At 71.3% G+C, this 42,135-nt stretch carries 45 protein-coding genes; 20 read left to right on the forward strand and 25 right to left on the reverse strand.

Annotated features, from left to right (window positions below):
* Nucleotides 1-188: 188 nt before the first annotated feature.
* On the reverse strand, nucleotides 189-1,025 hold the full coding sequence (locus tag AB0O15_RS35045) for an IS5 family transposase (RefSeq protein WP_364327863.1): 837 nt from the start codon (nucleotides 1,023-1,025) through the stop codon (nucleotides 189-191).
* Between the two features lie 339 nt (nucleotides 1,026-1,364).
* On the opposite strand from AB0O15_RS35045, the gene AB0O15_RS35050 reads away from it, so the two are divergent.
* Nucleotides 1,365-1,709: a transposase gene (locus AB0O15_RS35050; RefSeq protein WP_364327866.1), complete on the forward strand. Its 345-nt coding sequence runs from the start codon at nucleotides 1,365-1,367 to the stop codon at nucleotides 1,707-1,709.
* Between the two features lie 82 nt (nucleotides 1,710-1,791).
* Here the strand turns inward: AB0O15_RS35050 and AB0O15_RS35055 are convergent, their stop codons facing one another.
* Nucleotides 1,792-2,955 carry an NAD(P)/FAD-dependent oxidoreductase gene (locus AB0O15_RS35055; RefSeq protein WP_364327869.1) on the reverse strand — a complete coding sequence of 388 codons (1,164 nt, stop codon included), beginning with the start codon at nucleotides 2,953-2,955 and terminating at the stop codon, nucleotides 1,792-1,794.
* A gap of 72 nt (nucleotides 2,956-3,027) precedes the next feature.
* Between AB0O15_RS35055 and AB0O15_RS35060 the strand changes: the two genes are divergently transcribed.
* Complete coding sequence (locus tag AB0O15_RS35060; RefSeq protein ID WP_364327872.1) at nucleotides 3,028-3,636, forward strand: TetR/AcrR family transcriptional regulator; 609 nt, start codon at nucleotides 3,028-3,030, stop codon at nucleotides 3,634-3,636.
* Here the strand turns inward: AB0O15_RS35060 and AB0O15_RS35065 are convergent.
* From AB0O15_RS35065 to AB0O15_RS35075, 3 genes are read right to left on the reverse strand one after another with little or no spacing between them, the layout of a single operon-like run.
* On the reverse strand, nucleotides 3,605-4,297 hold the full coding sequence (locus tag AB0O15_RS35065; protein WP_364328393.1) for an FAD:protein FMN transferase: 693 nt from the start codon (nucleotides 4,295-4,297) through the stop codon (nucleotides 3,605-3,607). The genes AB0O15_RS35060 and AB0O15_RS35065 overlap by 32 nt on opposite strands.
* A gap of 32 nt (nucleotides 4,298-4,329) precedes the next feature.
* Nucleotides 4,330-4,830: an FMN-binding protein gene (locus AB0O15_RS35070; protein ID WP_364327875.1), complete on the reverse strand. Its 501-nt coding sequence runs from the start codon at nucleotides 4,828-4,830 to the stop codon at nucleotides 4,330-4,332.
* Between the two features lie 12 nt (nucleotides 4,831-4,842).
* The gene (locus AB0O15_RS35075; RefSeq protein ID WP_364327878.1) at nucleotides 4,843-6,357 is read right to left on the reverse strand and encodes a ferric reductase-like transmembrane domain-containing protein; all 1,515 of its coding nucleotides are present in this window, start codon (nucleotides 6,355-6,357) and stop codon (nucleotides 4,843-4,845) included.
* Nucleotides 6,358-6,492: 135 nt separating this feature from the next.
* Here AB0O15_RS35075 and cbiE point away from each other — a divergent pair, with 135 nt between their 5' ends.
* The 3 genes from cbiE to AB0O15_RS35090 are packed head-to-tail and all read left to right on the forward strand — an operon-like array spanning nucleotide 6,493 to nucleotide 9,361.
* Nucleotides 6,493-7,734, forward strand: a complete 1,242-nt coding sequence (gene cbiE / locus AB0O15_RS35080; RefSeq protein ID WP_364327881.1) for a precorrin-6y C5,15-methyltransferase (decarboxylating) subunit CbiE — start codon at nucleotides 6,493-6,495, stop codon at nucleotides 7,732-7,734.
* Nucleotides 7,731-8,558, forward strand: coding sequence for a precorrin-4 C(11)-methyltransferase (gene cobM / locus AB0O15_RS35085; protein ID WP_364327884.1), 828 nt, complete (start codon nucleotides 7,731-7,733; stop codon nucleotides 8,556-8,558). The genes cbiE and cobM overlap by 4 nt, the downstream gene beginning before the upstream one ends.
* Nucleotides 8,555-9,361, forward strand: a complete 807-nt coding sequence (locus tag AB0O15_RS35090; RefSeq protein ID WP_364327887.1) for a cobalt-precorrin-6A reductase — start codon at nucleotides 8,555-8,557, stop codon at nucleotides 9,359-9,361. The genes cobM and AB0O15_RS35090 overlap by 4 nt, the downstream gene beginning before the upstream one ends.
* On the opposite strand, the gene AB0O15_RS35095 is transcribed toward AB0O15_RS35090, so the two are convergent.
* Nucleotides 9,308-10,099: a cytochrome P450 gene (locus AB0O15_RS35095; RefSeq protein WP_364327890.1), complete on the reverse strand. Its 792-nt coding sequence runs from the start codon at nucleotides 10,097-10,099 to the stop codon at nucleotides 9,308-9,310. The two genes, AB0O15_RS35090 and AB0O15_RS35095, sit on opposite strands and share 54 nt — an antisense overlap.
* 98 nt (nucleotides 10,100-10,197) lie before the next feature.
* On the opposite strand from AB0O15_RS35095, the gene AB0O15_RS35100 reads away from it, so the two are divergent.
* The 3 genes from AB0O15_RS35100 to AB0O15_RS35110 all read left to right on the forward strand — a co-directional run bounded on the left by AB0O15_RS35100 (nucleotide 10,198) and on the right by AB0O15_RS35110 (nucleotide 13,357).
* Nucleotides 10,198-12,267, forward strand: a complete 2,070-nt coding sequence (locus AB0O15_RS35100; protein WP_364327893.1) for a WD40 repeat domain-containing protein — start codon at nucleotides 10,198-10,200, stop codon at nucleotides 12,265-12,267.
* Entirely contained in the window at nucleotides 12,260-12,817 is a 558-nt protein-coding gene (locus AB0O15_RS35105; protein WP_364327896.1) for a phosphotransferase, read from the forward strand. Before AB0O15_RS35100 ends, AB0O15_RS35105 begins: the two co-directional genes overlap by 8 nt.
* A gap of 78 nt (nucleotides 12,818-12,895) precedes the next feature.
* Nucleotides 12,896-13,357: a hypothetical protein gene (locus AB0O15_RS35110; protein WP_364327899.1), complete on the forward strand. Its 462-nt coding sequence runs from the start codon at nucleotides 12,896-12,898 to the stop codon at nucleotides 13,355-13,357.
* A gap of 15 nt (nucleotides 13,358-13,372) precedes the next feature.
* On the opposite strand, the gene AB0O15_RS35115 is transcribed toward AB0O15_RS35110, so the two are convergent.
* From AB0O15_RS35115 to AB0O15_RS35155, 9 genes are all read right to left on the reverse strand, one after another.
* Nucleotides 13,373-13,675, reverse strand: a complete 303-nt coding sequence (locus AB0O15_RS35115) for a hypothetical protein (RefSeq protein ID WP_364327901.1) — start codon at nucleotides 13,673-13,675, stop codon at nucleotides 13,373-13,375.
* Between the two features lie 312 nt (nucleotides 13,676-13,987).
* The gene (locus AB0O15_RS35120; RefSeq protein ID WP_364327904.1) at nucleotides 13,988-14,860 is read right to left on the reverse strand and encodes an intradiol ring-cleavage dioxygenase; all 873 of its coding nucleotides are present in this window, start codon (nucleotides 14,858-14,860) and stop codon (nucleotides 13,988-13,990) included.
* Nucleotides 14,857-15,876, reverse strand: coding sequence for a maleylacetate reductase (locus tag AB0O15_RS35125; protein ID WP_364327907.1), 1,020 nt, complete (start codon nucleotides 15,874-15,876; stop codon nucleotides 14,857-14,859). Before AB0O15_RS35125 ends, AB0O15_RS35120 begins: the two co-directional genes overlap by 4 nt.
* Nucleotides 15,873-17,615 carry an FAD-dependent monooxygenase gene (locus AB0O15_RS35130; RefSeq protein WP_364327910.1) on the reverse strand — a complete coding sequence of 581 codons (1,743 nt, stop codon included), beginning with the start codon at nucleotides 17,613-17,615 and terminating at the stop codon, nucleotides 15,873-15,875. The genes AB0O15_RS35125 and AB0O15_RS35130 overlap by 4 nt, the downstream gene beginning before the upstream one ends.
* An 81-nt stretch (nucleotides 17,616-17,696) precedes the next feature.
* Nucleotides 17,697-18,623, reverse strand: a complete 927-nt coding sequence (locus AB0O15_RS35135) for a helix-turn-helix domain-containing protein (protein ID WP_364327913.1) — start codon at nucleotides 18,621-18,623, stop codon at nucleotides 17,697-17,699.
* Nucleotides 18,624-18,668: 45 nt separating this feature from the next.
* A complete protein-coding gene (locus AB0O15_RS35140; RefSeq protein ID WP_364327916.1) occupies nucleotides 18,669-20,717 on the reverse strand; it encodes a phosphocholine-specific phospholipase C in 2,049 nt (682 codons plus the stop codon).
* A 108-nt stretch (nucleotides 20,718-20,825) separates the two neighbouring features.
* Nucleotides 20,826-22,229 carry a hypothetical protein gene (locus tag AB0O15_RS35145; protein ID WP_364327919.1) on the reverse strand — a complete coding sequence of 468 codons (1,404 nt, stop codon included), beginning with the start codon at nucleotides 22,227-22,229 and terminating at the stop codon, nucleotides 20,826-20,828.
* Between the two features lie 67 nt (nucleotides 22,230-22,296).
* Nucleotides 22,297-22,959, reverse strand: coding sequence for a response regulator transcription factor (locus AB0O15_RS35150; RefSeq protein WP_364327922.1), 663 nt, complete (start codon nucleotides 22,957-22,959; stop codon nucleotides 22,297-22,299).
* On the reverse strand, nucleotides 22,956-24,071 hold the full coding sequence (locus tag AB0O15_RS35155; protein WP_364327925.1) for a histidine kinase: 1,116 nt from the start codon (nucleotides 24,069-24,071) through the stop codon (nucleotides 22,956-22,958). The genes AB0O15_RS35150 and AB0O15_RS35155 overlap by 4 nt, the downstream gene beginning before the upstream one ends.
* 482 nt (nucleotides 24,072-24,553) lie before the next feature.
* Here AB0O15_RS35155 and AB0O15_RS35160 point away from each other — a divergent pair, with 482 nt between their 5' ends.
* The 3 genes from AB0O15_RS35160 (at nucleotide 24,554) to AB0O15_RS35170 (ending at nucleotide 26,582) form a co-directional block, all read left to right on the forward strand.
* Nucleotides 24,554-25,420, forward strand: a complete 867-nt coding sequence (locus AB0O15_RS35160; protein WP_364327928.1) for an oxidoreductase — start codon at nucleotides 24,554-24,556, stop codon at nucleotides 25,418-25,420.
* A complete protein-coding gene (locus AB0O15_RS35165; protein WP_364327931.1) occupies nucleotides 25,417-25,776 on the forward strand; it encodes a VOC family protein in 360 nt (119 codons plus the stop codon). Before AB0O15_RS35160 ends, AB0O15_RS35165 begins: the two co-directional genes overlap by 4 nt.
* Nucleotides 25,777-26,063: 287 nt before the next feature.
* The gene (locus AB0O15_RS35170; RefSeq protein ID WP_364327933.1) at nucleotides 26,064-26,582 is read left to right on the forward strand and encodes a pyridoxamine 5'-phosphate oxidase family protein; all 519 of its coding nucleotides are present in this window, start codon (nucleotides 26,064-26,066) and stop codon (nucleotides 26,580-26,582) included.
* A 668-nt stretch (nucleotides 26,583-27,250) separates the two neighbouring features.
* On the opposite strand, the gene AB0O15_RS35175 is transcribed toward AB0O15_RS35170, so the two are convergent.
* The 3 genes from AB0O15_RS35175 to AB0O15_RS35185 are packed head-to-tail and all read right to left on the reverse strand — an operon-like array spanning nucleotide 27,251 to nucleotide 28,576.
* Complete coding sequence (locus AB0O15_RS35175) at nucleotides 27,251-27,676, reverse strand: hypothetical protein (protein ID WP_364327936.1); 426 nt, start codon at nucleotides 27,674-27,676, stop codon at nucleotides 27,251-27,253.
* 25 nt (nucleotides 27,677-27,701) lie between these two features.
* The gene (locus AB0O15_RS35180) at nucleotides 27,702-28,034 is read right to left on the reverse strand and encodes a MarR family transcriptional regulator (RefSeq protein ID WP_364328396.1); all 333 of its coding nucleotides are present in this window, start codon (nucleotides 28,032-28,034) and stop codon (nucleotides 27,702-27,704) included.
* 38 nt (nucleotides 28,035-28,072) lie between these two features.
* Nucleotides 28,073-28,576: an AAA family ATPase gene (locus AB0O15_RS35185; protein WP_364327939.1), complete on the reverse strand. Its 504-nt coding sequence runs from the start codon at nucleotides 28,574-28,576 to the stop codon at nucleotides 28,073-28,075.
* A 74-nt stretch (nucleotides 28,577-28,650) separates the two neighbouring features.
* Here AB0O15_RS35185 and AB0O15_RS35190 point away from each other — a divergent pair, with 74 nt between their 5' ends.
* Nucleotides 28,651-29,862 (forward strand): cytochrome P450, encoded by a 1,212-nt coding sequence (locus AB0O15_RS35190; RefSeq protein ID WP_364327942.1) that lies wholly within the window; start codon nucleotides 28,651-28,653, stop codon nucleotides 29,860-29,862.
* Complete coding sequence (locus AB0O15_RS35195; RefSeq protein ID WP_364327944.1) at nucleotides 29,856-30,053, forward strand: ferredoxin; 198 nt, start codon at nucleotides 29,856-29,858, stop codon at nucleotides 30,051-30,053. The genes AB0O15_RS35190 and AB0O15_RS35195 overlap by 7 nt, the downstream gene beginning before the upstream one ends.
* Before the next feature lie 34 nt (nucleotides 30,054-30,087).
* Here the strand turns inward: AB0O15_RS35195 and AB0O15_RS35200 are convergent, their stop codons facing one another.
* Nucleotides 30,088-30,273, reverse strand: coding sequence for a hypothetical protein (locus AB0O15_RS35200; RefSeq protein WP_364327947.1), 186 nt, complete (start codon nucleotides 30,271-30,273; stop codon nucleotides 30,088-30,090).
* A gap of 41 nt (nucleotides 30,274-30,314) precedes the next feature.
* Complete coding sequence (locus AB0O15_RS35205; protein ID WP_364327950.1) at nucleotides 30,315-30,746, reverse strand: DinB family protein; 432 nt, start codon at nucleotides 30,744-30,746, stop codon at nucleotides 30,315-30,317.
* 92 nt (nucleotides 30,747-30,838) lie between these two features.
* Here AB0O15_RS35205 and AB0O15_RS35210 point away from each other — a divergent pair, with 92 nt between their 5' ends.
* The gene (locus tag AB0O15_RS35210) at nucleotides 30,839-31,723 is read left to right on the forward strand and encodes an ABC transporter substrate-binding protein (RefSeq protein WP_364327953.1); all 885 of its coding nucleotides are present in this window, start codon (nucleotides 30,839-30,841) and stop codon (nucleotides 31,721-31,723) included.
* On the opposite strand, the gene AB0O15_RS35215 is transcribed toward AB0O15_RS35210, so the two are convergent.
* Nucleotides 31,720-31,986 (reverse strand): acylphosphatase, encoded by a 267-nt coding sequence (locus AB0O15_RS35215; protein WP_364327955.1) that lies wholly within the window; start codon nucleotides 31,984-31,986, stop codon nucleotides 31,720-31,722. The genes AB0O15_RS35210 and AB0O15_RS35215 overlap by 4 nt on opposite strands.
* Nucleotides 31,987-32,146: 160 nt before the next feature.
* Between AB0O15_RS35215 and AB0O15_RS35220 the strand changes: the two genes are divergently transcribed.
* A complete protein-coding gene (locus AB0O15_RS35220; RefSeq protein ID WP_364327958.1) occupies nucleotides 32,147-33,895 on the forward strand; it encodes a glycoside hydrolase family 3 N-terminal domain-containing protein in 1,749 nt (582 codons plus the stop codon).
* A 10-nt stretch (nucleotides 33,896-33,905) separates the two neighbouring features.
* Nucleotides 33,906-34,424, forward strand: a complete 519-nt coding sequence (locus tag AB0O15_RS35225; RefSeq protein ID WP_364327960.1) for a VOC family protein — start codon at nucleotides 33,906-33,908, stop codon at nucleotides 34,422-34,424.
* Between the two features lie 56 nt (nucleotides 34,425-34,480).
* On the opposite strand, the gene AB0O15_RS35230 is transcribed toward AB0O15_RS35225, so the two are convergent.
* Nucleotides 34,481-35,101 (reverse strand): GNAT family N-acetyltransferase, encoded by a 621-nt coding sequence (locus AB0O15_RS35230; protein ID WP_364327963.1) that lies wholly within the window; start codon nucleotides 35,099-35,101, stop codon nucleotides 34,481-34,483.
* Complete coding sequence (locus AB0O15_RS35235; RefSeq protein ID WP_364327966.1) at nucleotides 35,098-35,613, reverse strand: DUF664 domain-containing protein; 516 nt, start codon at nucleotides 35,611-35,613, stop codon at nucleotides 35,098-35,100. Before AB0O15_RS35235 ends, AB0O15_RS35230 begins: the two co-directional genes overlap by 4 nt.
* A gap of 41 nt (nucleotides 35,614-35,654) precedes the next feature.
* Between AB0O15_RS35235 and AB0O15_RS35240 the strand changes: the two genes are divergently transcribed.
* Both AB0O15_RS35240 and AB0O15_RS35245 read left to right on the forward strand, forming a co-directional pair.
* On the forward strand, nucleotides 35,655-36,602 hold the full coding sequence (locus AB0O15_RS35240) for a WYL domain-containing protein (protein ID WP_364327968.1): 948 nt from the start codon (nucleotides 35,655-35,657) through the stop codon (nucleotides 36,600-36,602).
* A 130-nt stretch (nucleotides 36,603-36,732) separates the two neighbouring features.
* The gene (locus AB0O15_RS35245; RefSeq protein ID WP_364327971.1) at nucleotides 36,733-37,887 is read left to right on the forward strand and encodes a glycosyltransferase; all 1,155 of its coding nucleotides are present in this window, start codon (nucleotides 36,733-36,735) and stop codon (nucleotides 37,885-37,887) included.
* Here AB0O15_RS35245 and AB0O15_RS35250 read toward each other — a convergent pair.
* The gene (locus tag AB0O15_RS35250) at nucleotides 37,854-38,306 is read right to left on the reverse strand and encodes a phospholipase (protein WP_364327974.1); all 453 of its coding nucleotides are present in this window, start codon (nucleotides 38,304-38,306) and stop codon (nucleotides 37,854-37,856) included. The genes AB0O15_RS35245 and AB0O15_RS35250 overlap by 34 nt on opposite strands.
* A 190-nt stretch (nucleotides 38,307-38,496) precedes the next feature.
* On the opposite strand from AB0O15_RS35250, the gene mptB reads away from it, so the two are divergent.
* Nucleotides 38,497-40,194 carry a polyprenol phosphomannose-dependent alpha 1,6 mannosyltransferase MptB gene (gene mptB, locus AB0O15_RS35255; RefSeq protein WP_364327977.1) on the forward strand — a complete coding sequence of 566 codons (1,698 nt, stop codon included), beginning with the start codon at nucleotides 38,497-38,499 and terminating at the stop codon, nucleotides 40,192-40,194.
* A gap of 39 nt (nucleotides 40,195-40,233) precedes the next feature.
* On the opposite strand, the gene AB0O15_RS35260 is transcribed toward mptB, so the two are convergent.
* Entirely contained in the window at nucleotides 40,234-40,920 is a 687-nt protein-coding gene (locus AB0O15_RS35260; RefSeq protein WP_364327980.1) for an SDR family NAD(P)-dependent oxidoreductase, read from the reverse strand.
* 103 nt (nucleotides 40,921-41,023) lie between these two features.
* Here AB0O15_RS35260 and AB0O15_RS35265 point away from each other — a divergent pair, with 103 nt between their 5' ends.
* Nucleotides 41,024-41,620: a TetR/AcrR family transcriptional regulator gene (locus AB0O15_RS35265; protein ID WP_364327983.1), complete on the forward strand. Its 597-nt coding sequence runs from the start codon at nucleotides 41,024-41,026 to the stop codon at nucleotides 41,618-41,620.
* Nucleotides 41,621-42,135: the final 515 nt, after the last annotated feature.

Here is a 42,135-nt window from a genome sequence, read left to right on the forward strand (position 1 = left end):
ACCACGCCGCGATGGCCCAATGGGCGATGATCATCATCATGACCCGCCGGTTGGCCCGCCACCAACACACCTGAACCCCTCATTTACCAGGGTCTAAGGGTGTTGCCTATACGCGCTCAGAGCAGAAGGTCCTGCTCTGAGGGCGTATAGAGGGCGTCTGATTCACGTACTTTGTGCGTTATGGTGGTTTAGGTGTCTCGCCAGGTTGGGGTGGTTTCGTCAGCCGCTCGTCGGATGAGGTTGTCGATCATCGCGATGCGGACCATGGTGGCGGAGGTTTCCGGGAGGGTTTCGTAGTCGCGGGCCAGGCGGCGGTGTTGCATGAGCCAGCCGATGGTGCGTTCGACGACCCAGCGACGCTTGATCACTGAGAAGCCTTTGACCTGCGGGTCTTTGGTGACTACTTCGACATCGACGCCAAGCGCGGCGCCGTGTTCGACGACCTTTTTGCGGAATCCTGCGTCGACCCAGGCCTTGGTCAGCGTGGGGTAGGTGTCGGTGGCTCGGTCGAGTAGGGCCGAGCCGATGGTGTTGTCGCTGACCGAGGCGGCGGTGACGATGACGGCGAGCAGCAGGCCGAGAGTGTCGGTGATGATGCCGCGTTTACGGCCGACAATTCGTTTGCCTGCGTCGATGCCCTGGCTGGCGGCCGGAACGTTGGTGGACGTCTTCACGCTCTGGGTGTCCATGATGGATGCCGTCGGTTCGGGGTTGCGGCCGGTCTTGTTGCGTACCAACCCGTTCAGGCTGTAGTTGAGGTCGGTGAAGATGCCATCGGTGTTCCAGGTCTTGAAGTACCAGTAGACCGTCTGCCACGGCGGCAGGTCGTGGGGCATGTAGCGCCAGGCGATACCGGTGCGGTTGACGTAGAGGATCGCGTTGAAGATCTCCCGAAGATCATGCTCGGCGACACGGCCACCGATGCCGGCTTCGGTACGGGCTTGGCGCCACGCGGTCAGCCGGGCCTCGATCAGGGCCCAGCGGGCATCGGACAGGTCGCTGGGATAGGCGGCGCGATTGGTCATGTAATGCAGGTAGCGTCGCTGATCGCACACATCCCAGACGCGTGGTGCGTCGAATCCTGCACGAACCTGAATCAGACACGATCGAGTGGCCAAATGTGGTCGTAATGGTGCTGCCGATACGGACCAATCGACTGTTGTAGGGACTTACCAGGCTGGCATTGCCCCGAGAAGCGCGATGACAAATAATTGCACTCCTCTCGAACCAGAACTAAACGTCCAGATAGAGCCTGTTTGATACTGCGGGTGGGCTGGTGTGGTAGCGGCGTGGCGTTGATCGATACAAGGGCAGGCTCTTGGTAGATAGGCGGTTCCTGCACCTGCCATCACCAAGAGCCTGCGATGCCATTGAACATCCGCGACACCGCCGGCGCCAACCCGCTGCTGCACACCGCCGCCCAACACAGCATCCGCTACATATGGGCTGATCACGCCTACCGCGGCGACCTCATCACCTGGGCCAACCACACCTTGAACCTCACCGTCCAGGTCGTCGCCCGACCCAGGGTCAGAGGCTTTCACCTGCTGGCCCGCCGCTGGGTCGTGGAACGCAGCTTCGCCTGGATCAGCCGACGCCGCCGCTGCGCCCGCGACTACGAACGCCTGCCCGAACACCACGAAACCATGGTCTACCTCGCCGCCGCCCTCCACATGAGCCGCCGAGCCGCCCGCCTCCATACCACCTGACCAGCCCACACATTCCAAGACAGGCTCTATACGCGCTCAGAGCAGGACCTCCTGCTCTGAGCGCGTATAGGCAACACTCGCGTCACTGACCGAGCTGAGCGCCCATGCGGCGGCGGATCGGCGGGAGGGCGTCGACCGTGCGCAACATGGTCCGGAACGCGGCCCGGCCCAGGCGGTTCGGCGAGGCGCCCTGGCGGGCGTTGCGCAGGGATCGGCGGACGGCGGCGAAGCCGTACCCCAGCATCTCGGTCTCGTAGTCGCGCAGCGCGGGCAGGAGGTCGGGCCTGGTCAGGGCGCGGGCCAGCAACTCGGCGTCGCGCAATGCGGTGTTGGCGCCCACCCCGGCCATCGGGGTCATGTTGTGGATGGCGTCGCCGAGCAGGGTGACCCGGCCGGTCGGCCAGGGCTTGACCGGGATGGCGCTGCGGATGCGGAGCGCGTTCGGCGTGTCCGAGCCGGCCACCAGGTCGCGGAGGGCGGGCGCCCAGCCGGTGGTGCGCTCCAGGACCAGCCGGCGGAGATCCACGTTGGCCGGCGGCGGCAGTGCGGAGGCCAGATCGGAGAAACTCCACAGGACGTACGGGTCGTCGCCGGGCCAGATCGCGGTGAAGAACGAGCCGCGCCGCGCCGGGATCACCAGGTTGACGTCGTCGGTCAGGACACGGGGCAGTGTGGCCGCGGGAAGCGGGTGCCGGCCGGCGATGGTGATGATGCCGGTGTCGACGCGCCCGGCGGCGTGGGGGAGCAGCTGGGCCCGGACCCGGGAGTTGGCGCCGTCGGCCCCGATCAGGACGTCGGCGGTGTCGGTGCTGCCGTCGGCGAAGTGCGCCGTGACCGTGTCGCCGGAGACGGCGTAGGAGACGAACTCGTGGCCGGTCCGGAGGTCGTCGCCGAGGCCGGCGAGCAGCACCTCGCGCAGCTTGATCCGGCTCACGCCGTAGTGGCCGTCGCCGACCTCGGTGGCCGGGAAACGCAGCAGGTCACGCAGGTGCTCGGTGGTGAAGCCGAAGCCGGCCCGGTCGGCCGGGACGGTGTCGAGGAACGTCTTCCAGCCCTCGGGTGGCAGGCAGGCCTCCACCGCCCGGGCGCCGTGCGGGTTGATGTGGATGCGGTAGCCCTGCAACCAGTCGGTGCGGGCCTCGGTGCGCTCGTGGACGGTGACCGGCACGCCGGCCCGGCGCAGGCCGTGGGCCAGGCACAGGCCGCCGATCCCGCCGCCGATGATCATGACTCTCAAGCTGGGCATGGCTTGAGTGTCATCTTTGCGGTTGTCTCTGTCAATCGTTCAGTTGATTAAGGCAGGTGCTAGGGTGATCCGATGCCTCGTCGTTCACCCAGCGCCGACCAGCGCAAACGTGACCCGGAGCGAACCAAGGAGCGCATCCTCGAGGCGGCCTTGATCGAGTTCAGCGAGCACGGGCTGGCCGGCGCGCGAACCAGCGCGATCGCCGCGCGGGCGGGCGTCAACCAGCAGCTGATCTCCTACTACTTCGACGGCAAGGAAGGCCTCTACCGCGCCCTTCAGCGGCGGTGGGAGCAGACCAGCGGGACGCCGCGGCCGGACGTGCCGATGGCCCACATCGTCAGCGGGTTCCTGCCGGTCGACGCGACCCAGCGGGCGTGGGCGCGGCTGCTGGCCTGGGAGGGCCTGACCTCGACGGGGCCGGACGACACCGAGACCGGCGACTACTTCGCGGCGATGGTCGAGGACATCCGCGACCGGCAGCGGGCGGGTGAGCTGGCCGAAGACCTCGATCCCACGTACGTCGGGGTGATCTTGTTCGCGGCGACCCTCGCCCCGACGATGCTGCCGCAGATCGTCCGCCGGTTGACCGGCCTCGACGCCGCGTCGCCGGAGTTCGTCCAGAAGTACGCCGACGAGCTCGGCCGGGTCCTCACGAAGCTAACGGGAAGCCGTCCGAGGTGAAGGCGCGGGCATCGTCGGTGACCACGGCCGACTCGTAACCGTCGGCGACCAGGGTGGCCAGCCAGGCGATGCCCGGCTCGCCCATGGCCAGGGCGGCCGTGGCGTAGGCGTCGGCCACGGCCAGGTCGGGGCCGGTCACGGTGACCGAGCGCAGGCCGGTCGCGGGCGCGCCGAGGCGCGGGTTCCAGACGTGCGCGCCGCGCTCGTAGACGCCGGAGGTCGCGACCGCGCCGTCGGTCACCGCGAGGACCCAGCAGAGCTTGTCGGCCTCCCAGGGGTGGCGCACGCCGACCCGCCACGGGCCGCCGACCGCGCGGATATCCCCGCCCGCGTTGATGAAGTGCCGTTCGGAGCCGGCCGACACCAGGCGGCGGGACGCGACCTCGACCGACCAGCCCTTGACGTAGCCGGACGGGTCGAGCGGGCCGGCGGCGTACGCGTCGAAGTAACCGCCGGTGAACTTCCACAGCTCGGCGCACTTATCCAACACATGCCGCATGTCGGGCGAAAGGGAAGCGGCGTCAACTTCGCGGCGCTGGAAACGGTTGACCTCGCTGTCGTCCTTATAGGTGGAGAACCGCGCGTCGACCTCGTGCAGCCACGCGACCACATCAGCGATCCAAGCCTCGGAAGAAGCTTCGATGCTCACGGCCGTACCCATGACCTGCTCGACGTGGCGCACGGAGAGGGAGCCTACTTCGCGGCCTTGTCCAGCGCGGCCTGCAGACCCTTCAAGTACGCCTCGCTGGTCAGCGTCGCGCCGGAGACCGCGTCGACGTCCGCGCTCTGCGCCTCCAGCGTGGCCGCCTTCAACGCCTCGATGGCCGGCGGGTTGATCGTGCCGCTGTCGTTCGCGGTCGGGTAGCCGGCCTGCACCGAGGCGATCTTGCCGCCGGTGACCTTGAGCGAGAGCGAGATGGTGCCGTACACGTACTTGGCATCGGCCTTGAACGTGCCGTTCTTGAACTTGCCCTCGTCCTCGGCCGGCTTCTTCTCGGCCGGCGCCTTCCCGGTCGGCTTCGTGGACGGCTTGTCCGCCGCGCCCGCCTCGCCGTTGGAGGCCGGCTGCTCGTTGGCGGCGGGAGCGGGAGGCGCGGCGACAGGGGCCTCGGGCACGGACACGCTCAGCCGGACCCCCACGATGAGGGCGGCGCCGGTCAGTGTGCCTACGGCCGCTGCGGTGCTACGTCGCATCAGAAAACTCCGTCAGAATTCGAAGGGGTCGAGGTGCATCTGGCTGTCCGGAACCTCGAGCTCGTGAAGCGTCGCCACCGCGGCGCCGACCAGCCCGGGCGGGCCGCAGAGGTAGATGTCGCGGCGGTTCACGTCGGGCACCAGGCCGAGCATCCCGTTCGGGGTGAACAGGCGGCTCGGGCCGGGGTCGTTGCGGGAGCCGACGATGTAACGGACCCACGCGTCACGGCGCTCGGCGAGGTCCTCGAGCTCGGCCCGGAAGACCAGCTCCTCGGGGCGGCTGGCCCGGTAGATCACGATGGTGTCGGCCGGCATGTCCTCCAGCAGCGCCCGGATCGGCGCGATGCCACTGCCGCCGGCGATGAGAAGAGCACGGCGACGGGTACGCCGTTCGGCGGTGAACGTGCCGAACGGTCCCTCGGCCCACACCGGCGTACCCGGTTGCATCTCGGCCAGCTTCGACGTGTGGCCGCCGACCGCCGTGACGGTCAGCCGCAGCCACTCCGGGTTGGGCGCCGCGGACAGCGAGAACGGGTGCGACTGCCACCAGCCGTTGGCGGTCAGGAAGCGCCACCGCATGAACTGGCCGGCCTGGGCCGGCAGCTTGTCGAGGCGTTTGCCGTCGATGTAGAGCGAGAACGTGTTCTGGCCCTCGGCGACCACCTCGGCCACCTCGAAGCGGTGCCGGATGTTCAGCCAGACCGGCTCGACCAGGCGGCCCCAGGCCAGGGCGGCGATGACCAGCGCGGCGAGACCCGGCCAGAAGATCTTGGCGTACGGTCCGCCGAGGTTGGCGCCGGTGGCGACCTGGTGGCCGTAGCCGAGCAGCAGCACCGCGTACCCGGCCAGGTGGATCAGGTGCCACAGCTCGTAGGGCATCCGCGTGCGCAGCGCCCGGATCGAGATCAGGCTGATGAACACGAGCAGGCCGGTCGCGATCAGCGCGCTCATCATGTCCGGGAGCGAGGTGATGATCGTGATGCCCTGCTCGACGACCGGGGTCTCGGCGGTCAGGGCGTACCCGTAGATGATGAACACCGCGTGGGCCAGGACCGTCACCACCAGTGACGTGCCCAGCCACCGATGCCATTTCAGCAGGTCACGGGAGCCGACCCACTCCTCGAGCCAGGACACCCGGCTCATCATCAGCAGCTGGATGAACAGCACGTAGCCGGCGATCAGCCCGGTGATCCGGCCCACCGCCAGCATCAGCGTGGCCAGGTCGTTGACCGTGCCGGCCTCGGTCTCGAAGAGCCACATCGACACGCTGGCGCCCAGGCCGCCGAAGAACAGCAGAACCGTGAGCAGGCGGTTCCCGCTGTTCGCCTCGGCCGGCGGGCGGTCGTCCACCGGCGGCAGGGACTGCGCCTGCCATCCGCTGGGGTCGGTCTGCGACTCGAGGACGATGTCGCTGCGCTGGTAGGCCTCGTCGTTCCACCATTCCGGCGGTTCCTCGCGCCGGCCGTACCGTGGGTCCTCGAAGGTTGGAGACTGCTGGTCAGCGGTGTTGCCGTAGGCCCGCGCCATTCGTCCTCACCCTCAGATCCTTCGCTCGGGTGCCGGTTCACCCCCCGGTGTCCGGCCGTCTGGGAATTGGTACGCAGCGCCGGACGGGATGGCTCAAAGATCCGGGCAGAAAGTTCCCTGGGGTAGCGTCTCGTCGTGCTCAAGGTGGTGGGGATCGGTGCAGGTGGTTGGTCTGATCTTTCGGGTACGGCCACGGCGGCGCTGAGGTCCGCGTCGGTGGTGCTGGGCAGCCGCCGCCAGCTCGATCTGCTGCCGTCGGAGGTGACGGCCGAGCGGATGCCATGGCCGTCGCCGCTGCTCCCGGCGTTGCCCGGGCTGCTGGCATCATTCGCCGAGCGGGACGTGGCCGTGCTGGCCAGCGGGGATCCGATGTTTCACGGGATCGGGGCGACGCTCGCCCGCCTGCTCAACCCCTCAGTGGTAGCTCAGAGCGGCGTCCGGGTCTCCGATGCCGCTCTGGGCTACCACCTGGAGTGGGAGGTCATCCCGCATCCGTCGTCGGTGTCGCTCGCCGCGGCTCGCCTGGGGTGGGCGCTGGCCGAGGTCGAGGTCGTGAGCCTGGTCAACGCGCCGGTCTCGAACCTGCGCCGCCGGCTCAACCCAGGGCGCCGGATCCTGATCCTGTCGGCCGGCGCGGGGACACCCGCCGAAGTCGTGGACCTGGTGCACCGCGCCGGGTTCAGCGAATCAGATATTTCCGTCTTGTCGGATCTGGGGGGCCCGGCCGAGAGCGTGACGGCATGGGCCGGGGTCGCGGCCGAGGAGATCTCGGCGCTCAACATCGTGGCCGTCGAGTGCCGGGGCGGGCCGGCGACACCGGTGGTCCCGGGGCTGCCCGACAATTCGTATGAATCGGATGGTCAGCTCACCAAGCGTGAGGTGCGCGCGGTCACCCTGGCCACCCTCGGCCCCGCGCCCGGCGAACTGCTGTGGGACGTCGGCGCCGGCGCCGGCAGCATCGCGATCGAGTGGATGCGGGCGCACCCGTCCTGCCGGGCCATCGCCGTCGAGGCCGACCCGGCGCGAGCGGCGACGATCGAGACCAACGCGGCGCGGCTGGGGGTTCCCGGTCTCACGATCGTGACGGGTACGGCGCCCGCGGCACTGACCGACCTGCCGTCCCCCGACGTGGTCTTCGTCGGCGGCGGCGTCACCACGGACGGGCTGGTCGAGGCGTGCCTGGCCGCCCTGCCCGGCGGCGGGCGCCTGGTCGCCAACGCGGTCACCCTCGAGTCGGAGGCGGTGCTGACCGCGTGGCACGGCAAACTCGGCGGCGAGCTGACCCGCGTCGCCGTGCAGCGCTCCAAGCCGGTCGGCGGCTTCACCGGCTGGCACACCATGATGCCGGTGACGATCCTGTCGGTGGTGAAGCCATGACGGTCCACTTCATCGGCGCCGGCCCAGGAGCGGAAGACCTGATCACGGTACGTGGGCAGCGCCTGCTCGCCGCGTCGCCGGTCTGTCTGTACGCCGGCAGCCTCGTCCCGCCCGGCCTGCTCGCGCACTGCCCGCCCGGCGTCCGCCTGGTCGACACCTGGCCGCTGACCCTTGACGAGATCATCGCCGAACTGGTCGCCGCGCATCAGGCCGGCCAGGACGTGGCCCGGCTCTGCTCGGGCGACCCGTCGGTGTTCAGCGCCATCGCCGAGCAGATGCGCCGCCTCGACGCGGCCGGCGTCCCGTACGACGTGGTGCCCGGCGTACCCGCCTTCGCCGCCGCGGCCGCCGCACTGGCCCGGGAGTTCACCGTGCCCGGCGTGGCCCAGACCGTGATCCTGACCCGGACGGCCGAACGCGCCACCGCCATGCCGCCCGGCGAAGACCTGGCCACCCTGGCCGCGAGCCGCTCCACGATGGTCCTGCACCTGGCCATGCATCGCATCGACGCGGTCGTGGCCGACCTGCTGCCCCACTACGGCCCGTCCTGCCCCGTGGCGATCGTGGCCCGGGCCAGCCGCGACGACGAGGTGATCCTGCGCGGCACCCTGTCCGACATCGCCGCCAAGGTTCACGAATCGGGCATCAAGCGCACGGCCGTGATCGTGGTCGGCGCGGCCCTGACGGCCTCACAGTTCCCCGACAGCCACCTCTACTCGTTCCAGCGGCCCCGCCCGCTCACTCAGCCGGACCACTCGCTCGCCGAGCCGGACCGCCCGCTCACTCAGCCGGACCATCCGCTCGCCGAGCCGGACCGCCCATGATCGTGCTCATCCTCGGCGGGACCACCGAGGGGCGGCTGCTCGCGTCGGCGTGCGTCCAGCTGCCGGGGGTCGTGACGATCAGCTCGCTGGCCGGCCGCACCAACGACCCCCTGATCCCCGCCGGCGACCTCCGCATCGGCGGCTTCGGCGGCGTTTCCGGCCTGACCCGGTATCTCGGCGCTCAGAAGATCGACGCCGTGGTCGACGCCACGCACACCTTCGCGCGGCAGATGACCGAGCATGCCGTCGAGGCTTGCGCCGCTTCGGGCGTACCCCTGCTGATCTTGAGAAGACCGGGCTGGACCGAACAACCGGGCGACACGTGGCACCGCGTCCCGTCCCTGCCGGCCGCCGCCGTGCTGCTCCCCGAGCTGGGGAAGCGGATCTTCCTGACCACCGGCCGTCAGGAGATCGGGGCGTTCGCCGGCCTCGACGACCTGTGGTTCCTGGCCCGCTCGGTCGAGCCCCCGGCCCCGCCCATGCCGCGCCGCCTTTCGGTGCTGCTCGACCGCGGCCCGTTCACCGTCGAGGGCGAACAGGCGCTGCTCACCGCCCACCGCATCGACGTCCTGGTCACCAAGGACAGCGGCGGCCCCGCGGCCAAACTGACCGCGGCCCGCGCCCTGTCCCTCCCGGTCGTCCTGGTCGACCGTCCCGCCCCGCCACCCGTGCCCCTGGTTCCCTCGGTCGAGGCGGCCGTGACCTGGTTGCGCACCCTCATGACGCACGCACCGGCAGGCGACGGCCGTTCAGCCGGTGGTGACGGGCAGCGAGCTGACCCCGCGGACCTCGGGCTGGGGTAACCAAGCCAGGTCCTCCGGGAGGATCGCGAGGCGCAGGCCCGGGAACCGGGTGAGCAACCCGCCGATCGCCACCCGGGCGGCCAGGCGGACGTGGGCCGCGACCGGGCTCAACCGGCGTCCGTAACCCAGGCCGAGATGGCCGTCATCGGCGCGCATCAGGTCGAGACGGTCCGGGTCGGGGAAGCGGCGCGGGTCGCGGTTGGCCGCGGCCAGGCTGACGACGACGTGGTCGCCGGCCGAGATCACCTTGCCGCCGATCGTGAGCTCCTCGACCGCCACGGCGGGGGCGGTGCGTGGCACCGGGCCGTCGAAGCGGATCAGCTCCTCGACGGCGGCGGGCAGCAGGGTGGGGCGGGCCCGGAGCGCGGCCGTCTGCGCCGGATGTCGGAACAGCGTGATCATGGCGGTGCCGACCACGTCGATGACCGGGCGGGGCGGTGTGGTGATCAACTCGTGGGCCAGCGGGACCGCGACGTCCGGAACCAGGTCGCCGCGGCCGCGGGCGGCCAGGCCGTCCAGCAGGTGGGCGACGATCTCCTCGGCGTGGGCGTCCGGCGGTGGGTCGACCGGGGCGGGCGGGTCGGTCAGCGGGCGCAGCCGCTGGTCGTCCAGCGCGGCGCGCGCCTCGTGGTAACGGGTGACCAGCCAGAACTCCGGCCCGGCGGGGCCACGCGTGAGGTGGATCGGCGCGCGTGCGGGGGCCGGGCGGGCATCGATGATCGACTCTGGATTAGTCACGGCCCGCAGACTCTAGCGGGTCTGTACATCTCGGACAGTCCCGCCTTCGTGGGTTTACCCCCTGGACGAGCCTTGACCTGCGCGGTAATGATGCCCGGGTGACGGACGACTTTCTGCGCGCCGTCGTCGACCGGCGCGAACGGCCCCGGCTGTGGGCGTCGTCGTGGCGGGCCCGTACGCCCGAGGACCGTGCTCGTGCCCGGCTGGTCCGCCTGGCCGACGCGGCCCGCAGCGAGCCCGCCGACCTGGCCGTGCTGGCGGCGACCCACGGCCTCGACGCTGGTCTCGGTGGCCTGGCCGGCCGGGTCCGGTGGGCCGACGCGCGGCCGACCGGCGAGGTGGCCCGCTACGGCGTTGATCATCCGGCGCCGCCGATCACCCGGATCTGCGCGGTCGACTTCGCGGACGTCTCGGGCATCGCGACCGCCACCGGCCGCGGGCGGGACGGCATCCGGATCTGGCGGCCCGGCGCCGAGGAACCCGTCGCCACGATCACTCGAACGGGTGACGATGTCGGCGCGCTGACCGGTCTGCGGTCGGGTGGCGCCACGTTCCTCGCGGCCGGCCTGCGTGACGGCCGGGTCCTCGTGTGGCGGCTCCGGCTCGCCGGCGAGCAGGTTGCCGTCGGTCCCATCCTGGAACGGGACCTCGGCGTCCGCGTCACCGCGATGTGCGCGTTGCCCGGCCCGTCCGGCGACCGGCTCGCGTGCGGGGGCCAGGACGGCCGGGTGGCACTGTGGAGCGCGGCCGGCACGGCGGCCGGTGGGTTCGCCGCGCACGGCGGCGCGGTCACCGCGATGGCGGCGCTCGGCCGGGATCATCTGGTCACGGTGGGCGCCGACCGCGCGGTCCGGGTGTGGGACGGCTCTTCCGGCACGCCGTACGACGAACTCGCCGCGACCGACGTGCGGGCGCTGTGCGCGTGGGACGGCACGGTCGCGTTCGCGTCGCCCGGCACGATCACTCTGTGGACAGTTGACACCGGTGACATCCGCGAGTTCCCGTCGGCCGAGGTGACGTCGGTCGGCGCGGTCCCGTTCGGCGGGACGACGTTGCTGGCCGCCGCGGGAGACGAGATCCACTTCCGCGATCCGGTCGGTGGCGCGGTTTCCGGCGCGTGGGGCGCGCCGTCGTTCAACGAAGGCTGGTGTACGTACGCCGAGGCGGCCTGCCCGGTCCGGGTGGACGGGCGCGTGCTGCTCGCCACCGGATGCCGGGACGGTGCGCTGCGGCTCTACGACCCGGCCGAGGGCATCCCGGGGCCCGGCCCGTCCGGGGCGGCCGACGGGCTGTGCCTGCTGAGCGTCGAGCAGCGCCCCTACGCGGTGGCCGTCGGTCCCGGCGGCGTCCGGTTCTGGGACGTCGAGACCGGCGCGATCTCCGGGGCGATCGAGCTGGCCGAGGCGGCCCACGACGTCTGCGTGGTTCCCCTTCCCGGGCGTACGCTGCTCGCCTGCGCCGGCCCCACGTCGCTGCGACTGGTCGACCCCTACCAGGGCGCCGTCGTCCGGGAGATGAGCGGGCCGACCAACCGCGTCTGCTCGGTGACCGTGGACGGCCAGGCGATGGTGGCGTCGACCGGCGAGGACGGCACGGTCCGGCTGTGGGACCCGATCGCCGAGTCGCCCGGCCGCGTCCTGTTCACCGGCCGCACGCCCACCGACGCCCTCTGCCCGGTGCCGTTCGAAGGTCGCGAGCTGCTGGCGTACGCGTGCTTCGAAAAGGTCTTGATCGTGGACCCGTCGACCGGTGACCTGCACGCCACGCTGGACCGTTGCGGCGCCAACGCGCTGGAGGTCTTCGTGTACGACGGCCGTACGATGCTCGCCGGCGCGCCCTTCGAGTTCACGCCCGGCGGCCCGTCCGTGCACCTCTGGGACGTGGCGGCGGCGATCAAGGAGGATGGTCCGGCCGCTCCGGTGGCGACCTTCGGCGGCCAGGTCGTGCGTTCCGAGGACCTCTGCCCGGTCGAGCTGAACGGCCGCACCCTGATCGCGGCGGTCCACCCCGACCAGTGGGTGACGCTCAGCCTGTGGGACCCGGCCGAGCCCACCGCCCCGCTGCGCGAGTACCCGTTCTTCCAGGCGGCTCGCCGGGTCGAGTCCCCGTCACCCGGCACCCTCGTGGTCGCGCTGGCCAACGGGGTGGTGACCCTCAACCTTGGATGAGCTGTTGCGCCGCCTGCCCGCCGCCGGATTCGAGCGTGCGCCCCGGATCCGGCCGGACGGAACCCGAACCTGGATCGAAGGTGAGGTTCCCACGGCCGGCCCCTACCACCTGAGCGACGCCCGGATCGTCAGCGCCACACAGCTGATCCGGGCCTTCCACGACGCGACCACGAGAACCGGCCTCACCGCCGGCCAGGAGATCGTGGCCCACAACGACCTGGGCCCGCACAACACGGTCTTCGCCGGCGACGAGGCGGTCGGCCTGATCGACTTCGACGATGACGTGGCTCCGGGCGCCCGCGCCGACGACTTCGCCCACGCGGCCTGGGGTTTCGCCGACCTGACCGACCCCGCGGTCCCGCGGCCCGAACAGCTCCGCAAGCTCAATCTGATGTGCGCGACCTACGGCGACATCACACCGGCCCAGACTCTCGACGCCCTGGCCGCCCGCTTCGAGCGCGCGATCACCCAGCACCGAGCAGCCAACCGCCCCGCCGCGGTCCACATCTTCGAGGACTTCCGAGCCCGGCTGGTGGAGGAGCTGCGATGACTGTCGGGGACTTCCGGGCCCGGTCGGAGGAGTCGCGATGATCGTCGGGGACTTCCGCGCCCGGCTGGAGGGGTCGCGATGATCGTCGATCAGACGCTGATCCGCATCGGGCAGGGCGTGGAGCTGCATCACCATCGGGGTGAGCGCGAGGCCGCCCGTCTCATGTTCGCCCAGATCTGGGACGACATCGGCGGCGAGCAGGGCGATCCGCTGCACGTCTGCGTCCTCGCCCACGCGATGGCCGATGTGCAGGACGACCCCCGGCAGGAGCTGACCTGGGACCAGCGCGCCCTGACGGCGGCCGCCCTGCTCACCGAGGACCGGGTGGCCGAGGCCGGAGTCGCCATGCCGGTGGCCGCCCTCTACCCGTCACTGCACCTCAACCTTTGCGAGTGCTACCGCAAGCTGGGCGACCTCGCCCGCGCCCGCGAACACCTCGATCTGGCCCGGGCCAGAATCGGCGCGCTGGGCGACGACGACTACGGCCGGCTGATCAAGGACGGCCTGGACCGCGCGACGCAGCAGCTGGCCTCGACGTAGCCGGTGACATCGCGGTCAGGCGTCAGGGGCGTGGCAGACCGCCTCGAGGTTGATGCCGTGTGGGTCGACCACGAAGCCTCCGAAGTAGTCGGCGTGGTACTCGGGATGTACCGCCGGCGTCAGCAGTGACGTTGCCCCGGCGGAGAGGGCGGCCTGGTAGAACGTCGAGACCTCGGCGCGGGTGTCGACTGTGAAGGCGAGGAGCCGGACCGGTCGGGATTCGTCATGGTGATCATGGCTCCCGTGATTGCGGTCACCGGATGACCTCAAGAGGATTAGTCCGATTTCGGCGGCGCGGCGATGACCGGGTCGATGCATGGGCCGACGTGGCAAAAGGGACGCTTTGCCCTGGTCGGAGCGGAGGTCAGCGCCTAACGTTTGCCCGGTAAGAGAAAATTACGGTTTTGGAGAAACGTGAATCACCCTCACCGGTCCGGTCCTACCGCTCGTCGTCGCCGCTGGATGTTCGTGGTCGTCCTGTCCACCCTGGCCGTCGTCAACGGCACCCAGCTCCTCGGCCCGGCCGACGCGAACGTTCCCCAGGGCTCCTCGATCGCGAGCGCGCCGTAAACGGTAGGCGGGGCGGTGGGCGGTCACCCGTGCGGTAGGCGGTAGGGGCGCACGGTAGGGCTACTGATCGGGCGCCAGCACGATGTCGAAACGGACCCGCGACCACGAGCCCGCGACCTCACGACCATCCGGCGTCGCGGTGCCCGCCGCCTGAGGTTCGAAGCGCTTCACCAGCGAGTCACGTACGCCGAAGACGCTGTCGCTGGTCAGCAGCTCGTCGCCCGCGACGAAGATGTGTGTGACCAGCGTCCGGAATCCCGGGGCCCGCACCATGAAGTGCAGATGCGAGGCGCGCATGGGGGAGCGGCCGGTCGCCGCGAGCAGACGTCCCACCGGCCCGTCATGCGGGATCGGGTACGGCGTCGGTGTGATCGCCCAGAAGCGGTAGTCGCCATCCGCCCCGGCGACGAGGTGACCGCGGGCGGCCACACGCTCGTCCGAATACTGCACGTCGTAGAAGCCTTCGTCGTCGGCCTCCCACACTTCGATCCGCGCGCCGGGGACGGGGTTGCCACCGGTGTCATGGACGGCGCCGCTGACCCAGCACGGTTCGCCGGGGGCGCCGTTGGCGATGTCGCCGCCGGGCGGGATCAGTGGCGACCCCTCGACGAAGAAGGGACCGAAGACGGTGGCCTCGGTCGCGTCCGCGTACGCCTCATTGTTTACCGTGATCGTCTGCATGGACACCCCGAGCACGTCGCTGAGCAGCACGAACTCCTGCCGCCGGCGGTCGGTGATGTGGCCGGTGGCGGTGAGGAACTCGATCGCCGCCTGCCATTCGGCCTCGGTCAGCCGGGTCTCGCGGACGAACGCGTGCAGGTGGCCGGCGAGCGCTCGCATCAGTTCCCGCAGCCGCGGGTCGGGCGTGCCGTCGAACGAGGCGAGCACGCGTTCGACCAGCTGGGCCTCGCGCGCGTCCTGTTCCGTACTCATCGCGGATCCTTCCCCTCCCAGGCGTCGTGGAGCAGCGTCGCGAGGCGGGCGCCGTCGACCGGCGCCGGGTTGTTCCCGGGTACGGCGGCCAGCACACCGTCCGCCGCCGCCGGCAGGTCGGCCTCGCGGAGCCCGAGTTCCCGCAACGATCGTGGCGCGTCGAGCCGATTCGCGAGGCGCAGCAGGCCTTCCAAGGCGGTCGGCGCCCCGAATGCCGGCGCCAGCGCGGGCGCCGCGAACTCGTTCAACGCCGTCACGTAGGGCAGGACCACCGCGTGTGTCGGAGCGTGCGGCAGGTTGAACATCCCGCCGAGCACGTGACAGACCTTGTGGTGCAGGCCGGATCCGGCCGACGCGAACGCGACCGCCGCCAGATACGCGCCGTACAGCAGGTTCTCGCGTCCCTCCACATCGGAGGGATGGTCGAACACCCGTGGTAGTCCGGCGTTCAGCGCGCGAATACTTTCCAGCGCGAACGCGCGGTTGATCGGGTCGGCGCGCGGCGCCCACATCGAGTCGACGCCGTGCGCGACCGCGTTCAGCCCGGAGGCGACGCTCAGCGGGACGGGCAGCGACAACGTGAGGCTCGCGTCGTAGACGACCACCCGCGGCAGCACCCGCGGATCGGTGCCGGTGGTCTTGCGGCCGCCCTCGGTCAGCCCCCACACCGCGGTCGCCTCCGAGCCGGCGTAGGTGGTCGGCACCGCGATGATCGGCAGCCCGGTGGTCAGCGCGACCGCCTTGGCCAGGCCGGTCGTCGAGCCGCCGCCGACCGCGACCAGCACGTCGACCCCGTGCGAGGCGGCCGAGGAACGCGCGCGCTCGGCGACCTCGACGGGCACGTGCATGACGACCTCGGTGTGCCGCACCGCGCCCTCGAGTTCGATCGACGTTCCGGTCGAGACGAGCATGGGCCGCCGGGCGCCCAGTCGCTCCACCTCGGCCGCCACGTGATCCGCCGCCGCGTACGAGTCGAAGACGACCCGCTGCGGCAGTGATTCGTGAGTGAACTTCAACTCTGGCGTCCCAGAATCGTCAGCAGGGCCGAGCGCAGGGCGGACGCGGGGTCGTCGGGCAGACGCATCGCACGCCACCCGATGTGTTTGTCCGGCCGCACCAGCAGCACACCGTCCTCCTCGACCTCGCGCGCCCGCGCCCAGTCGTAGTAGAGGTCGGTGACCGTACGGCCGGGCCCGATGACCACGATCCCCAACGGTACGCCGAGCTCGGCGCCGATCTTCGCCGCCGCGTCCGCCCACGGTTCCCCGGAGATGCCTGTGAGCAGCGTGAACCGGCTCATCGGGGCCAGGTCGAGGGTGGAGATCCGGGTCAGCGTGTCGCCGACCCAGACATGGGGCAGCCGGGCGCCCGGCACGGTCGAGGCCTCGTAGTAGAGCTCCGGGTCGCGGCTCGGCGCCGGTCGGGTGGCGCCGTCCGGGACGATCGCCGCCGAGGTGTAGAACTGGCCCATGTCCACGCCGTGCGCGTTGAACTCGTAGTGCTTCAGCTCCATCGCCGCGACCAGGGCGGCCCGCTTCGCCTTCCCGCCCGGGGTGTTCGCCTTCCGCTCCTCGATCCGCGCGGCCATCTCCGCCTCGTCCTCGGCGTCGAGCAGTCCCAGAACCTCGAAGAACTGGACGAACTCACGGCTCGACCGGTTGGCCCGCACCACGATCTGCTCGGCGACCGGCGCGCGTTCGGCCGAGTACGTCTCCAGCAGCGCCGGTGACGCCTGCCCGCGCAGCACGGCGGCCAGCTTCCAGGCCAGGTTGTACGAGTCCTGGATCGAGGTGTTCGAGCCCAGCCCGTTGCTCGGCGGGTGCCGGTGCACGGCGTCGCCCACGCAGAAGACGCGCCCCGACTGGAGATGGGTCGCGTACATCTCGTTGTTGCCCCACAACGAGGTCCCGGTGATCTCCACCTCGATGTCGGGCAGGCCGAGCAGGTTCCGGACGACCTGCACGGCGGCGGCCTCGTCCACCACGGGCGGCGGTTGCTTGATGTCGTAGCCCCACACGATCAGCCACTCGTTCCACGGCCGCACCATGCGGACCAGGCCGGCGCCGATGCCGCCCACGTTCGAGCCGGGCTGGATGACCCAGTAGAGCACCGAGGGCCGGTGGCCCACGTACGCCGAGATGTCGGCCTTGAAGGTGATGTTCATCGACCCGGCGATGTCCATGGCGCCCCGCATCGGCAGGCCGAGGTCGGCCGCGACCTGCGAGCGCGCGCCGTCGGCGCCGATCAGATAGCGGGCCCGGACGGTGTACTGCTCTCCGGTGAGCCGGTCCCGCACGAGCACGTCGACGCCGTCGTCGTCCTGGACGTGCGACACGTACTCGGTCTCGAAGCGCGCCCGGGTGCCGCGTTCCACCGCGTTGCGGACCAGGATGGGCTCGAGGTGGTTCTGCGGGATGTCCACCGGCAGACAGGGCGAGGCGAGCCGATAGTCGGCCTCGCGGGCCGGGTGGGTGCCCCAGGTGAGGATGCGCCCGATCTCCTCGCCGGCGATCGAGGTGCAGAAAACCGTGTCACCCATCAGCTCGTGCGGCGTCGCGTCGGCCTGAACCTGTTCCTCGATGCCGAGGTCCCGGAAGATCTCCATGGCCCGCTGGTTGGTGATGTGCGCCCGCGGCGTGTTGGCCGTCCACCGGTACTTCGTGATCATCACGTGCGGAATCCCGAGCGTGGCGAGAAGCAGCGCGGCGCTGGCCCCGGCCGGTCCCGACCCCACGACGACGACGTCGGTAGTCACCCTGACATCCATCCGCCAAGTCTCCGGCCGATCGGCCCGGCCGTCCGGAAAAACGGCGGAAGTCCGAAGAGATGGCGGAATCTACGCGTTGCCGGGGAGCGCGGCGCGGGCCTCGCGGCGGACGTCGGAGGGGCGGCGGCCGTAGCGGGCGCGGAAGGTCTGGGAGAAATGCGCGGCGGAGCCGAAGCCGCAGCGGGCCGCGACCTGTGACACCGGTGTCCCGGGCGCGGAGGCGAGCAGCGTGTGGGCCCGGTCGAGGCGGCGGGCCAGCACGAACTGCGGGACGCTGACGCCGGTCGACCCGAACGCCCGGGACAGGTGGCGCTCGCTGATGCCGATCGCGGTGGCCACCCGGGCCGCGCTCAGGCCGGGGTCGGAGAGGTGGAGTTCGATATAGGTGCGGGCGTTGGCGACATGCACCGAGGCGGTGTCGTGGCCCGCGGTCATGCTGGCCAGCAGTTCCAGGGCCACGTCCTCGTCGACCGGGCCTCCCGAGGTCAGGGCCTCGTCGACCAGCCGGGCGAAGGAACGGGCACTGGGGTCGCCGCGGCCGAAGTCGCGCACCAGCGGTGTGCGTACCTCGTCCAGGCCGGTCACCGACCGGAAGACCGGCCGCCGCACCTTGACCGCCAGTTCCTCCAGCCCGCGCGAGAAGCCCCGCATGAACGGCCGGTCCGCGTCGCAGATCAGGGCCTGCCCCGGCCGCAGCGTCAGCACCCCGTCGTCGTGGTAGAAGAACGCCTCGCCGACCAGCGTCAGATAGACCGCGACGGCGTCGGCCGGGTTGCGCCGGACCTCGGCGGCGGGCCGTTCGACGACGTGCGCGTTCCCGCGTACGCGGGCCAGATGCATCCCGTCGAGCTGGAGGTTGACCTCGGTCGCGTCCAGCGCCGCCTCGCCGAGCATCCGGCAGCGCAGCCCGATCAGCGCCCGGGAGTTGTGCTCCTCCCAGCGCGCGATCTTCTGCGCCTCGGGCAGGCCCGCCGTGCTGAAGGACACCGGCCTCATCGCCGCACCATACGCCGATCGGCCCGGGCCGTCAGGCGCCGTTGATCAGTGCGCCTGGACGAGGCCGCCCATCAGCGGGTCCGTGATGCTGTCGCGGCCGTTCTCCAGGTGGCCGGCGAACTGCTGCTTCGCGCCGCCCGCGAAGGTCACGGTCAGGTCGTGCCAGCCGTGGGTGCGCTGCACGTTCCAGGACTTCGTGGTCGACCGGCCGGCGGGCACGGTCACCGGCGTTCGGTGGCCGGTGTAGCGGTCGACGACCGTCAGCTCGGCGCGCCGCGTACCCCGGTTGTCGAACGTCAGGGACACCCGCGAAGCCCGCGCCTCGACACTCAGCCTGACCCCGACGGGGCTCTCGCGGTGGAAGGCCCGGAAGAACCCGTTGGGACCATGAACCTCGATCGAACTCGAAGTCCACGTGTCGGCGAGGCGCTTGCCCGGGGAAACGGTGTAGGTGCGGGGATCCACGCCCGTCGCGCGCACCTGGAACACCGCGGTCTGGCGGCCGGTGTTGCCGAACTCGATGGTCGTCGTTCCCTTGTGGAACCGCGCGTCGGCGTGCAGCTCGTAGGGGAGCGCGCGGGCCGGGCGGATGCCCCGCTCCTGCCGCGGCAGCCGCTGGTCGGCCGGCGGGACCGGCACCTCGTCGGGCTTGCGGACCAGGTCGTCCGGCTTGAAGGCGTCGGTGCCGGGCAGGTGGATCGGGCGCGGGCGGTTGGGCGTACGGAAATCGAACGCCGTGGTCAGATCGCCGGTGACCGCGCGCCGCCACGCCGTGATGTTGGTCTCGACCAGGTCGGGGCGGCGGTCGGCGAAACGCGCCTCGAGGAAGCGGATCAGCGACGTGTGGTCGAACAGCTGCGAGTTGACCCAGCCGCCGCGCGTCCAGGGTGAGACGACGATCGTCGGGACCCGGATGCCGAGGCCGTAGGGCCCCGCCGGATAGCGCGCGCTGCCGGGGAAGATCTCATTCGTGACGGGTACGGTCGACAGCCCCTGATCGCGTGTCACCGGTGGCATCGGCGGCACGAGATGGTCGAAGAAGCCGCCCTCCTCGTCGTAGGTGATGAACAGCGCCATCTTCGACCACACCTCCGGGTGCGCGGCGAGGATGTCGATGACCTGGGAGATGTACCAGGCGCCGTAGGACGGTTCCCAGTTCGGGTGCTCGGTGTACGCCTCCGGCGCCACGATCCATGACACCGGTGGCAACTTGCCTCGGGAAACGTCGGCGCGGAACTGTTCCAGCAGCAGGTCCGGCGACCGGCCGTGCGCGTTCACGTTGGTGCCGGTCTTGGCCCGGTCGGCCAGCGGGGTGCCGGGCCGCGCGTTCTGGTACTGGTGGAAGTAGAGCAGCGCGTTGTCGCCGTAGTTGCCGATGTACGGGTCCGAGGTCCAGCCCCACGATCCCGCCGCGTCCAGGCCGTTCCCGATGTCCTGGTAGATCTTCCAGCCGATGCCGGCCCGCTCCAGGCGCTCCGGGTACGTCGACCAGTCGTACCCGGCCTCGGCGTTGTCGACGACCGGCCCACCGGCCCGGCCGTCGTTGCCGACCCAACCGCTCCACATGTGATAGCGGTTCGGGTCGGTCGGGCCGAGCAGCGAGCAACGGTAGTTGTCCAGCACCGTGAACGCGTCGGCCAGCGCGTACTGGTAGGCCAGGTCGTCACGGTTGTGATAGGTCATCGCGGTGACGCCCTTGTTGGGCACCCAGCCGTCGTGATGTCCCCGGTTGACCGCGGCGTGCCCGTCGGTCCAGCCGTGCGGCGGGTCGGGCAGGTAGGTCTGGCCCAGGTCCGGGACCGGCGGGCGGAACGGCAGCAGGTCCTGGCCGCCCGGGCCGTTCGGCTGGTGCCACACGCTCTTCCCGCTGGGCAACCGGACCGGATGCGGGTCGGCGAAGCCGCGTACGCCGCGCATCGCTCCGAAGTAGTGGTCGAAGGACCGGTTCTCCTGCATCAGGATGATCACGTGCTCGACGTCGGCGATCGAGCCCGTCCGATCGTGCGCCGGGATGGCCAGCGCCTTGCCGAGGTCCAGCGGCAACGCCGCCGCCCCCGCGATCTTCAGGAAGTTCCGGCGATCCACGGCAGCCATGAAGCGGAAGTTAGCTATGCCTTCTGAACGACCAGCACGTAGAGCGCGAACGATGCACCCTCGCGCCGGAAATCCTTGGTGTACGAGAACCCGAGCCGCTCGCGGCCTCTAGCGATGCGCCTCCACCGCATGGGCGTCAGCACCGTCATGTCCCCGCCTTCGCAGAGCGCCGACGCCCGCGCCGACGGTCAGCACCTCGACGGCCACCAGGAGGATCAGGTCGGCCCCGGTGTCAGCGTTGCCGAGCAGGCCGAACGCGGTGTGGCCGGCCAGCGCGCCGACACAGGCGGCGAGCAGGTGGCGCGGCGTCGTGACCCAGCGCCGCACCGTCCACAGCGTCACGCCGGCGAGCACGGCCGCTCCGGCCATCGGCAGCAGCGACCAGGCGCCGTGCGTGAACAACGGCTGGGTCGCGCCGCCGAACGGCCAGATCATCGCGAGGAAGGCGAAGGTCGCCAGGGCGGTGGCGCCGGCGACGACGGGTACGGGCTTTTCCATGAAGATCTGGGCCGGCCCGACCCGGACCTTCAAGGCGGCGACGACCACTGCGGCGGCGGCGACGGCGATGATCAGCGCGGCCAGCGGCGGCATCGTGTAGCCCGGGTCCTCGGCGGGCGGCACCACCACCCGGATCAGGCCCGCGCCCAGCAGCGCGACCACGCCGGCCGTGATCACGCCGCCGCGGCGCAGGTAGGGGCGGGCGCCGTAGCGGAACTCCACCAGCAGGATCGGGATCGTGATGCTGAAGACGGCGTGGTAGACCAGGTTGACCTCGGTGTACGCGGTGTTCAGGCCGAACAGGCGCGGCGCCCAGCCGGCCGCACCGTACAGATGCGGGCTGGTCAGGCTCTGCAACGCCAGACCCTCCTCGACCAGGCCGTAGGCGACGCCCATGAGCAGCAGGTTGGCGATCCCGCCGCCGGTACGCCGCACCACCTCGCGGATCAGCAGCGCGCCGCCGCCGTAGATCGGGATGAAGAACAGCACCACCCAGGCCATGTCGAGCGGGATGTTGCCGAGGCTCACCTCCGCGACCAGCGGCGCCGCCAGCACGAGCAGCCCGGCCGCCTTCAGGTTGCGCGGCCGCGGGTCGGGCACGGCCGGGAACGCGTCCCGGACGGCCCGCCGGTTGACCGCCACGATCAGCGCGGCCAGCACCGCCAATTGGACCACCTGCACGGCCCGCAGCCAGGCCGGATACTCGGCCGACACCAGCAGCCAGGCCACCGCGGCGAAGCCCACGACCGAGACGATGCGTACGCGGCGGTACGCGCGAGCCACGCCCGCCACCAGCTGACGGGTCACCCAGACGTAGAGGACGGCCACGACCAGCACCGGGATCGGCCGGGTCCACAGGGTCGCCGACAACGCGTGCGGATCCATCTGTGGCCGCCTGGCCTGCTGGTAGGCCAGCACCTGACCGTGGAACACCACGGTGAGCAGGGCGAACACGACGTTGACGGAGAGGCTGGCGACGAGCAGGACGACAACGGTCCGGATCGATCGGGTCATGCCTCCGACGTTAGGAACACCGGCCCCCGGCCGGATCCGGCGCGAGAACGGTCCCGCGTCTACGACTTCAGGATGAGGGCCGGGGCCGGACCAGACCCAGGTCGTACGCCAGCACCACGGCCTGAACCCGGTCCCGCACCGCGAGCTTGCGCAGAATGGCCGACACGTGGGTCTTGACCGTCGCCTCGCTCACCACCAGCCGGGCCGCGATCTCGGCGTTCGAGGCGCCCCGGGCCAGCAGCGTCAACACCTCACGCTCCCGGTCGGTGAGCCGCTCGACCAGCCCGGGCGACGCCGGCGGGGTCACGTCGGTCGCCACGAACCGATCCAGCAGCCGCCGGGTCGCCGTCGGCGCGAGCAGCGCGTCACCCCGCGCCACCACCCGGATCGCCTCGACCAGGTCGGCCGGGCGCACATCCTTGAGCAGGAAGCCACTCGCACCCGCCCGCAGCGCCGCATACAGCGGTTCCTCCAGGTCGTAGGTGGTCAGCATGATCACCCGAGGTGGGTTCGCCCCCGCGGTCAGGCGTGCGGTCGCCGCCACCCCGTCCAGGCCCGGCATGCGTACGTCCATCAGCACCACGTCCGGCCGGGTCTGCCCGGCCAGCCGCACGGCCTGATCCCCGTCACCGGCCTCGCCCACCACCTCGAGATCGTCCCGGGCCTCCAGAATCATCCGGAACCCCGACCGGACCAGCGCCTGATCATCCGCGATCAACACCGTGATCACGGCGTCCCCCGCAGCGGCAGGTGCGCCTCGACCTCGAAGCCACCGTCCGGCCGGCGCCCCGCGCGCAGGCTCCCGCCCAGCAGACCGGCCCGTTCCCGCATCCCGAGCAGGCCATGCCCGTCCTTGACGGCGGACCCGCCGCCCCCGGCGCCGTCATCCCGCACCCGCACCATCACCTCGTCCCCGGCCACCCGCACCAGCACCTCGGCCCGCGACGCCCCGGCGTGCCGCAACGTGTTGGTCAACGCCTCCCGCACGATCCGATAGGCCCCCACCTGCACGCCCGCCGGCGCTGCGCCGTCGCCTTCCCACACCACCGACACGTCCAGTCCCGACTCACGCATCGTCGCGGCGAGCCGATCCAGGTCGGACAGCCGCGGCTGCGGTTCGTCCGCCGCCCCGTCCCCGTCCTCGTCGCCCTTGTCCTCGTCGCCGCGGACCGTGCGCAGGAAATGCCGCAGCTCGGCCAGCGCTTCCCGACCGGCCTGCTCGGTGCGGCGCAAGCCTTCGCGGGCCCGTACCGGATCGAGGTCGAAGATGTCGTCGGCGGCCGCCGCCTGCACCACCATGACCGACACCGTATGCGACAGCACATCATGCAGCTCCCGGGCGATCCGGGCGCGTTCCTCCAGCACGGCCCGGCGCCGCTCGGCCACCCGCCGCGCACCGCGGGCCCGCGCCCAGGCGCCCCAGCTCCAGGCCAGCAGCGCCGCGCCCGCCCAGAGCCCGGCCAGATCCCAGCGCCCGCGAGCCACCGCCGGCCCACTGGCGGCCGCCACCGCCGCGGCCAGGATCCACCACGTCCGCGCGGCCGGCCGCAGCCAGGCATAGGTGCACAGGGCGACGAAGGCGAGGCCCGGCCCGAACACCGGATACAGCACCTGCATCCCCGCGCCGGCCGCCAGCACCACCGTGGCGGCGGGCGCCGGGCGGCCACCGAGCCACCAGAAACCGGCGGCCTGCACGGCGATCAACACGACGGCCACGGCCGCCGCGGGGGAGTAGCTCGCCTTCGCGGTGAACACCAGGATCGACCCGGACACCACCACGGACGCCACCGCGAACAGCACCCGCAGCCGCTGCGGGAACCGCGCCGTGTAGCCGTCACTCATAAGGCGACACGGTACGGCCGCTCGACCCGCACCTCCGCCCGGAGCGCGCCAACGGCCGTGACCCACCACCCAGATCCGGGAGATGGCGGGACACGGCCGCTGCGGTTGTGAACCTTTGTCGCGCGTACCTATGAAGGGATTTATGCGGGTTCAGGAACGCCCGACGGGGCCGGCTCGGTGTCGGGTGCCGGCTCGATCACCGGGGGCGGCAGCGGATCGGGTGAGCCCGGCTCGAGCTCGCCCGGGTCGTCGGGAATCGGAGCGCCCGGGTCAAGCGGTGGGTAGCGGTCCGGTTCGGTGCCTACGTTGCGCAACATCATCCTGTCCCCTCTCCGTAGCAGCCCCTGGCCGCTCGTGACCGGATCCAAGATCCAATTTCCTACCCGCTGACCGTTCGGGTAAACGCCGGCCAACCTGGCACCGGCAGTCCCAGGAAGAGGGGGACGATGCCTATCCGGCGCGGAGAGGGGCAGATTCGGGGGATGACGACAACCGATCTGCCCGGCGGCACCTTCACCGTCGCCGACCTCGAGTTCACCCGTGTGGGCTACGGCGCCATGCAGCTGGCCGGCCCCCACGCGTTCGGGCCGCCGAAGGACCGCGACGAGGCCGTCCGCGTCCTGCGCACCGCCGTCGACCTGGGCATCCGTCACATCGACACGTCCGACTACTACGGCCCGTACGTGACCAACGAGCTGATCCGGGAGGCGCTGCACCCCTACCCGGAGGACCTGATCATCGTCACCAAGGTCGGCGCCCGCCGCGATGACCAGGGCGGATGGCCGTCCGCGCTGGGCCCGGACGACCTGCGCCGGGCGGTGCGCGAGAACATCGAGCGGCTCGGCGTGGAGGCGCTCGACGTGGTCAACCTGCGGCTCGGCGGCATGCGGGGCCCGGAGCCCGGCTCGATCGCCGACAAGGTCGAGGTGCTGGCCGAGCTGCGCGAGCAGGGCCTGATCCGGCACCTGGGCCTCAGCACGGTCGACGCCGACCAGCTCGCCGAGGCGCAGCGGATCGTCCCGATCGTGTGCGTGCAGAACTTCTACAACATCGCCAACCGTCACGACGACGCCCTCATCGATCACACCGCGCAACAAGGCATCGCCTACGTCCCGTACTTCCCGCTGGGCGGCTTCAACCCGCTGCAATCGGCCGGGCTGGACGCCGTCGCGAAGTCCCTGGACGCCACCCCGCTCGCCGTCGCCCTGGCCTGGCTGCTCCAGCGCTCGCCGAACATCCTGCTCATCCCCGGCACTTCGTCGGTGGCCCACCTGCGCGACAACATCGCCGGCGCCGGCCTCACGCTGCCCCCCACCGCGATCGAGGAACTCGATAACCTGCCCCGATGATCGGACGCTGGCACGGCCTCATCATCGACACCCCCGACCCGTCCGCCCTCGCGTCGTTCTACCAATCCTTGGTCGGCATGCAGCGCATCCAGGACGAGGGCGACTGGATCGTGATCGGCGACGCCCCCGACCGCCCCGGCATCGCGTTCCAGCGTGTCACCGACCACCAGCCACCCCGATGGCCCGACCCCGCCCACCCACAACAGATGCACCTGGACGTCCGAGTCACCGACATCGAGCCGGCCGAGTCGGAGGCGCTGTCCTTGGGCGCAACCCGGCTGCCCGGCGGCGGCAAGACCTTCCGCGTCTACGCCGACCCGCACGGTCACCCTTTCTGCCTGGTCTGGGGCTTCTAGAAGATGACGGGTACGGGCACAGCAAAGTCCCGCCCTCTCCCGAAGCCAGGCGTCCGTCCAGGCCGTTGGCGACCATCCGGCGTCAGGCGCGGCTCCCGGCCCGTGCCGGTCTCCCGCGCGGCGCGACTTCCCGTGCGGGGCGGGTCCCGGCGCGCGCCGAGCTCCAGCGTGGCGGGAGTTCGTGCGTGTGGCGGGTTCCGGCGCGCGCCGGGCTCCTGCGTGGCGCGAGTTCCTGCGCGGGGCGGGCTCCTGCGTGGGCCGGGCCCAGGCGTGGGGAGGGCAAAGGCGTGACATCGGGTGACGACTGGCTGCAGGGTCCGGCGCCGTCCGGCCGCTTGCCACGGAACTTGCTGGAGGAGCGAATCCTCCAACTCCTCCGCTGCCAGAACATGTGCGTCCTTGCCACCACCGGCCCCGACGGCCCGTTGGCAACGCCGGTCCGCTACTACCCGTTCGGCCTGGCGGTCATGTTCACCGCCGCCCCGCGCTCGCCGAAGATGCGCAACATAGCCGCCGACCCCCGCGTCTCAATCGGCGTCTTCGCGCCCCTGGTCGGCCTGGCCAGCAGCCGAGGCGCCCAACTATTTGGCCAAGCGCAGGTGCTCCCACCCGACGACCCAGCCCAGCAGCGTTACTGGCCATCCTTCCGCTGGGAGAACGAACACGCCGAACGCGGCCGCCCCCTCTCCGACCCACCCCGCGAAACCTTGGTCGTAGTCGAACCCACCCGCATCGTCTACACCGAACACTGGCTACGCCGAGACGGCTACGCCCCACGCCAGTTCTGGCGCCAAGCCGAGGTTTAGCGGGCTGATCGCATAGCTCACGCCGGCGCTCCCTCCCAGCCCCCGCCACCGCCACCGCTGCCCGCCGCCCCATGCCGCCACCTCGCCCACCCCAGATGCCACCGTGTCCTACCACCGTTCGTCCGGGTGGTAGCCAAGCCCGCGTTGCGGGTCTCGGACGCCGCCGTGTTCTACCACCGCTCGCCGGAGTGGTAGCCCAGCCCGCTGTTTCAGGCCCGGACGCCGGGCCCTCCTACCGCTCCTTGCCCGGCGGCCACCGCGACTGGCGGCAGCGACGGTGAGCGGACACCCGGGCGCCTGGCGCACCTCTGCTTGACCCGGGTCCTGGCTGGAGTGGTGGCAGTGACGGTGAGCGGGCACCCGGCATGCGCCGGCTTGACCCCGGTCCCGGCTGGACTGGCGGCAGTGACGATGAGCAGGCAGCGGGGTGCCTCAGCTTGACCCGTCGACCCAGGCGAGAGGCGGCGCAGACGGCGAGCGGGCACCCCCGGCACCTCGCAAATCCCAGCCCGGGCCCAGCGCGCAAGCCATATGCCGCCACCGCGGACGCCGCCCGAAAGTTCGCGAAATTTCCGGCGCCGGCCCCGCCGCCACCCCCACCCCGGCACTGGGTGGGTCGGAAATGTAGCAGCGCGGCCCGACGGTTTCGGGCGTTGTCCACAGGCCGATCACTGTGACGTCGGCGCCTTCTCACGCGCCGGAACCAGCAGAAGCACCGACAGCACCAGAACCCCGACAAGGCTGACCACATTGCCCACCTTGTCAACCATCGAAAACGCCCCCAAGTGCAGCGAGTGCCACAGCAGATGCTGCGCATCGAAGACCAGCCAAGCCCCGCCCGTGACCGACATCCCCGCCACCGACGGCCGACGAACCGCCCACACCGTCAGCACCAGCAACCCTAGATAGAGCCCGCCCACATCCCGAGTCAGATGCTCGTTGTACGCCCCCAGCGTCGACACCCAGTGGCGCCCCGGCAGCGGGAAGTCGGCATAGAAGGACGCCGGGAACGCCGCGGCCCACACGCCCACGACGGCGGCCACCACGGCGAGCAGGGCTGCGACCACGCGCTTGGCCGCGAGAGAGAGTTTCATGCCATCGGGACGAGCCCAAGCCCGGCTATGTGACAGCGGCGGCGATCACCCGGGTCAGGGCGGCGTGCAGGCTTTGCAGGTCGGCGAGGGGGAGGCCGAGGCGTTCGACGACGGCGGGCGGGATCTTCTCGGCCTTGCTGCGGAGGGAGCGGCCCTCGGTGGTGAGGGTGATGGCCAGGCTGCGTTCGTCGGCCGGGTCGCGTTCGCGGCGCAGGTAGCCGATTGCTTCCAGGCGCTTGAGCAGGGGCGACAGGGTGCCGGGGTCGAGTTGGAGAAGTTCGCTGAGGCGGCGTACGGACAGGGGCGCGTGTTGCCACAGGGCGAGCATCACCAGGTATTGCGGGTGGGTGAGGCCCATGGGTTCGAGCAGGGGCCGGTAGACGGCGACCTGGTGATCTAGCACGTCACCCGGGCGGCCGGCAGGTTCGCCAGCAGGGTGTCGACCGTTTCGTCCGGCGTCTGGTCCGAGGTGTCGAGCCAGAGCCCCAGGCGTGGCGTGTCCTCCCGCAGCGAGCGGTCGAGCTCGGCGGGCGTCCATTCTCCGTACCCCTGCTTGGCTCTGAGGGCCTCGCGGGCAGCCAGCACCGACACGCTCGGCGCCAGTACGACGACATGCAAGGGGCGCGTGGTGATCATGGCGACCACGTCGGCCAGGTCGGGGCCGAGGATCACGTCCTGGACGACCGGGGTGTAGCCCGCCCGCGCGTACTCGTCGGCGGTCATCGCGGCGAGCCGGTAGCGCAGGGAGAGCAACGCGGGGTCGGCCGAGGCGGGGCGGCCCGAGACGATCATGCGGCGGAAGGCGTCGCCCCGGACGTGGGCCGCCTTCGGCAGCCGCGCGGCCAGCAGGGAAGCCACAGTGGACTTGCCCGCGGCCATCGCGCCGGTGATCAGGAACATGGCGCGAGAATAGCCGGGTCAGATCTAGGACAGGCGGCGGGACAAAACGCTCCGTGTGGTGTCCATCATGGAACGTGACTACTGCTGAGGAAGTCCCCACCTATCCATTCACGCAGGAGGACGCGCTGCGGCACCCGCCTGAGCTGGTGGAACGCCGCGGTTGCCCGGTCTCCCGGGTACGCCTGGTCAGCGGCGACGAGGCGCTGCTGCTGACCGGCTACGACGACGTCAAGGCGATGCTCGCCGACCCCCGGTTCACCCGCCGCCTGACCGCGCCGGACGCCGCGCGGCTGACCGCGTCCGACTCCGGTGGCCTGTTCAACGAGGACAGCCCGATCGCCCAGATGATGGAGGGCGACGGGCATCTGCGCTGGCGGCGGATGATGGGCCGCACCTTCACGGCCAGGCGGGTCAACGCGATGCGCCCCCGCATCGAGGAGATCGCCCACCGCCTGATCGACGACATGCTGGCCGGCGAGCGGCCCACCGACCTGAACGCCGCGCTCGGCTTCCCGCTGCCGGTGTTCGTGATCTGCGAGCTGCTCGGGGTGCCGGCCGAGGAACGGGTCCGGTTCGCGCACTGGTCCGACGCCATGCTCAACCTGAACCGCTACACCGAGGAGGAGCTGTACACCGCCGCGGTCGAGTTCCACCAGTTCATGGCCGCGCATGTCCGGTCCAAGCGCGCCCACCCCGGCGATGACCTGCTCAGCGAGCTGGCCGCGGTGGTCGACAGCGAGGACGGCCGGCTGAGTGAGGCCGAGCTGATCGGCACCGGCCAGGGCCTGCTGGTGGCCGGGCACGAGACCACCGCCAGCATGATCGGCAAGATGATGGCCGTGCTGCTGGCCGACCGGCGGCACTACGCGCGCCTGGTCGAAGACCCCACGCTGGTCCCGTCCGCGGTCGAGGAGTCGCTGCGGGCCGACCCCAACCCGGGCTTCGGCATTCCGCGCTACATCTCCGAGGACATCGAGGTCAGCGGTCAGAAGATCCCGGCCGGCAGCACGGTGATCAACTCGATGGCCGCCGCGAACCGGGACGCCCGTGCGTTCGCCGACGCCGACGAGGTGGTGCTCGACCGCAAGCCCAACCCGCATCTCGCGTTCGGCGCCGGGCTGCACGCGTGCCTCGGCCAGGCGCTCGCGCGGGTGGAGCTCCAGTCGGTGCTGACCGTGCTCACCGACCGCGTGCCGACGCTGGAGCTGGCGGTGCCGCCGAGCGAGCTGCGCCGCAAGGAGGGCCTGATCGTCGGCGGGTTGCAGGAGCTGCCGGTCACATGGTGAAGGTGACGGTTGACCAGGAGAAATGCTGCGGCGCGGGCCAGTGTGTGATGCTCGCGCCGGAGGTCTTCGACCAGCGCGAGGAAGACGGCGTGGTCCTTCTGCTGGCGGCGACCCCGGCCGAGGACCAGACCGATGCGGTACGCGACGCGGCCGCCGTCTGCCCGTCGGCCGCGATCATGATCTCGCCCTGACGTCAGGGCCCGTCCGGCCACCCGGCCACGGGACTCAGCCGGCGGCGTTGCGCAGCATCCACTGGTCTTCGCCGCCGGCCCCGTCGTCGGGCCGTACCCGTGGCACATCCGTCTCGGTCAGGGCTACCGCGTCATCCGGGTGCACCCGCGGCGGAAGCGCCCCGAACTTCGTGGCGCGGTATTCGGCGCCGTCAACCTCGACAGCGGGCTCCTCGGTCATGACCCCATCGTGACACGGGTTCCCCACCCCCGGAGCAGCGATCAACGGCCGGTCGCGCCGTCGATCTGTTCGCGGATGATGTCGGCGTGGCCGGCGTGGCGGGCCGTCTCGGCGATGACCGCGAGCAGGGCCGTGCGCAGGGTGCCGGGCCTGCCCTTGCTGGTCACCGGCGTGTCGCCGCCGGCGGCCGCCTCGATGATCGCGTTGGTGGCCGCGCAGGCCGCCCGGTAGTCGGCGCGCAGCTCGCTCAGCGACACCGACGGGTCGACCGTCATCGAGCGCCGGCCGCGGGCGGGTGTGCCGAACCAGGCCGACTCGGCGAACGTCAGGTGTTGTACCAGGCCGGCCACGTTGGTGCCCGAGCCGACCGTGCTGCGGCGGGCGTCCTCCTCGGTCAGCCCGGCCAGCTTCCTCAGCACGCCGGCCCGCAGGCTCTCGAGGGTCGCGTGAAGGTGTTCGACTTCGGGGGTCACGCTGACGACCATAGGACCGATGGAGCTGAGAGACCGAGTCGCGGCCGGCGGCCACGCCGGAGCCGGCCGGGCGGCCGTCATAGGCTCGAGGCATGCGCATCGTCTCGCTGCTGCCGTCGGCCACCGAGATCGTCTACGCCCTCGGCCTGGGTGACGACCTGGTCGGCGTGACCTTCGAGTGCGACGAGCCGGCGGAGGCCCGGCGCGACAAAGCCGTCGTCGTGGGTGGGCGGGACACGTCGGGACTGACGCCGGGCGAGATCGACGACTACGTCAAGGAGCGGATGGCGGCCGGTGAAGACCTCTACACGCTGCGGGCCGGGGCGCTCGCCGGGCTCGATCCCGAGCTGATCCTCACGCAGGACCTGTGCCGGGTCTGTGCCCTTCCGTCCGGGCAGGTCGAGGACGCGCTCGGCCACCTCGGCTGCCGGTCCGACGTGCTGTCGCTCGATCCGTACACGCTCGACGACGTCCTCGGCACCATCGTCGAGGTCGGCGCGCGGGCCGGCGTACCCGGGCGATCGGAAAGCCTGGTGCGCACCCTGCGTGAGCGGCTCGCCAAGATCTCCGCCACCGTCGCGGGCCGTGAGCGGCCGCGGGTGGCGCTGGTCGAGTGGGTGGACCCGCCGTTCTCCGCCGGCCACTGGGTGCCCGACCTGGTCAGCGCGGCGGGAGGTGAGGCGGTGGGGGCAAATCCGGGGGTACGCTCCGCGGAAACGACCTGGGCCGCCCTCGCCGCGACCGACCCGCAGTACGTCATCGTCACGCCCTGTGGTTTCCACCTCGATGGCGCCGCGCAACAGGCGAAGCTCGTCGTCCCGCACTTCCCGGGCGCTCAGGTGTGGGCGATCGACGGCGACGGCCTGGTCGTACGCCCGGGCCCGCGCCTGATCGACGGCGTGGACGCGATCGCCGCGATCCTGCACCCCGACGCCGTCCCCGCGCCGCCCCCAGGAGCGATCACGCGCGTGGCCTAGCGGATCTCGTACCCCTCGCAGCCTTCGACCGGCCCGTCGCTGACCTCGACGCCGGTCACGGTCGCCCGCAGCGGCCCGCGGTGCGCCCAGCTCAGCAGCAGCTGCACCGCCTCGGGCGACCCCTCGAAGACCGCCTCGACCGTGCCGTCGTCCAGGTTGCGCACCCACCCGGTGACGCCCGCGCGCACGGCTTCCCGGCGGCACGTGTCGCGGAAGAAGACACCCTGCACGTCGCCGGACACCACCACGCGTCTGTGGATCACAAATCAACCGTACGGACGTCCCTGGCGCCGAGATTCCCCTTCGGCGGGAAACCCCCTCATTTGGGGAGGGCGCCGCCGGAGTCGAGGGCGGCGGTCAGGACGGCGGCCGGCGAGTGGGCATAGAGTCAGGCAGATCGATGCCTGTACGGGGAGGTCGACAATGCGTTCTCGGTGGTCTGCGCGCGCCGGAGTGGCCCTGGTCGCGATCGTTGCTCTGCTGGCGCCGCCGGGGGTTGCGCAGGCGACTGACGGGGTGTCGGCCGTGGTGCGGGCGATGCTGCGGCACATGACCGTGCGGGAGAAGGTCGGCCAGCTCTTCGTGGTCGAGGTCTACGGGCCGGACGCCGAGAGTGTCACGCCCGCGGTGGCCGCCCGCAATCAGGCGCTCTACGGTGTCGACACGCCGGCGCAGGTGGTCGCCAAGTATCAGCCGGGTGGCGTCATCTACTTCGACGCGCGGCGCGGGCCCGACAACGTGCAGAATCCGCGTCAGATCGCCACGCTCTCCAACGGGCTGCAGCGGGCCGCGCTGCGCCGCCGCGTACCCATCCCGCTGTTGATCTCGACCGATCAGGAAGGCGGCGCGGTCGTCTATCGGCTCACCGCGCCGGCCACCGCGATGCCGGGCAACATGGCGCTCGGCGCGGCCCGGTCGACCGCCGCCGCGCGGAAGTCGGCCCGGGTCATCGGGGCCGAGCTGGCCTCCGTGGGCATCAACCAGGACTACGCGCCGGTCGCCGACGTCAACGTCAACCCCGCCAACCCGGTGATCGGCGTACGCTCGGCCGGCGCCGACGCGGGCCTGGTCTCGAGCATGGTCGGCGCCCAGGTCGACGGCTACCACGCGGGCGGGGTGGCGACCGTCGCCAAGCACTTCCCGGGCCACGGTGACACGGCCGTCGACAGCCACTTCGGCCTTCCGGAGGTCACACACACCCGGGCCCAGCTGGACGCGATCGACCTGCCGCCGTTCCGCACGGCCATCCGCCGGGGCGTCGACACGATCATGACGGCGCACGTGGTGCTCAGGTCGGTCGACCCGAGCGGCGCCCCGGCCACCATGTCCCGTCCCATCCTCACCGGGCTTCTCCGGGAAGACCTGGGGTACGACGGGCTGATCGTCACCGACGCCCTGGACATGGGCGGGGCGACCGCCGACTACCCGCCGGCCGTGGCGCCGGTGCGGGCGTTCCAGGCCGGCGCCGACCAGCTGGTGCTCGCCCCGCAGATGGACACCGCGTTCGGCGCCGTGCTGAACGCCGTGAACAGCGGGGAGATCTCGCGGAAGCGTCTCGACGAGTCGGTCGCCCGGATCCTCACGCTGAAGCTGAAGCGCGGCCTGTGGCGGCCGTTCGTCGACCCGGCCCGGGCCGAGCGGGTGGTCGGGTCGGCCGGTCACAAGGCCGCCGAGCAGCAGATCACCGACCAGACGATCACCATGGTCAAGAAGGACGGCCTGCCCGTGGCCGACGCGGGCAAGGTGCTCGTGACCGGCTGGGGCGTGACCACCACCAGCACGCTGGGCGCGGCGATCGGCCGGCGCGGTTCCGCGGTGACCGTACGCGAAACCGGCGCGAACCCGACCCAGGCCTCGATCGACGCGGCCGTGGCCGCAGCGCAGAACCAGGACCTGATCGTGGTCAGCACGATGAACGCCAACGCCGCGCAGCAGTCGCTGGTCCGCGCCCTGCTGGCCACCGGAAAGCCGGTGGTGGTGGCGGCCGTGCGGAACCCGTACGACATCGCGCTCTTCCCTGAGGTGAAGGCCTATCTGGCGAGCTATGGCTACACCGCGGCCTCGCTGGAGTCGCTGACCCGGGTGCTGTTCGGCGAGGTGGATCCGGTGGGGAAGCTTCCGGTCGCGATACCTTCGCTCTACCCGTACGGATATGGGCTGAGCTACCACTGAGGGGGACACCATGCCGCAGCCGGAAGGCGCCGACCTGGAGGCGGTCCGCGCCCGCCGCACCGAGTTGCGTGACAAGTACCTGCTGCCCAAGGAGCTGCGACCGGCCACCACCGGCCGCGGTCTTCATCACGCGGCGCTGATCTGCTCCGACGTCGAGGCGACGATCCGGTTCTACCAGGAGGTGATCGGCTTCCCGCTGGTCGAGCTGGTGGAGAACCGCGACTACCAGGGTTCCAGCCATTTCTTCTTCGACCTGGGCAACCGCAACCTGCTCGGCTTCTTCGACTTCCCCGGCCACGACCACCCGGCCTTCCAGGAGACCGTCGGCGGCGTGCAGCACATCGCATTGTCGGTGAGCCCCGAGCAGTTCGCCGCGGCCCGGGCCCGGTTCGACGCGGCCGGCATCGAATACCTGGGCCCGGACCGCGGCGTGGAGGACAGCCTCTACGTCCGCGACCCCAACGGCGTCGGCATCGAGCTCTACAACGAGGAGATCGGCACGTTCGAGGGCACCAAGATCGTCGACTGACAGTGGTCGCGCAGAGCGGTATTCCGGCGGCGGATGCCGGGCCGGGCTACCACTGATCAGAAGTCGATGCGCATGACGTGGCGGCGCGGGGTGGGGTGGGTCAGCTCCTGGAAACCCGCTTCCTGGAACGCCTGGAGCGGGCCGACGGACAGTTCGCCCCAGGTGATGGTCTTCCCGGGCTCGGTGTTCATCGGGTACGCCTCCAGCGCACGGGCGCCGCGCTCCCGGGCGTACCCGATGGTCGCCTCGGCCAGGTGGTAGGTGAGCCCGCGCCCGCGGAAGCCCTTACGCACCACCATGCACGAGACCACCCAGACGTCGTGGTCGTCCTTGTCCTCGGCGCGGCCGGCCCAGACGACCCGCGAGGAGCGATATTTCGGGTACGCGGTGCGCGGCTCGACCGCGACCCAGCCCGCCGGCTCGTCGTCGACGTAGGCGACCAGCCCGCTCGTCGTGGTGGCCTCCGGCCGGTCGCAGCCGGTCTGCGCGCGCAGCGACGCCGTGCGTTCCTCCTGGGTGGAGTCGCGCCAGATCCAACCCATCACCTTGTAGCGCTGGCAGTGGCAGCGGCCGGCGTCGGACGCCCCGAACACCGCGTCGATGTCGGCCCACGTCGCCTGGTTGGCCGGCACGACCGTGATCTGCTCGGCGGTGAACGGTTCCTTGAGCGAAGTCACCGCGGCGGGTCCTCTCCGGTCAGCCCGTCGATCGCCTCCCGCAGCAGGTCGGCGTGACCGACGTGCCGAGCGTACTCGTCGTGAAGATCGACCAGCAGCCGCCGGAAGTTCGGCCCCTTGATCGACGGCTGTTCGGGCCGGATCGAGGACATCGCCTTCCGGGCACGCCCGACCGCGCCGAACCACAGCGCGTACAGCTCGTCCGGCCGATCCGTGGCGCCGGTCCGCCACTCCCAGTCCGGGTCGGCGTCGAAGTCGGCCCGGTCCCAGGGCGCGCCCATCGGCTCGCCGGTGATCCACTTGGACGTGTAGTAGTCCTCGATCAGCGCCAGGTGCTTGATCAGCCCGCCCAGGGTCATGGTCGACGACGGATGCGTCCGGCTCAGCCCGGCCGCGTCCAGCCCGCCGGTCTTCCAGGCGAACTGCATGCGCGACCGCTCCAGCGCGAACAGCAGCGCCTCGGTCTCGGTCGCCTCCGGGGACAGCTCTTCCACGACGATCTTGTCGGTCATGAGGCGATGCTAGGGTCGGTTCCGGACGAAAGGCTTCCGGTTTGGAAAAGGCGAGTCCGGCCGCGCGCGCGTTGCTCGCGCTCGAGCTGATCCAGAGCAGCCCCGGCATCACGGCCGAGCGGCTGGGCGAGAAGCTGGGCGTCACCGAGCGGGCGGCCCGGCGCTACGCCGAGATCCTCCGCGAGGCCGGCATTCCGGTCGAGTCGGTCCGCGGCCCGTACGGCGGCTACCGGCTGGGCCGTGGCCTGCGCCTGCCGCCGCTGATGTTCAGCGCCACCGAGGCGCTCGGGCTGGTCATGTCCGTGCTCGACGGCCACCACGACGCGAGCGACACCACCGACCCGGTGGGCAGCGCGCTCGCCAAGATCATGCGCGCGCTCCCGGAGCCGGTCGCGGCCCAGGCCGAGGCGGTACGCCGGACCGCCGCGCCCGCCCCGGACCGCGGCGCCGCCCGGCCCGACCCGGCCATCGCCACCGCGCTCGTGCAGGCGGTCTCCGGGCGCCGCCGGGTCCGGGCCGGCTACCGCACCGAGGCCGGTACCGAGTGGACCGCCGAGGTCGACCCGTGGGCGGTCGTGGTGCGGCACGGGCGGTGGTATCTGCTCTGCTGGTCGCACGGCGCCGGCGCGCGTCGCGCGTACCGGATGGACCGCATCTCGCACGTCGAACCCGGCGCCGAGACCTTCGTCCCCCCGGCCGGCCTCGACCCGGTCGCCGACCTGGAGGACCACCTCGCGACCGGCTGGGAGTTCACCGCCGAGGTGCTCATCGAGGCGCCCGCGGAACGGCTCGCCTGGCTGCCGCGCGTGCTGGGCCGCGTCGTGCCGGTCACCGCCACCACCTGCCGCCTCACCGGGACGACGAGCAACCCCCATTGGTACGCCGAGCAGCTGGCCGTGGTGCCCGCGGCGTTCCGCATCGAAGGGGGCCCGGAGCTGCGCTCGGCCGCCCGCGCGTTGGCTGAGCGTCTCCTGGCGGCCACCTCGTAGCGACCGGGCGAACGTCTGGATACAACATCGCCGGAATGGTGGCGGGGACCTGTCCCCGCCCGGTAAGACCTGCGGTCAAAGGCCGGCCCGTTCCGCCCAAAGGGTTAATCGATTGCTGACCGCGACGACCGTGCGAACGAAGACGATCGATGTCGTCTACATCAAGGCCGGTGGTGGCCATCGCGCCGCCGCCGTGGCTCTCGACGTGGCCATCCGGGAACAGGGACGGCCCTGGCGGGTGCGCCTCGTCGACCTGGTCGACATCCTCGATCCCCAGGATGTCGTCCGCCGGATCACCACGAAGCGGCCCGAGGAGTACTACAACCTGCGCCTGGAACGCGGCTGGACCCTCGGTCTGATCCGCGAGCGCCACGTGCTGCAGGCGGCGCTCCGGATGGGACACCGGGCGGTGGTGAAGCGGATGCAGGCGCACTGGGACGCCAGCCGCCCCGACCTGGTGGTCTCGGTGGCGCCCCACTTCAACCGGCAGATGTTCGACTCGTTGCAGCGCTCCAGGCCGGACACGCCGTACGTGACCGTGCTGACCGACTTCGCCGACCTGCCGCCGCGCTACTGGATCGAGCCGCGCCAGCCCCAGCACTGGATCTGCGGCACGCCGCGGGCGGCGCTCCAGGCGCGGGCCGCCGGCTGCGATCCGGCCCGGGTGCACCGCACCTCGGGGATGGTCATCCACCCCGACTTCTACCTGGACCATCAGGTCGACCGGGCCGCCGCGATGGCCGAGCTGGGCCTCGATCCGGACCGGCCGACCGGCATGGTGATGTACGGCGGGCACGGCTCCAAGCAGATGCGGGTGATCGCCAAGCGCCTGGCCGACACCCAGCTGATCTTCGTCTGCGGGCACAACTCCGGTCTCGCCGATGACATCCGGGCCATGGATTCGTCGGCGCCGCGGGTCGTCCTCGGGTTCACCTCGGAGATGCGCCGCTACATGCGGTTGTGCGACTACTTCATCGGCAAGCCCGGGCCGGGCAGCATCAGCGAGGCGATCAGCCAGGGCCTGCCGGTCATCGTCGTCCGCAACGCCTGGACCATGCACCAGGAGCGCTACAACACCGAGTGGGTCCAGGAGAACAACGTCGGGGTGGTGCTGGAGTCCTACCGCGACATCCCGGAGGGGGTGGCCGAGGTGGTGGACAACATGGACGCCTACCGCGTCGCCGTCGGCCGGATCGGCAACCGCGCCGTCTTCGAGATCCCCGACCTGCTCCAGTCGATCATGGGCGTACCTCAGGCGTGGCCGAACCTCACGGCCGCGGTGTAGTAGGTGTTGGCCAGCACCAGGCAGAGCGGCCGCCGGCCACAGACGCGGCCGAGGTCGCCGCGGAACGCGAGGTCGAGCCGCTTCTTGTTCCTCCGGAAGGTGCCGGCCTCGCCGTAGTTGCGGTAGCCGAAGTCGTGCCGGTAGCAGGCGAGCCGGAAGTCGTAGCCGAAGGGCTGGTCGGGGCCGCCGGTGCAGCCGTCGGTGGCCCAGTCGAAGTCGTACGTCTTCCAGGCGCCCCGGTTCTCCCGCGCGAGGAGCCACCTGGCGTAGCTGGCCGTGGAGGTCTGCGTCCAGGCCGCGAGCACCGCGCCCTTGTCCTTCGGCGCGCCGGCCACCGGCGCGGCCCGGGTCGGCGTGGCGGCGGCACTGGTCAGCAGGACGGCGGCGAGCATGATGAACAGGCGAGATCGAACGGACATGGTGGCATCTTCACCACTGATCACCGAGAAATCCGGCTGTTGCCGACTTATAACCCGGGCGTGATCGGCCGGGCCCGGTTGACCTCGCTGCGGAACCGCTCGTCATGCGCGTGCCCAGGGTACTTGCCCTTCCCCAGCGGTTCACCCTTCGCACACCCGGGCGTTTGACCAGCGCGGTTAACCTTCGCCGATGGATGCCCCGCTCCGAACCGGGACGATCCGCTGGACCGGCTTCGGCGCCGCGGGCCTGCTCGCGCTGGCCGGGGTGCTCGGCGGCGCGCACCCCGGCGGCAACGTCCAGTCCACCCCGGTCACCGTGGCCACCGCGCCGTACGGGCCGGTCGTACTGGCCACCTGGCTGCTCGGCACCGCGGGCCTGGCCTGGGCCTGGTGGCGGCTGCGCGACCGGGTGCCGTCGGTCCGCTGGGCGGTCGGGACGATCCTGCTGTGGGCGGCCCCGTTCCTGGTGGTGCCGCCGATGGGCAGCCGCGACGTGTTCTCGTACGCCTGTCAGGGTCACCTCTACGTCAACGGACTGAGCCCCTACCGGTTCGGCGTCGACACGTTGCCGTGCCCGTGGGTGGAAGCGGTGTCCCCGATCTGGCGGGACACGCCCGCGCCCTACGGTCCGCTGTTCGTGCTGGCCACGGCGGCCGCGGTGCTGCTGGGCGGAAGCCTGGCCGGGGTGATCGTGCTGCTGCGCCTGCTCGCCGTGGCCGGCCTGGTGGCGATCATGGCCGCGCTGCTGCCGCTGGCCCGGCGCTGCGGGGTGCCGGCCGAGCGGGCGCTGTGGGTGGCCATGGCCGGGCCGCTGATCGGGGCGCATCTGGTCGGCGGACCGCACAACGACACGCTGATGATCGCCGCGGTCGCCGGGGCGATGGCGCTGCTCGTGATCGGCCGCCCGCCTGTGGACGCGGTCGCGGCCGGCGCCCCTGTGGACAACCGAGCCGAACTGTCACAGCCGAGCGCTACATTGCCGCCCACCCACAGGGGTGGGGGAGGTGGCGGCCCGCGCGCGAGGATTTCGATCTTGAACATGGCGCTGAGCAGCGGCAATGCGTCGGTGTCGGCGGCTGAGCGGGACGGCGGTGCGGGTCGCGGCGGTGCGGGCCGGGGCAGGGCTCGGGGCGGCGCCGCGGTGCGGGTCGTGGTCGGCGCCGGGGTGCTGCTGGGGCTGGCCGTCGCGGTCAAGGCGACGGCGATCGTGGTGGTGCCGTTCGTGGCGTTGCTCGCGGTGCCCCGGCCGCTGCGGTTCTGGCCCGCCGCCCGGGCGCTCGCGCTGGTCGGCGGGGTGACCGTGGCGACCATGGGCGGCGTGACCGCGGCCAGCGGGCTGGGGCTGGGCTGGATGGCGGGCATGACGCACACCCAGGATCTGATCCAGTTCACGTCGCCACCGACGGCGGTCGGCATGACGACCACGTACCTGGGCCGGCTCTTCTGGCCCGGCTTCGACGCCGTGCCCGCCGTACGCGCCATCGCGATCGTGCTGTTGGCCGGCGCCGTGCTCTGGTTGTGGGTGCGGGCGCTGGTCGCGGACGAGCCGGTCCGGGCCGCGTTGCGGGGGGCGGCTCTGGCCAGCGCCGCGATGATCGCGCTGGCGCCGTCGTTCCACCCCTGGTACGTGATGTTCCCGCTGATCCTGCTGGCGGTCACGACCGTACGCACCGACCTCGTCATGGTGGTGACCGCGGTGGCCGCGTTCCTGGTGCTGCCGGACGGTGGCGGGCTGGTGCGCTACGTGAAGTTCCCGGGCGCGCCGATCGTGACCATCGTGATCGGGTACCTGCTGTACCGGCGATGGAGGCGCGGCCGCGAACCACGACCGCCCCTGGTCACCCGATCAGCCGAGGATCTTGAGGTCGTTCACCGTGCGGGAGAGTGAGCCCCGCTCCTCCCGGGCGGACGCGAGGAACCACAGCGCCTACCAGCCCAGCGGCCCGTGCTCGTCCGAGAAGGTGCCGGTCGGGCCGTCCGGGCCGAGGGTGGCCAGGCGTACGACGACCGCGGCGCTGTCCGCCGGGGCGCGTCCGATGCCGAAGGCCGCGGTCATGTCGGTGGCCGTGGTGCCGGGTTCGAGCGCGTTGAACTTGATGCCCGGCTGGGACTTGGCGTACTGGACGGTGAGCATGGTGGCCGCCGCCTTGGACGCCGCGTAGAGCGCGAGCGGCATGCCGTACTCCGGCCGTTCGGGGTTGTTCACCGCCCAGAACGACCCCATGCTGCTCGACACGGTGACCACCGTCGGGTTGGACGACTTCCGCAGCAGGGGCAGCGCGGCCTCGGTGACCCGCACGATCCCCACCGCGTTGGTGTCGAACGCGCGGAGGGCGGCCGGCCCGTCGACCACCCCGTCGGCGAGGATGCCGGCGTTGTGCACCAGCACGTCGAGCCGTCCCTCGGCCGCCCCGACGGCGGCCAGCGCGTCGTTCACCGACGCGTCGTCGGTCACGTCGAGCCGCACGAACCGGGCGCCCAGCTCCGCCGCGGCCTTCTCGCCCCGCTCGGCGTCCCGCGCGCCGACGTACACGGTGTGGCCCAGCTCGAGAAGCTGCTTCGCGGTCTCGTACCCGATGCCCTTGTTCGCGCCGGTGATCAGTGTGACGGTCATGCCTGTCTCCTTTGTACCGCTCGGTTGGGCCAACCGTAACAGCTTTTGTACCGCTCGGTTGGTGGCCCGGGTCACCTTTTGTACCGAGCGGTAGGATGGCCGCATGACCACAACCACCGGCCGTCCGCGGACCTTCGACGAGGAGACGGTCCTCGACCGCGCCGCCGTGGTCTTCTGGCGGCACGGCTACGAGGGCGCCTCCCTGAGCGCCCTGACCAGCGCCATGGGCATCAACCGGCCCAGCCTGTACGCCACCTTCGGCAGCAAGCGGGAACTGTTCCGGCGCGCCTTCGCCCGCTACCACGACACCAAGCTGGCCACCGCCCGCGCCGCCCTCGACCGGCCCACCGCGTACGCCGCGATCGAAGCCTTCCTCCGCACCAGCGCCGACGGCCTCACCGCCGGCGACCAGCCCCCCGGCTGCCTCTCCGTCCAGGGCGGCCTGGCCTGCTCACCCGAGAACGCCCCCGTCTCCGAGATCCTGGCCGCCGGCCGCGCCGCCACCGAGTCGGCCCTCGAGCAACGCCTGACCCGCGCGGCGTCCGAAGGCGACCTCCCACCCGGCATGGACCCCCGCTCCCTGGCCCGCTTCGTGATGGCGCTCAGCGAGGGCCACGCCGTCCACGCCGCAGCCGGCGCCACCACCGAAGACCTCCAGGCCTCGGTCGACGTCGCCCTCCGAGCCCTCCTGACCCGTTAAATCAAGATCAAGATCTCGATGTCGCACCTGGGTGGGTGCTTCAGACCGCAGCTCCCGCCGAGGCCCTCTTTTCGCCTCAACGTAGATCCAGATCAAAAGCTTGATGTCGTTGCTGGGTGGGTGGTGCTGACCGTCGCTCCCGCCGAGGCCGGTCACCCGGCTCCTGGCCGCTGGCGCGTCCAAAACAGAGCCGCGCGACCTTCATTCCGCGTGCGTGGTCAACCCTCCGGCGCTCCGCGCCAAACCCCGGCCCTCGCCGAGAGCGCGTGGAGGCACTTCCGACGGCGAGCCCTTTGCTCTGAGCGCGTATAGGCAACACCCGACGGCGAGCCCCTTGCTCTGAGCGCGTATAGGCAACACTCGGATACCGGCGACATCCGGATACCGCCACCATCGAAGTGTTGCCTATACGCGCTCAGAGCAAAGGGGCTGTGAATGACGTGCCCGGGGTGATGGACCGCGCGGGGCGGCAACCGCGCAGTGGGCCGCGCGGCTCCGAGAGCGGCGCCCCCGAG

This window comes from Actinoplanes sp. NPDC089786, assembly GCF_040684855.1.
Lineage (GTDB): Bacteria > Actinomycetota > Actinomycetes > Mycobacteriales > Micromonosporaceae > Actinoplanes.

Coding starts and splice junctions, on each gene's coding strand:
- AB0O15_RS35045 (WP_364327863.1), bottom strand. CDS start 1,025: ATGACCAATCGCGCCGCCTATCCCAGCGACCTGTCCGATGCCCGCTGG.
- AB0O15_RS35050 (WP_364327866.1), top strand. CDS start 1,365: ATGCCATTGAACATCCGCGACACCGCCGGCGCCAACCCGCTGCTGCAC.
- AB0O15_RS35055 (WP_364327869.1), bottom strand. CDS start 2,955: ATGCCCAGCTTGAGAGTCATGATCATCGGCGGCGGGATCGGCGGCCTG.
- AB0O15_RS35060 (WP_364327872.1), top strand. CDS start 3,028: ATGCCTCGTCGTTCACCCAGCGCCGACCAGCGCAAACGTGACCCGGAG.
- AB0O15_RS35065 (WP_364328393.1), bottom strand. CDS start 4,297: ATGGGTACGGCCGTGAGCATCGAAGCTTCTTCCGAGGCTTGGATCGCT.
- AB0O15_RS35070 (WP_364327875.1), bottom strand. CDS start 4,830: ATGCGACGTAGCACCGCAGCGGCCGTAGGCACACTGACCGGCGCCGCC.
- AB0O15_RS35075 (WP_364327878.1), bottom strand. CDS start 6,357: ATGGCGCGGGCCTACGGCAACACCGCTGACCAGCAGTCTCCAACCTTC.
- cobM (WP_364327884.1), top strand. CDS start 7,731: ATGACGGTCCACTTCATCGGCGCCGGCCCAGGAGCGGAAGACCTGATC.
- AB0O15_RS35090 (WP_364327887.1), top strand. CDS start 8,555: ATGATCGTGCTCATCCTCGGCGGGACCACCGAGGGGCGGCTGCTCGCG.
- AB0O15_RS35110 (WP_364327899.1), top strand. CDS start 12,896: ATGATCGTCGATCAGACGCTGATCCGCATCGGGCAGGGCGTGGAGCTG.
- AB0O15_RS35115 (WP_364327901.1), bottom strand. CDS start 13,675: ATGCATCGACCCGGTCATCGCCGCGCCGCCGAAATCGGACTAATCCTC.
- AB0O15_RS35120 (WP_364327904.1), bottom strand. CDS start 14,860: ATGAGTACGGAACAGGACGCGCGCGAGGCCCAGCTGGTCGAACGCGTG.
- AB0O15_RS35135 (WP_364327913.1), bottom strand. CDS start 18,623: ATGAGGCCGGTGTCCTTCAGCACGGCGGGCCTGCCCGAGGCGCAGAAG.
- AB0O15_RS35140 (WP_364327916.1), bottom strand. CDS start 20,717: ATGGCTGCCGTGGATCGCCGGAACTTCCTGAAGATCGCGGGGGCGGCG.
- AB0O15_RS35145 (WP_364327919.1), bottom strand. CDS start 22,229: ATGACCCGATCGATCCGGACCGTTGTCGTCCTGCTCGTCGCCAGCCTC.
- AB0O15_RS35155 (WP_364327925.1), bottom strand. CDS start 24,071: ATGAGTGACGGCTACACGGCGCGGTTCCCGCAGCGGCTGCGGGTGCTG.
- AB0O15_RS35160 (WP_364327928.1), top strand. CDS start 24,554: ATGACGACAACCGATCTGCCCGGCGGCACCTTCACCGTCGCCGACCTC.
- AB0O15_RS35165 (WP_364327931.1), top strand. CDS start 25,417: ATGATCGGACGCTGGCACGGCCTCATCATCGACACCCCCGACCCGTCC.
- AB0O15_RS35175 (WP_364327936.1), bottom strand. CDS start 27,676: ATGAAACTCTCTCTCGCGGCCAAGCGCGTGGTCGCAGCCCTGCTCGCC.
- AB0O15_RS35180 (WP_364328396.1), bottom strand. CDS start 28,034: ATGGGCCTCACCCACCCGCAATACCTGGTGATGCTCGCCCTGTGGCAA.
- AB0O15_RS35185 (WP_364327939.1), bottom strand. CDS start 28,576: ATGTTCCTGATCACCGGCGCGATGGCCGCGGGCAAGTCCACTGTGGCT.
- AB0O15_RS35195 (WP_364327944.1), top strand. CDS start 29,856: ATGGTGAAGGTGACGGTTGACCAGGAGAAATGCTGCGGCGCGGGCCAG.
- AB0O15_RS35200 (WP_364327947.1), bottom strand. CDS start 30,273: ATGACCGAGGAGCCCGCTGTCGAGGTTGACGGCGCCGAATACCGCGCC.
- AB0O15_RS35210 (WP_364327953.1), top strand. CDS start 30,839: ATGCGCATCGTCTCGCTGCTGCCGTCGGCCACCGAGATCGTCTACGCC.
- AB0O15_RS35220 (WP_364327958.1), top strand. CDS start 32,147: ATGCGTTCTCGGTGGTCTGCGCGCGCCGGAGTGGCCCTGGTCGCGATC.
- AB0O15_RS35225 (WP_364327960.1), top strand. CDS start 33,906: ATGCCGCAGCCGGAAGGCGCCGACCTGGAGGCGGTCCGCGCCCGCCGC.
- AB0O15_RS35235 (WP_364327966.1), bottom strand. CDS start 35,613: ATGACCGACAAGATCGTCGTGGAAGAGCTGTCCCCGGAGGCGACCGAG.
- AB0O15_RS35250 (WP_364327974.1), bottom strand. CDS start 38,306: ATGTCCGTTCGATCTCGCCTGTTCATCATGCTCGCCGCCGTCCTGCTG.
- mptB (WP_364327977.1), top strand. CDS start 38,497: ATGGATGCCCCGCTCCGAACCGGGACGATCCGCTGGACCGGCTTCGGC.
- AB0O15_RS35260 (WP_364327980.1), bottom strand. CDS start 40,920: ATGACCGTCACACTGATCACCGGCGCGAACAAGGGCATCGGGTACGAG.
- AB0O15_RS35265 (WP_364327983.1), top strand. CDS start 41,024: ATGACCACAACCACCGGCCGTCCGCGGACCTTCGACGAGGAGACGGTC.